Origin of the sequence: Microbacterium sp. TS-1, from assembly GCF_000509385.1 — a bacterium.
Taxonomy (GTDB): domain Bacteria; phylum Actinomycetota; class Actinomycetes; order Actinomycetales; family Microbacteriaceae; genus Microbacterium; species Microbacterium arborescens.
Genome location: NZ_BASQ01000002.1, coordinates 559537 through 616683, shown reverse-complemented (window position 1 = coordinate 616683; position 57147 = coordinate 559537). Strand labels below are relative to the sequence as shown.

Below are 57147 nucleotides of genomic sequence, written 5' to 3'. Positions count from 1 at the left end.
GGCGGCGTCGCCGCGGCCGTTCTCTCTCTCCTGGCTTCCGGTGCCTTCGGGCCCGGACGACTCGACCAGATCGGCCCGTCGGCCGGTGCGGTCGGCCTCGCGTTCGCCGTCGAGATCGGCATCGGTGTGACGATCGCGCTCCTCGGCCCGCGCTCGTCGCACCGCGTCGACACGCGCGACGAGGGCGCCGCAGCGGGGGATGACGACGCCGCACGGCTGGCCGGAACGGCGCGGGTAGAGTAGGACGGTGCTGACGGTCGCGGTCCTCATCTCCGGTGGCGGGTCGAATCTGCGGGCCCTCCTGGATGCCGCGGCCGAGCCCGGCTTCCCGGCCCGTGTGGTGGTCGTCGGAGCCGACCGGCCCGCCGACGGCCTGGCTCATGCCGACGCCTTCAACATCCCGACCTTCGCGGTTCCGTTCCGGGAGTACGCGACGCGGGAGGAGTGGGGCGACGAGCTCCTCCGCCAGCTCGAGGCCTGGGCTCCCGACCTCATCGTGCTCAGCGGTCTCATGCGTCTGCTGCCGGCCGCCGTCGTCGACGCATGGTCGCCCCGCATCATCAACACCCACCCGGCGTACCTCCCCGAGTTCCCGGGCGCCCACGGTGTTCGCGATGCTCTGGCCGCAGGCGCCGATCGGACCGGCGCGAGCGTCATCGTCGTCGACGCCGGCGTCGACACCGGACCGATCCTGGCGCAGGAGCGCGTTCCCGTCCTGCCCGGCGACGATGAGACGACGCTCCACGAACGCATCAAGCCCGTCGAGCGCCGTCTGCTGATCGATGTCGTCCGCCGCATCGCGACCGGCGAGATCGACCTCGCCGCGCCCGCTTCCCCGAACCCGACCGCTCCGACGGCCTGACGCACCGCAGGCCCCACACCGCACCCGAGGAGAACCGCCATGGCCGGACCGAGCCACGACCCCGCCCTCTACCGCGCGCGCGACCTCGTCGCCGTCCGCCGCGCGCTCATCTCGGTGAGCGACAAGACCGACCTCCTGCCGCTCGCGCAGGCCCTCGCCGACGCCGGTGTCGAGATCGTCTCGACCGGCGGTTCGGCGGCGCTCCTGCGCGACGCCGGTCTGACGGTGACCGATGTCGCCGAGGTCACCGGGTTCCCCGAGTCGCTCGACGGACGCGTCAAGACGCTGCACCCCGGCGTGCACGCCGGGCTTCTGGCCGACCTGCGTCTCGAGAGCCACGAGACCCAGCTCGGAGAACTCGGCATCTCGGCGTTCGATCTCGTGGTCGTGAACCTGTACCCGTTCGTGGAGACCGTGGCGTCGGGGGCTGCGCCCGACGACGTCGTCGAGCAGATCGACATCGGCGGACCCGCCATGGTGCGCGCCTCGGCCAAGAACTTCGCCAACGTCGCGATCGTCGTCTCACCCTCGTCGTACCCCGCGATCATCGAGTCGGTCGCTGCCGGTGGCACGAGCCTCGCGCAGCGTCGCGACCTCGCCGCCCGCGCCTTCGCGCACACGGCCGAGTACGACCGGGCCGTCGCGACGTGGTTCGCCGAGTCGACGCTCGAGGGCGACGAGCTGCCGCAGCACCTGACGATCCGCGCCGAGCGCCTGGCCACGCTGCGCTACGGCGAGAACTCGCACCAGCGCGCCGCGATCTACACGCGCGCGGGCGGCCACGGCATCGCCCAGGCCGAGCAGCTGCAGGGCAAGGAGATGTCGTACAACAACTACGTCGACGCCGATGCTGCCCTGCGCGCCGCCTTCGACATGGTCAAGCCGGCCGTCGCGATCATCAAGCACGCCAACCCCTGCGGCATCGCCGTCACCGCCCCGCAGGCGCTCGACCCCATCGCGTCCGCGCACCTGCGCGCGCACGAGTGCGACCCGGTGTCGGCCTTCGGCGGTGTGATCGCCGCCAACCGCACCGTCACGCTGAAGATGGCCGAGAACCTCCGCGACATCTTCACCGAGGTGATCGTCGCCCCCGACTTCGAGCCCGAGGCGCTCGAGGTGTTCAAGCTGAAGAAGAACCTGCGGGTGCTGCGCCTGCCCGCCGACTGGCGGCAGGAGCGCATGGACGTCCGCCTCGTCTCGGGCGGGCTGCTGCTGCAGGACGCCGACCGGTTCCCCGACGACATCGAGTCGGTCGCGAAGGACTGGCAGCTGGTCTCGGGCGAGCGCCCCGACCCCTCCGAGCTCGAGGGCATGATCTTCGCGTGGAAGGCGTGCCGGGCCGTCAAGTCGAACGCGATCGTGCTCGCCCAGGGCTCGGCGACGGTCGGGATCGGAATGGGCCAGGTCAACCGCGTGGACTCGTGCCGCCTGGCGGTCGAGCGCGCGGGCGACCGTGCGGCCGGCTCGGTCGCGGCATCCGACGCCTTCTTCCCCTTCGCCGACGGCCCCCAGGTGCTCATCGACGCCGGGATCAAGACGATCATCCAGCCCGGCGGCTCGGTGCGCGACCAGGAGGTCGTCGACGCGGCTCGCGCGGCGGGAGTGACCATGTTCTTCACGGGCGAGCGCCACTTCTTCCACTGACACGCCGGCGTCTTCCGCTGACCGTTGCGGGCCCGTCGAGTCAACAGGTGATCGGCGGCCCCGCAACGGGCGATAGGGTCGCTTCGGGTGTGGAGCGTTTCGGGGAGGAACGAGTGATCTGGGAGATCGATGAGCGCGCTCGGACGATCGAGGGGCTCGATGCCGACGGTCGCCCGAGGCCGGAGTACGCCGCGTCACTCGGGCTGCGCCGCGCTCCGTTCGGCAGACGCGCGCTGGCCACCGTCATCGAAGCCCTGGTCCTGCTGCTGATCCAGTCGCCCATGCTGATCGTCGTGGTCCCGGCGCTGACCACCGTCGCTCTGGCGACGGACCCCGTCGAGGCGCTCACGGCACGCGACGACGTCGTGCTGCTGATCATCCTCGCCGCCGTCAGCTCCGGCCTCTCGACCGCGTTCCTCCTGACCCAGCTCATCCTGCTCGGCCGTCGCGGGGTCACCCTGGGCAAGGCGCTGACGGGACTGCGGGCCGTCAACGTCCGCACCCTCGAGCGGCCGGGATTCTGGCGCGGAGCGGTCGTGCGCTACCTCGTCCTCTGCGCGAGCACGATCGTTCCGGTCCTCGGCCCCCTGCTCGTCATCGCACTGTCGCCGTTGTTCGACCCCGACCGCCGGGGTCGCAGCTGGCCCGACTTCGCCGCCGCCGTCTGGCTCGTCGACGTCAAGCGCGGGCTCAACCCCTACGACGACAAGCGCATGCGCATCGCTCGGAAGACCGTCGCGACGGATCTGCTCGACGTCAAGGCCGAGCTCCCCTCGCTGGCCACGCCGGTCGCCTCAGGCGGAGCGGAGGCCTACGTGCCCCTCGCGCGCAACAAGGGCGGTGTCCTCGGCGCGGTGCGGTCGGCCCCCGGCAGCGGCATCATCGGCGAGACGGATGCCGCCGAGGAGGAAGCGCGCCCCGGCATCCCCACCACCGTGGCCCCCGCGCCGTTCGCGGCGCCTGCGCCGGGTCTGCCCGCGGCGTCGCCGGCCCCGGCGCCCGCGGTCCCGGCCGCTTCCGCGCCCGCACCCATGCCCGCCGCCGTCGCCCCCGGAGCCATCGTCGCGCCCGGGGCCGGGTCGGCCCCGTGGACGCCGCCGCCCCTCCTCGAGGAGCCCGCACCCGCGGCTGCGCCGGCCGCACCCGCGGCTGCGCCGGCCGCACCCGCGGCTGCGCCGCCCGCACCCGCGGCACCGGCCGCTGAGTCACCGGCTCGACCGGCATCCGCATCCCCGGCGGTGGTCAAGCTGACGCTCGACTCGGGCGACACGATCGCGGTGCCCGGGGGCGGGGTGGTGCTCGGGCGTGCCCCGGCGACCGGCCCCGACGACCGCGACGTCGCACCGGTGCCCGTCGTCGACCACACCCGGTCGATCTCGAAGACGCACTGGGCGCTGCTGCGTGTCGATGCCCGAGTGGTCGCCGTCGAACGCGGCTCGACGAACGGCAGCGTGCTCGTCCGAGGCTCAAGAGAGCAGGCGCTCGTCCCGGGCCAGCCCGTCGAGCTGCACGACGGCGACACCATCCGCTTCGGCGATCGCTCCGCGGTCGTCGCCATCCGCTGACCTCCCCGCCGACCGACGTCGCACGGCTGACAGGAATCCTCGATGAGACTCAAGCTGACGCTCCAGCGCCGCGATCACACCGGCACCGACATCGTCGTCACGTCCGACTCGACGGCGACCGTCCACGACGTCGCGCGCCGGATCGTCGACAGCGACCCGCGGCGCGAGGTCGCCGCGGGCGACTCCGATGTCCTGACGCTGACGGTGGCCCCGCCCACGTCGCCCGACTTCGTCATGCTCGACCCGCACATGCTGGTCAGCGACGCGCCGATCGGCTCGGGCTTCGTCGCCTCCGTGACGAACCTCGGCGCGGACTACGTCGCCACTCGCGGAGCCGGCGGCCCCGTGGCCGCCATCCTCCACGTCGTCGGCGGACCGCTCGCAGGACGCGAGTTCTCGCTGCCTCAGGGCCATTTCACGATCGGCCGCTCGCAGGGCAACGACATCGTGCTCGACGACCGGCTGGTGTCCAAGCGCCACGCCCGTATCGAGATCGGTGCCTCCGTCGAGCTGGTCGACCTGAACTCGGCCAACGGCATCGTGATCGACGGCGGTCTCGTGCAGCGTCTGCGCGTCATCCCCGGTCAGCGCTTCCAGCTGGGCGACACCGAGCTCGTGGTCTCGATGGCCGAGACCTTCGCTCCGGTCGAGCAGGACCCGGTCCTCGAGCGCGGCGGCAGCCTGCTGTTCAACCGCAGCCCCCGGGTCGAGGCGCGCTACGTCGGCGAGGAGCTCGAAGAGCCTCGGATGCCGAAGGACCCGGTCTCGCGGCTCTTCCCGTGGCCGATGCTCATCGCCCCGCTGATCCTCGGCATCGCGATGTTCTCGATCACCAATCAGCCCCGCACGCTGCTGATCATCTTCATGACGCCGATGATGCTGCTCGGCAACTTCGTCTCGCAGCGCACGCAGCTCGGTCAGCGTCAGCGCAAGGAGGTGGAGATCTTCGAGCGCACCTTCGAGGAGCTCGAGGAGAAGCTGTACCGGCTGCGCCCGCGCGAGCGCGAGGTGCGCAACACCGAGGTGCCGCCGGTGGCGGTCGTGTTCGAGGAAGCGATGCAGCTCGGCCCGATGCTGTGGACTCGGCGCCCCGAGCACTGGAATTTCCTCTCGGTGCGCATGGGCACCTCCGAGGCCCCGTCGCGCACGAGCGTCAAGCGGGCCGAGAACCCCGACGCGCTTCAGGAGTACGTCGAACGCGTCGATCGGCTGCGTGAGCGCTACCGCCTGATCGACGGCGTCCCGGTGCTCGAGTCACTGCAGAGCGTCGGTGTCCTGGGCGTCGCCGGCGGTGCTCGTGAGGCGGCCGACGCCCTTCGAGGACTGGCCGTGCAGCTGTTCGGTCTGCACTCCCCGAACGACCTGGCCGCCGTCGCGCTGACCGAGCCCGAGTGGGCGAAGGAGCTCGAGTGGCTCAAATGGCTGCCTCACACCTCGAGCGAGCGCAGCCCCTTCCGCGACATGCCGCTGTCGGACTCGGCCTCCACCGGTGCCGCCCTGCTCTCGGGGCTCGAGGAGCTCGTGATGCGCCGGTCGAAGGCGGCAGCCGCCCCGCGCCTGCCGTTCGACGACGACTGGGACCCGATGCGCTACGGCACCGATGTCCGGCGCGCCGCCGAGGAGGCGACCTTCCCGGGGCAGACCGCGGTGCTCGTCATCGTGACCTCCGATGCGCCCGTCGACCGCGCGCGACTCATTCAGGTGCTCGAGCGCGGCGCCGACGTCGGCGTCTACGGCATCTTCGTCGCGCCCGTCGTCGACGCTCTGCCGGCGGTCTGCCGCACGTTCGTCGACGTCTCGGCCGGCCTGGGTGCGGCGCGCGTCGGCACGGTGCGCAGCGGCGTCGAGTACCCCGTCACCGAGGTCGAGGGCGTCTCGAACGAGCTCATGACGGTGCTCGCGAAGCGGCTCGCACCGGTCACCGACGCGAGCACGATCGTCGAGGACTCCTCCGACATCCCGAACTCGGTGATGTTCCTCTCGCTCGTCGGCTCGGAGCTCGCGACCGACCCCACGTTCGCGGTCGAGCGCTGGCGCGAGAACAACACGATCCTCGACCGGTCGGGTGCCGCGATGCCCCGCCTGAAGAAAGCCGGCAACCTCCGCGCGATCGTGGGCCAGGGGGCCACCGACGCCATGACGCTCGACCTGCGGACGCAGGGCCCGCACGCCCTCGTCGGCGGTACGACGGGTGCCGGCAAGTCGGAGTTCCTGCAGGCGTGGGTGCTCGGCATGGCTGCGGCCCACAGCCCCGACCGTGTCACCTTCCTCTTCGTCGACTACAAGGGCGGATCGGCTTTCGCCGACTGCGTCGAACTGCCGCACACCGTCGGCCTCGTCACCGACCTGAGCCCGCACCTCGTGCGGCGCGCGCTCACGAGCCTCCGGGCCGAGCTGCACCACCGCGAGCACCTGTTCAATCGCAAGAAGGCGAAGGACCTGCTCGAGCTCGAGAAGCGCCGAGACCCCGAGACCCCGCCCGCGCTCGTCCTCGTCATCGACGAGTTCGCCGCGCTCGCCGGCGAGGTGCCCGAGTTCGTCGACGGCGTCGTCGACATCGCCCAGCGCGGTCGCTCCCTCGGCATCCACCTCATCATGGCGACGCAGCGCCCCGCCGGCGTCATCAAGGACAACCTCCGCGCCAACACCAACCTCCGCGTCGCGCTCCGCATGGCCGACGAGTCGGATTCGAAGGATGTCGTGGACGACCCGGTGGCGGCCCGATTCGATCCCAGCATCCCCGGCCGCGGTATCGCCAAGACCGGCCCCGGACGTCTCGTTCCCTTCCAGTCCGCCTACGCCGGTGGCTGGAGCACCGACGAGGTCGTCGCCGCGGATGTGAGCGTCGCCGAGCTGCGGTTCGGATCCGTGCAGCGCTGGGAGGTCGACGAGAAGCCCGAAGACCCGGCCGCCGAGGTCGATCCCGGTCCCAACGACCAGAAGCGCATCGTCGCCACCCTCGTCGCCGCGGCCAACCGCGCGGCCATTCCGGCTCCCCGACGGCCGTGGCTCGACGACCTGGAGACGACCGTCGACATCCGCTCGCTGCCCGCGGGCCGCGCCGGGTCGATCCTCATCGGTAAGAGCGACATCCCCGAACGCCAGCTTCAGGAGGCCGTGTACTTCGAGCCCGACCGCGACGGCTCGCTCCTCGTGTACGGCACCAGCGGCTCGGGCAAATCGACGGTGCTCCGCACGATAGCCATCGCCGCCGCGACGACCGGCCGCCGAGCCGAGAACATCGAGGTCTACGGCCTCGACTTCGGATCGGGCTCGCTCAAGAGCCTCGAGACCCTGCCGCATGTCGGTTCGGTGATCCCCGGCGACGACGCCGAGCGCGTGCAGCGCATCATGCGTTCGCTCGGGAAGGTGCTCGACGACCGCGGCAAGCGCTTCAGCGCCGCCAACGCGTCGACGATCGCCGAGTACCGCGAGCTCACCGGCCGGGACGAGGCGCGCATCGTGCTGCTCCTCGACGGGCTGCCGCAGTTCCGGGCCGAGTGGGAGTCCACCACGGCACGGATGCCGTTCTACCAGGCGTTCATGCGGATCCTCGGCGAGGGCCGCCCGCTCGGCGTCCACGTCGTGGCGACCGCCGATCGCTCGGGGTCGGTGCCGACGGCGGTCAGCTCGAACATCTCGCGCCGCGTCGTGCTGCGCCTCTCGGACGAGAACGCCTACGCGCTGCTGAACGCGCCGAAGGACGTGCTCGACGAGCGATCCGCGCCCGGACGCGCCATCGTCGACGGCTTCGAGACGCAGATCGCCGTCCTCGGCGGAACGCCGAACGTCGCGGAGCAGACGAAGCTGCTCGGTCAGCTCGCCGACGAGCTGCGTTCGCGCGGCGTGCGCGAGGTCGCCGAGATCGGTTCGCTGCCGACGCGTCTCGCGCCCGCGGACCTTCCCGACCGCATCGGCGAGTTCCCGGTGCTCGGCGTCGCGGAAGACACCCTGGCCGCGCGCGAGTTCGACCCCGTGGGAACGTTCGTCGTGGCCGGCCCGCCGATGGCGGGCAAGACCACCGCGATGAAGGCCATCATCACGTCGATGACGCGCCTCGACCCCGAGGTGACGCTGTTCCACTTCGGCGGCCGGCGCTCGCAGCTGCGCGACTTCGCGCCGTGGGTGCGCAGCGCCACGACGCCCGACGATGCGAAGGAACTCGCCACCGAGCTCGCCGAACTCGTCGCCGACGAGACGCTGGGACGCCGCATCCTCATCGTCGTCGAAGACGTGCCGCAGTTCGCCGACTCGCCGGCGGAGCGCCCGCTGAAGGCCCTGTTCCAGGCGGTCAACCGCAGCGACCACCTGCTCATCGGCGATGCCGACGTCACGCAGGTCACGAGCGGCTTCGGCCTCGTGGGCGACTTCAAGGGCGGCCGCAAGGGCATCATCCTCAAACCGGAGGCCTTCGACGGCGACGCCGTGTTCAAGGTGCCGTTCCCGAAGGTCAAGCGCAGCGACTTCCCCGAGGGCCGCGGGATCTTCGTGCAGGCCGGTCGCGCCGTCACGGTGCAGATGCCGCTCGTCGAGTCCGAGACCGTCGCGGCGCCCCGGCCGGTCGCGGCGGGCGCGGGGGAGGCCGTGTCGACCGACACCGTCACCGAGACCATTCGCTGAGTCCGAGAGCCACAAGGCGAGACAACCTCGACGGTTACCCGGCGACGACCCGAATATCGCTCACCTGGCGGCGCTTGCGCATGCCGTCATCGCGGCGAACGGACCGAAGACTGGTCTTCTCTCGTCGACGTCTCAGCTCGCCCGTGCCCGGGCGAGCGCGTCGCGCGCACCCGAGGCTGTGGGGAGCGTGCGGATCGCGCCGTCGTCGACGAACGACGACCCGACGCGAATCGTCGTCTCGGCGTCGGGTAGAGCGCCGTTCGCGTCGGCTCGCGCGCCGGCTCGCTCGCCAGGGGCGTCGCGGACATTCGCCTGGGGTCGCGCGGTGAGCTGCGGCTGCCCTCTTTCCCGCCGCCCGCAGACGGAGCGGGCAACCGAGACCCGCGGCACCCGTCTGTGTTCGCCCCGGCCGTCGTTCTGACGGAAAGCGATTGCCTATCACATTCCGAGATGGGGAGTTCTCCCCATCGACCTCGGGCCTGGGCTGCCGATAGGTTTTGGGTGTCGGCTCCGGAGGGGGGTCGGGACATCTACTTTCAGGAGGGCCGTCATGGCTGATTTCGGTGCATCTTATGGCGAGATGGAGCAGGTTGCGAGCTCGCTGTCGCAGGCTCGCGATGACATTCAGGGTCAGCTGGACACCCTGAAGTCCCAGGTCGACACGCTGCTGGGCGATGACTTCAAGACGCAGCACGCGTCGGGCAAGTTCGGTGAGGGCTACTCCGAGCTCACCACGGGTCTGAAGAACGCGGTCGATGGCATCAACGACATGTCCGAGTCGCTGCTGGGCATGATGCGCGCGATCCAGGACCTCGACCAGCAGCTCGCCGGCAGCTGATCTCGTCTTCCCGGAGCCGAGGCGTCCTGGGCGCCTCGGCTCCGCTCGATTCTCGGAGGTGACCATGGTCGACGTGCGGATCGACTACGGCGCGATGCGCGCCAGCCGCAACGCTTACGCGAACATGCGGGATGTTCTCGACGGGGCGACACGGGCGATGTCGAACGTGTCGGGCGCGGCCGTGCCTCAAGACGTGCTGCGGCGGCGTCTCGAGGATCTCCACGATTCGTGGGGTGGCGGTATCGACAAACTCGCCCGCTATGCGGAAGACGCGGGCACGGGACTCGAGGGCATTCTCGAGGCATTCCAGCAGCTCGACACCGAGCTCGGCAACAGCATGGTTCCGCAGGAAGGATCGGCGTCGTGACCGACTTCTCCGCTCTCGGCTTCGACCCCGCCCCTGGCGATGTCGCGACGCTCTCCGGATATGTGGATGCGCTCACCACCAGCTGCGACGGCGTCGATGACGCGCTGTCGATGATGGACGGCTCCGACGACGGCGCCTGGATCGGAAAGTCGGCGACGGCGTTCCGCGCCGCACTCAGCGAGGACTTCCGACCGCACCTCAGTGACACCGGCGAGGCGTTGCGCACATCGCGGACCGCCCTCGCGACCTGGACCGATCAGCTCACCAACTACCAGCGGCGTGCCGCAGCGCTCGCGGAGGAGGCCTCAGCGGCATCCGCGAGCGTCGCCTCATCGGAATCGGCCCATGCGCAGGCACAGGCGAACAAGGACGCCGAGGACGCCGACCCGGATGCCGTGTCGAACGCGTCGACGGCGCTGGCGAACGCGCAGGGCGAGCTGGAGTCGATCCGCGCGCGTGCTCGTCAGCTCAAGGACGAGGTCGACGCCGATGCTGCCGCCGCGGCCGGAGCGCTGCTGTCCGCGAGCGACACGCTGAACTCCTACGCCGGCAATCCGGTCATGAACTTCCTGGGCTCGGCCGGCGACTGGCTCGCCGACGCAGGCAACTGGCTCATGGACAACGTGGTGCCGATCCTGGAGGACATCCTCCGGGCGGCGCTGCCGATCATCGCGATCCTCTCGCTCTTCATCCCCGTCCTCGGCACGGTGGCGCTCATCATGTCCATCGCGCTCGTCGCGATCGACGGCCTGCAATGGGCGACCGGTCGTGGAACGTTCGCCGAGTTCGCCACCGGCGCCCTCGGACTGCTCGCGGGTGGCGCGCTCGGGCAGGCTGCAAAGGCGCTGATCGGCCCCGGTGGACAGGTGCTCATCCCGTCGATCCAGGGCATGACGCCGGCCATGGCCGGCGGTGGGGCCGCGGCGGGAAGCGTCGCCGTGGCGCTCAACGTCAATCTGCCCAACATGGTCGCGAACACCTACTGGACCGTGAACAGTGCGATGGACGCCCACAGCAAGGGGACGGACTTCGTCGACAGTCTGACCGGGCCGTGGCAGAACCTCTCCGAGCGGTTCAACAACACCCTGCGCGGCAACGGTCCGCGCACCGACGAGGAGGTCTGATGACCGAGCAGGAGGCGACGCTCGACCCGATCGCGGCTGAGGGTGCGCCGCTGCGGGTCTGGCAGCGAGTGCCCCAGGGGTGGATCGAGTTCCGCTCGTTCGGCGATCGTTCGCCGCAGGAGTGGCTCGACTGGTACCTCGTGAGTGCCGAGGGCTGGCTCCCGGATGCTGCGCGCGACGCGATCGTCGACGGCTTCCGCGCCGGCGTCGAGCTGTTCGCCGACACAGCCTTCGCCTTCGCCGGTGTCTCGCTGACGTTGGGCGAGCGCCCGGCGGCGTTCTTCCTCTGCACGAACGTGGTGCCGGGGACGGCCGAGACCGACGCCGCCGCGACGGCGTTCCACCGGCTGCTCCCGCTCGCGCGGTTCGGCGAGGGCGGGCGCAGCGAGAGCTTCACCACCCCGGACGGCCGCGTCGGCACCATCACCCTCGGTGCGTCGATGGACGGCGGGATGCCGCACCTCACGGCGGTCGGCGAGATCCGTCTTCCCGGCGGGGCGGGCACCGCCGTCGTCATGGGGTTGTGCTCCGACCCGCAGCAGTCGGCCGAACTGGCGCTGCACGTCGCGTTCGCGCTCACGACCACTCAGGCTCTGCCCGAGGGTGTCGAGCCCGCGGAGCCCGAGCCCGCCGCCACGTAGCATTCTGTCCATGGCGTTCGCTTTCATCCAGGCAGCATCCCGCCCGCTCCTCGAGACGGGCGAGGCGGGGGAGCCTGCGGCATCCGCGGGGCCGTCCGACGCCGATCGTGCTGTCGCCGTCCTGCGTGCCGACTACGAGCGATGGTCGCGCTGGGCGCTCGGAATCGTCGGATTCGTCGCTGCCGCGGGCGGCGTGTTCTTCGCGGGCGGGCTGGTCGCGACCGTCGTGGCGATGGGCGTCGTGACACCGGACACCGTCATCGTCATCGTCATCGCAGCGGCGATCGCGCTCGGAGGCGTCGCGCTGCTCGTGGTGTTGTGGCGCACGGGTCGCGCCTTGACTCGCGCCGCGTCGTTCTGGCTGCGCGCACCGTATGTCGCGGGCCAGCGCGCGCCGCGCGCCGCAGGATGGGTACAGGCGCGTACCGTCAACCTCGAGCCGCGCATCCTGGTCCGTCTGAGCACGGCGACCTTGGCGCTGCTCGTCGCCATCGGCGGTGTCGCGGTCTTCGTGCGTGACCTCGGCGCCGGCGTCTCGGTTTTCACGGTGCCGGTCCTGCTGGTCGGCATCTGCGGCGCCCTCAGCGGCATCGGTCAGATCGGCGGCGTATTGCGTATCGTCAACGGCCTGAGTGCGGGCGACCCGCTGTGGGCGTGGCTGACGGGCTCGGTGCGCGCGCGCTGAGGCACGCTTCACCTGCCGCATACGCTGACGCTGCCGGTGGCTCATGAGCTTTCTCCACACCACGGCTCGCGGCTGGGCGGAAGACCACTCGCTCGCCGCCGACGTCCGATTCGCTCAGCTCGAGGCCGTGGCCTACCAGCGGCATCCGGAGATCTTCCAGCACTTCGGCGCCGACGGGGCCGCGATGGCGCACCGCCTGCACGCGAACGCGAAGAGGTCGCCGGTGCGCGGCGTCCTCGACGTCGTGCTGTGGGCCGTCGTGATCGGCGCGTTCTTCGCACCGATCGCGGGTCTCGCCGTGCTCATGGGCGACCGCTTCGACTTCCACCGCATCGAGGCCCAGCGGGCGATGCCGATCGCGGGCGCGATCTTCACCGTCGCGGCGGTCGCCCAGGCCATCCTCCTGGTCATCTGGCTGGTCCGGGGCGCCCGGTTCTCGTGGCCGGAGTTCTCCATCCACCTCGTGGCGGGGACGATGGCCATTCTCGCGCTCGGCACGATGCCGGGCATCGCCGAGCTCGACGACTACATCGGGTGGCAGCAGTGGCGGGTTCCGGTCCTCATCGCGCTCGGCGTCGCCGGGCTGGCAGCCCTCGTGATGCTGGTGCGTTTCCGCGTGCGCGAGCCCGATGGCGACGGCGAGGCCGTGCCCGAGACGGGTCTCAGCGTCGGCGGCATCCGCGCCCGCATCGCGGCGCTGCCGGGGGATGAGCGTCAGGCCGTCGTCGACGACCGCAACGCGGCCCTCGCGGTGCTGCACGAGCGCGGCCTGATCGATGCCGGCACCCTCGAGCGGGCCCTCGGGTGCGAGCCGGGAACGCTGTTCCTCCTCGACGCCGAGCGGCGCGCGTGAGGCGGTGGCTGCGGCGGCCGGCCGTTCCGGCTCAGACGGTCGGACGGCCGTAAGTCTCGAGGAAGCGCAGCCACACCTCGCTGAGCGTCGGGTACGCCGGCACGGCGTGCCACAGCCGTGCGAGCGGAACCTCGCCGACGACCGCGATCGTCGCGGACTGCAACAGCTCGCCGACATCCGCCCCGACGAAGGTCGCCCCGATGAGAACGCCGCGGTCCTCGTCGACGATCGCGCGTGCCTGCCCGGTGTAGGCGTCCGACCGCGTCGACGCGCCCGCGATCCACGAGAGGTCGTAGTCGAGCACGCGGATGTTGCGTCCCGCAGCACGCGCGGACGCCTCGGTCTCACCGACCGAGGCGACCTCGGGGTCGGTGAACGTCACCTGCGGCACGGCGCCGTGGTCGGCAGTCGCGACGTGCGCACCCCACGGGGCGTCGTCGACGGTGCCACCGGTCGCCCGGGCGACGATGACGTCGCCGGCTGCGCGGGCCTGGTACTTGCCCTGGTGCGTGAGGAGGGCGCGGTGGTTGACGTCGCCGACCGCGTAGAGCCAATCGGATCCGCGGACGAGCATCGTGTCGTCGACATCCAGCCACGAGCCGGGCTCCAGGTCGACGGTATCCAGCCCGAGATCCTCGGTTCGCGGGACGCGTCCGGTCGCGACGAGCACCTCGTCGGCGCGGACGCGCGTGCCGTTCGACAGCTCGAGCTCGACCTGACCGTCGTCGACGCGCTGCGCGGAGACGAGGTCGGTGTGAAGCAGCACCCGCGCACCTCGGTCGGTGAGGGACTGCGCGACGAGGTCGCCCGCGAAGGGCTCCATCGGTCCGAGCAGCCGGCTGCGCGCGATGAGCGTCACCTCGCTGCCGAGGTCGACGAACGCCGTCGCCATCTCCGCGGCGACGACGCCGCCGCCGACGATCGCGAGCGAGCCCGGGATCTCCTGCACGGCGGTCGCTTCGCGGCTCGTCCACGGAGACACATCGGCCAGGCCGGGGACGTCGGGGAGGAGCGCCGCCGAACCGGTGCACACCGCGACGGCGTGACGTGCGACGAGGGTGGTGAGCGAGCCGTCGGGTCCGGCGACCTCGACGCGCTTCTCGCCGGAGAGGCGGCCGTGCCCGCGCACGAGGTCGACGCCGGCTCCCTGGAGCCACTCGACCTGCGACGCGTCGTTCCAGTCGGAGGTCAGCGAGTCGCGGCGGCGAAGCACCCCGGCGACGTCGATGTCGCCCGTCACGGCCTGCTTCGCGCCGTCGACCGCGCGCGCTGCGCGGAGGGCGGCGCCGGCCCGCAGGAGACCCTTCGACGGCATGCACGCCCAGTACGAGCACTCGCCGCCGACCAGTTCGCTCTCGACGATGGCGACGCTCAGGCCGCCCTGCACGGCGCGGTCGGCGACGTTCTCTCCGACAGGACCGGCTCCGATGACGACGAGGTCGTAGGTGCGTTCGCTCATGTCGTGACGCTAACCCCGGTTGCCGGCTGTGCGCCAGCACTTGCGCTCAGCGCGGTCGCGCATTGCCGGTCGTCGCGGGTGCGCGTGCCGCCAACAGGCTGAGAGGCTCGATGCGACCCGTGAGCGGGCATGGCGAGGGGGTGAGCCTGTTTGGGGCACGAGGCGACGGCGGGTCGCCGGCCGGCGAGGCAGGGGAGTTCTCCCCATCGACGCGGCGTGCGGGCCCCCGATAGCGTGTGAGCGTCGGCCGGACCGAGCCGGCGGAGGGGGCCCGATGTCAGACGTCGAGATCTACTACCACGCGCTCACGAGCGCCGCGGATGCGATCCAGACGCGGGTCTCGAGCGCGGTGATGGACAACGCCGACATCCAGGGCGACGACACCGGTGTCGAGAACCCCGCGCACCGGGTCGCGCTTCGTCTCGAGATGAACCGGCGGCTGAGCGGGCTGAATCGCGCCGTGCTCGAGCGCACGACCGCGGCATCCGAGGTCGGCGCCCTGCTGACCGCGATCACGACGCGCTACTCCGACCTCGATGTCGAGCTCACCGGTCAGGAGCAGCCGTGACGCTCACCTCACCCAACCGCGGCTACCCGCTCGAGCGCCTCGAGGGCAATCCTGGGTCGATGAGCTGGTGGAGCGGCGCGTTCAGTCGCGTGGCGGCGTCGCTCGGCGACCTCCGCACCACCGTCCAGGCCGCGACCGACCTCGACGGTGTCGGTGCATCGATCCGCTCGGCACGCTCGAAAGCGCAGGAAGTCGCCAACGGGCTGGCTACGGAGATCGCCGAGGCGGAGCTTCTCGCGGGGGTGCTGCAGCGGTACGCGGACGCGTTCTCGTCGTCGGCGGAGTCGGCGAACCGGCTCATTGACGACATCGAGTCGGCCCACGCGTCGTTGTCGTCGGCGTCAGCCGCGGCCGATGAAGCCGGGCTGAACGCGCTGTGGACCTCTCGCTCCGGCGAGCCGGCCGACGTCCGGCGCGCGAATGACGCCGCACAGGATGCCGTCGCGGCCCGGGATGCCGCGGCGCGGGATCTCGCCGATCTGTGGGAGCAGTTCGAGAGCCACTACTCGGCATGGGACGCGGCCTACGACGCGGCGCTCGCCGAGCTCGCCGGCGGTGCGGGGCCGGCGATGACGTCGCAGGCGCAGAACCTGCTCGACCAGCTGCTCGCGGCGGACACCCCGCAGGCCGTGCTCGAGCTGTGGCTCGCGCATCCCGAGCTGCAGGATGAGATCGCCCGAGCGCATCCCGATATCATCGGCAACCTCGACGGCATCCCTTACGACGTCCGCGGACGGATCAACCGCGAGCGCCTGGAGGCGCTGCGCGCCACGAACCCGGACGGTGCGCTCGGCGACGATGTCGCGGCGTTGTGGGAAGAGCTGACGGATGGCCCTCCCTTCCCGCTCCTCGTCTCGTTCGATCCCGACGGCTCAGCGCAGACCACCGCGGCGTTGGCATACGGCGATCTCGCTGCTGCAACCGACATCAACGTGCTCGTCCCCGGTATGAACTCGTCCGTGGCGGGTATCGGCGAGTGGGGAGACTCGGCTCGCGCTCTCAACAACGCGGGGCCGGGCCTGGCGACGATCGCATGGTTCGGTTACGACTCTCCCAACGAGATCGAGGAGCCCGGGATGGAACGGGCGCGCGATGGCGCGGCAGCGCTCCGCTCGTTCCTGCTCGGGATCGATGCGGTGCATCCCACCGCGGAGAAGGCCGTCATCGCGCACTCCTACGGCAGTACGACCGCTGCCCTCGCGATCGGGTCGCGTCCGGACGCACTCGGCGTCGACCAGTTCATCGCGGTCGGATCGGCCGGGTTCCCGAGCGACCCGCAGATCCTGTCGAACCTCCAGAACGCCGGGGGCCTGCGCATGTACGCGACGCTGTCGGAGAACGACGCCTGGGCCCGGATCGGCCGTGACACGAGCTGGGGCGGCGCGCACGGCACGGTTCCCGAGACGCTCCCCGGCGTGACCGAGTTCGGCAGCGACGGCGGTTATGCGGACGGCGAGCACCTCGCACCCACCCCGGGACACGGCGCGCACGAAGGCGGCAACGGCCCGCTTCCCTCCGGCGACGGCGAGGGGTACCTCGTGCAAGGATCGGAGTCGTTCTACAACATCCAGCAGATCGTCCTGACCGGTGAGCCTGGAACGGAGATGGACGGCGAAGGCAGCGAGCGCGGCTTCTGGGATCTGCCCGATTGGCTGGAGTGGCTGCCCGTTGACCCTTACCGGACGTGATTGATGAGATCGACCTCGCGAATGACGATGACGGCCTTCGCTGTCGGATTGGTGTTGATGATGAGTTCGTGTGCGGCGACACCGGGTGACGAACAGCCGGCCGCAGACCTGTACACCCAGGCGCGCGAGCAGTTCACGGCGATGGCCGACGAACTGCACACCGTGATCATGGCGATCGAGCCGACCGAGTGGCGCGTCGATCAGGGGCAGTACGGAGCGCGCCCGAGCGGATGCCAGCTGGGCGTGAGCTCGGAGACCGGATACTCGTTCACGGCGGTGCGCGCGCTCGAGCTGCCGGATCGGGATGCCGCGGAGATCGCGGCAGCGGCATCAAAGGGCTTCGCCGAGCTCGGTATCGACGCGGAGACCGTCGAGCGCGGTTCGGGGGATGCGCGAGAGGTGACGGTTGTGGGTGAGAGCGACGCCGCCCGTACCGTGGTCGTGATCCGGCCCCTCGATGGTCGTGTGCTCGTCTCCGGTGAGACCGCCTGCATTGCGGGCGCGAGCTCGGACATCCTCACGACGATGTTCGGTGAGGAACTGTACCCCGACGACGTCTGGCGGCGGCTCCCCGCAACGGAAGGCCCCTTGTCGGTGCCGCAGTTCTTCTTCCCGCCCGACGGCCCGATCTACTACAACGAAGACGGAACGCCGGTGCAGCCGCAGCCGGTCGTGACGGATGCCCCGGTCCCCTCGCGATGAAGGCCTGCGCCGCTGGCGGACGTTGCGCGAGACGAGCGCGGGCCGCCTCGGCATCGCCGCCGTCGTGATTCTCCCCGTGCTGCTGGCGAGCGGATGCGCGAATCCGGTCGGGCTCGAAGGCGGCGAGACGTATGCGCAGGCGCGGGACCGCTTCGTCGCGATGGCGACGGGCGTGCACACGATGGTCATGGCGATCGAGCCGACCGAGTGGCGCGTCGTGGACGGGTCGTACGGCGCTCACCCGACGGGATGTCAGCGCGCGCTCAACGAGGGCGGGGGATACCGCCTCGTCGCCGTCCGCGGTCTCGAGCTGCCGGGACGCGACCCTCGGGAGGTGGCCGGGGTGGCAGTCGAGGCTTTCGCCTCGTTGGGAATCGACAGCCACATGGCCGACCGGGGGCAGGGCGAGGCGCGAGAAGTGACCGTCGTAGCCGAGGGCGGCATGGCCGAGCGGGCGGTCGTCAGCATCCGTCCCGCGACGGGCCAGGTGCGGGTTTCGGCCGAGACAGAGTGCGCCCCAGGATCGGCACACGATCTCGCGACTGAGGTCTTCGCCGAAGAACGCCTGCCGGACGATGTCTGGCGCCGCCTCCCTGCCGTCGACGGTCCGGCCTCCAAACCGTCGTTCTCGTTCCCGCCGCCGTGACCCGCCGCCCTCGTCGACTCGCCAGAAAGCGCGGATTCGGAGGGGGCGGCATCCGCATTCTGTGGCGAGTCGACGGGGGAGGGAGCCGGGGACAGTCGTGTCCGATTTCCGCGAGCCGGTGTCGGCGGGGCATGTCAGGCTGGGGGCATGGCCAGTGACGGGATGACGTTCGACGAGCGGTACCGCGCGATCGACGCGCGCGACCGCCGCTTCGACGGCCAGTTCGTCACGGCGGTGCGCTCGACGGGCATCTATTGCCGCCCGAGTTGCCCCGCGCGCACCCCTCGGCCCGCCAACGTGACCTTCTATCCGACGAGCGCCGCCGCCCACGAGGCCGGATACCGCGCGTGCAAGCGCTGCCTGCCCGAGGCCACCCCCGGGTCGCCGCAGTGGAACCTTCGCGGCGATCTCGCAGCCCGGGCCATGCGCCTCATCGCCGACGGTGTCGTCGACCGCGAGGGCGTTCCGGGGCTCGCATCCCGCCTCGGGTACTCGTCGCGCCACCTCACCCGGCTCCTCGCGGCGGAACTCGGCGCGGGCCCGCTCGCCCTCGCCCGCGCCCACCGGGCCCACACCGCGCGCACGCTGCTGGTCGACACCGACCTGCCGATCGCCGACGTCGCCTTCGCCGCGGGGTTCGCGAGCGTCCGGCAGTTCAACGAGACGGTCGGCGAGGTCTTCGCGATGCCTCCCGGCCAGCTGCGTGCGCGACGGCAGGCGGGGGAGCGGATGCCGGGCCGCATCGACCTCGTCCTGCCGGTGCGCGAGCCGTTCGACGCCGCGGGCCTCTTCGGATGGATGCGGGCCCACGCGATCCCCGGCGTCGAGTCGGGCGACGAGCGCTCGTTCGCCCGCGTGATCCGTCTCGCCGGCGGGCCGGCGTGGTTCGAGGTTCGCCAGGATGACGCGGGGCGTGTGCGCCTGCGTGCCGAGCTGGCCTCGCTGGCCGACCTGTCGACCCTCATCGCCCGCGTGCGTCGGCTGTTCGATCTCGATGCCGATCCGACGGCCATCGACGAGGCCCTCGCGCGGCATCCCGAGATCGCGCCTCTCGTGGCGCGGATCCCGGGCGTGCGCCTGCCGGCGGCGATCGACCCCGACGAGATGCTCATCCGCGCGATGATCGGCCAGCAGATCAGCGTCGCCTCCGCCCGCACCGTGCAGGGGCGCCTGACCGCCGAGCTCGGCGAGCCGGTCGAGACCGCCGCCGGCCCCGCCACCCTCTTCCCGACGATGGCGGCGATCGCCGAGCGAGGCGCTGAGGTCCTGCGCGGTCCCGGCGCCCGCATCCGGGCGATCGTCGGCGCCGCCACCGCGCTCGCCGACGGCTCGCTGCGCCTGTCTCCGGGCGACGACACCCACGAGCAGCGCGCTGCGCTCCTCGCCTTGCCCGGCATCGGGCCCTGGACCGCCGACTATGTGCGGATGAGGGTGCTCGGCGACCCGGACATCCTGTTGCCCGGCGACGTCGCGGCACGCGCGGGCGCTGCCGCCGCCGGCATCCCGGCCGGCCCGTCCGAGCTGGTGGCCTGGGCCGAACGCACGGCGCCCTGGCGCAGCTACCTCATGGCGCATCTCTGGTACGCCGCACCCGTCACGCAGGCTTGGCGCGAAAGCGCGACCGAGCCGACCCTCCCGACGTCTCGAAAGGCCCGCACATGACCGCCGTCTCCGACGCTCCCACGCCGCTCAAGCCTGCCGCGACCGCGGCCGCGCGGGGCGAAATTGCCTCGATCCAGACCGTCGCGACCCCCGACGGTCCCTTCACGATCCTCGAGGCCGGCGGAGCGGTGCTGGCGTCCGGGTGGACGGCTGACCCGGTCGCGATCCTCGACCGGCTCCGGCCCGCCGCCCGCCCGGCGCGGGTCGTCGAGGCCCCCACGGATGCCGCCGCCGCGGTCGCCGCGTACTACGACGGCGACCTCGCGGCGATCGACGCGGTGCCGGTGCGCCAGTCGGGCACGGCGATGCAAAGAGCCGGCTGGCAGGCGCTCCGCGGGATCGCGCCGGGCGAGCCGCTGACCTACACCGGCTTCGCGGCGGCGCTCGGCTCGCCCGGCGCGGTGCGCGCGGCGGCATCCGTCTGCGCGCGCAACGCCGCGGCCCTCTTCGTGCCGTGCCACCGCGTACTCCGCACGGGTGGGGCGCTCGGCGGGTTCGCCTGGGGCGTCGAGGTGAAGCAGCGACTGCTGGCGCGGGAGGCGCGGCACAACGGCTGAGCGCGGATTCGTCCTTGCACTCAGCGAATACTCAGGTATAGCCTGGAGGGCTCCCGTGTGTGCAGCGGGTGCTCTGTCCGCTCGACCTCAGGAGGAAGCCATGTCCCCGGCCATCGTCATCACGAAGTCCGTAGCTCTCCTCATCACGGTCGACGGACGCCCCGCACGCGGAGGAATCGCCCGGTAGCTCCGGGAAGCGCTTCGTCGCTTCCGACGTTTCCTCCCGCGGGGCCCCGGTCCCGCTTCGCCGCGCTCGCGCGCGCCCCTCGCCGTCTTCGGCATCCGCTCGACACACCTCAGGATCATGACTTCCTCGACGCCCCCTCGTCTGTCCACGCCGCGCGCGCTCGCGCGTCTGCTCCCCTTCGCCAAACCGGTGCTGCCCCGGCTGAGCCTCGGCTTCGTCAGCGCGCTCATCGCGAGCCTGCTCGCCCTCGGCATCCCGCTCGTCCTCGAGGTGATCGTCGGGCCTGACGGCCCGATCAACTCGGGCGACCCGTGGCTCATCGTCCTCGGCGCCGGCGCCGTTCTCGCCCTCGGTCTGCTCGAGGCACTCATGGTCTGGGCGCGCCGCTGGTTCGTCCTCGCCCCGGCGACCAAGGTCGAGTACGAGCTGCGCACCGACTTCTTCGCGCGCCTGCAGCGACTGCCGGTCGCCTTCCACGACCGCTGGCAGTCGGGTCAGCTGCTCAGCCGGATGATGCAGGACATCAGCCTCATCCGCCGCTGGCTCGCCTTCGGCATCGTCCTGCTCGTCGTGAACATGCTGACCATCGTCGTCGGCTCGATCATCCTGTTCCGGTGGCACTGGCTGCTCGGCACGATCTTCGTCGTGGTCTCGGCGCCGCTGTGGATCGCGGGATTCATCTTCGAGAACCGCTACGGCCTGCTCTCTCGGCAGAGCCAGGACCAGGCGGGCGACCTCGCCACGGCCGTCGAGGAGTCGGTGCACGGCATCCGCGTGCTGAAGGCGTTCGGCCGCGGCGGACACGCCCTGCAGAAGTTCACGCGTCAGGCCGAGACCCTGCGCGAGACCGAGGTGAAGAAGGCCAAGGCGGTCGGCTGGATCTGGTTCTGGCTCGTGCTGCTGCCCGACATCGCCTTCGCGCTGTGCCTCGGGGCGGGTATCTACCTCGTCCAGGCCGGTGAGCTCGGTGTCGACTCGCTCATCGCCTTCTTCGCGATGGCGACGATCCTGCGCTGGCCCGTCGAGTCGATCGGCTTCCTCTTCTCGTTCCTCGTCGATGCGCGGACGGCGACCGACCGCATCTTCGAGGTCTTCGACGAGCAGAACACGATCGTCGACCCCGAGAACCCGACGACCATCGCGCAGCCGCGGGGCGAGCTCGTCTTCGAAGGCGCTCACTTCCGGTACCAGGACGCCCCCGAGAGTGAGCGCGACCTGCTCGACGGCATCGACCTGGCGCTGCGACCGGGCGAGACGATGGCCCTCGTCGGCCTCACCGGTTCGGGCAAGACGACGCTGACGACCCTGCCCGGGCGCCTGTACGACGTCACGGGAGGCCGCGTGCTGCTCGACGGCGTCGACGTGCGCGACCTGCGGCTCGACGAGCTGCGCCGTCACGTCGGCATGGCGTTCGAGGACGCGACGCTGTTCTCGCAGACCGTCCGGGAGAACGTGCTTCTCGGTCGCGAGGACCTCGAACGCGGCAGCGCGGAAGCCGAGCGCGTCATGCGCGAGGCGCTGTCGGTCGCGCAGGCGAACTTCGTCGACACGCTGCCCGAGGGAGTCGACACGGTCATCGGCGAAGAGGGGCTGAGCCTGTCGGGCGGACAGCGCCAGCGCCTGGCGCTCGCCCGTGCCGTGGCCGCCCGCCCGGCCGTGCTGGTGCTCGACGACCCGCTGTCGGCGCTCGACGTCGACACCGAGGCGCTCGTCGAAGACGCGCTCCGCGAGGTGCTGGCCGACACGACGGCGCTCATCGTCGCGCATCGCCCCTCGACCGTGACCCTCGCCGACCGCGTGGCACTGCTCGAGGAGGGGCGCGTGACCGCCGTCGGCACGCACTCCGAGCTGCTGCGCACGAGCGAGCACTACCGGCACGTGATCTCGAGCCTCGAGGACGAGCAGGAACGACACGACCAGGGCCGACACGACCAGGAACGACAGGATGAAACGGAGGTGACCCTGTGAGCACCGTCACCGGGACGAGCGGCGAGGACCGCTCCGACTACACCCGTGAGGAGAGCCGCGAGATCCGGCGTCGCTCGCTGCGCCTGCTCGGGTCGCTGGTCTCTCCGCTGCGCATGCAGCTGGCGCTGGCGGCGGTCGTGCTCGTCGTCTCGACGGCGCTGCGCGTCGCAGGCCCCGCCCTCGTCGGCTGGGGCATCGCCAACGCCCTGCCCGCCGTACAGCAGGAAGCGGACTGGATGCCGACCATCGCGGTCGTCATCGTCTTCCTCGTCACCGCTCTCGGCGGTGCCGCGCTCATCGGCTGGTACGCCGTGGTGGCGGCGCGCCTGACCCAGGCGGTCATGATCGACCTCCGCAAGCGCATCTTCCGCCACACGCAGCGCCTCAGCCTCGAGTTCCACGAGTCGTACACGTCCGGACGCATCATCTCGCGCCAGACGAGCGACCTCGACACCATCCGCGAGCTGCTCGACGGCGGCCTGAACGAGCTCGTCTCGGGTCTGCTCTACGGCGGGTTCACGCTCATCGCGCTGCTGCTGCTCGACTGGCAGTCGGGGATCATCCTCGCGGTCATGGGCATCCCGCTGTTCCTGCTCATGCGCTGGTTCTACCTACGGTCGCAGGTCGTCTACCGCGAGTCGCGTGTCATCAGCGCGAAGGTGATCGTGAAGTTCGTCGAGTCGATGACCGGCATCCGCGCGGTCAAGGCGTTCCGCAAGGAGCCCGCGAACGACGCCGAGTTCGGGGGGCTCTCGAGCGACTACCGCGATGTGAACATGCGCTCGATCCGCCTGTTCGGAACGTTCGAGCCGGCGCTCATGGCGGTGGCATCCGTCTCGCTCGCCCTCGTGCTGGCCTGGGGCGGATTCCGGGTGGTCGACGACACGCTGAGCCTCGGGTTCCTGCTGTCGGCCGTCCTGTACGTGCGGAACTTCTTCGCGCCGATGCAGGAGGTGGCGTTCTTCCTCAACTCGTACCAGTCGGCGACGGCGGCGCTCGAGAAGGTCTCGGGTGTGCTCGAGGAAGACCCGACGGTCCCCGACCCGACCGATCCGGTCGAGCTGCGGGAAGCCCGCGGGCACCTGCGCTTCGAGGACGTGACGTTCGGGTACTCGGATGCCGTGACGATCCTGCCCGACTTCGCGCTCGACATGCCCGCCGGGCAGACGATCGCGCTGGTCGGCACGACAGGTGCGGGCAAGTCCACGCTCGCCAAGCTCGTCGCGCGGTTCTACGACCCCACGAAGGGGCGCGTCACGCTCGACGGCGTCGACCTGCGCCAGCTGCACCCGAAGGATCTGCGCCGGGCGATCGTCATGGTCACGCAGGAGGCGTACCTGTTCAGCGGGACGGTCGCCGACAACATCGCGCTCGGCAAGCCCGACGCGACGATGGACGAGATCCAGGCGGCGGCGAAGGCCGTCGGGGCGCACGAGTTCATCGAGCGGCTGCCCGACGGTTACGCCACCGACGTCAACAAGCGCGGCGGCCGGGTGTCGGCGGGGCAGCGTCAGCTGATCTCGTTCGCGCGAGCCTTCCTCGCCGACCCGGCGGTGCTGATCCTCGACGAGGCGACGGCGTCGCTCGACATCCCGAGCGAGCGGCAGATCCAGGAAGCCCTGGGCACGCTGCTGGCCGACCGTACGGCGATCATCATCGCGCACCGCCTGTCGACGGTCGCCATCGCCGACCGGGTGCTCGTGATGGAGCACGGTCGCATCATCGAGGACGACACCCCCGCCGCGCTCATCGCCGGCACGGGCAAATTCGCCCAGCTGCACAGCGCCTGGCGCGAGTCGCTCGTCTGAGGCCCGCCGAGAACGCACCGCCGTCGCGAGAACGCACCCGAAACGGTGCGTTCTCGCGGGCGCGGTGCGTTCTCGGTGGCGGCGGCTCAGCCGGCGCGGTGGGTGACCGCGGCGAGGGGATGCGAGGTGTCGAGATCGGCGAGGGCCATCACCCCGTCGATGCCGACGCCGACGGGCGCCACCAGCCGCACCGACGCGTCGCCCGCGTGCAGGTCGGCGGTGAATGCCTCGAGCAGCGGTGCCGAGCCGAAGACACCGCCGATCGCGCACACCGGGAAGGTCTCCTCGTCGGTGCGGACCTGGGCGATCGCCGCGCGCACACTCTGCGCGAGCTCGTGCGCGGCACGCACCGAGATGTCCTGCGCGACGGCGTCGCCGGCGACCGCGGCACGCGCGACGACGGCGGCGAAGCTCGCGACGATGCGGACCCGGTCGGGGTCGGCCTGCAGACTCATGTAGGCCTGCGACAGGTCGGGCCAGCGGTCCGAGACCGCCGCCGTCAGCTCGGTCGTCGGCCCCCGGCCGTCATAGGCGCGCATCACGGCATCCAGGGCCTCACGGCCGATCCAGTATCCGCTGCCGGCGTCGCCCATGATCCAGCCCCACCCGTCGACGCGAGCGGTGGTCTCCGCGCCGACGGCGAGGGTGACGACCCCGGTGCCGGCCGCGACGACAGCCCCACGCCGGTCGCCGAGCGCGCCGAGGAACGACGTCGTCGAGTCGTGGGCGAGGACGACGCGGCGCACGCCGTGGGCCGCCGTGAGAGCGAGCATCGCGTCGGCGTCGGCATTCGCGTCGGTCAGCCCCGAGATGCCCGCGACCACCACGTCTGCCGGTGCGCCCGTGCGTGCGATCGTCTCGGCCACGACGGATGCGAGCTGGGGGAGGAGCGGCTCGCCGGTCCGGATGCCGGGAAAGAGCAGGTCGCCGCCGGATGCCGCAGCCGCGCGCACCTTGATCCCGCTCTGTCCCGCGTCGATCGCGAGCACTCGCCGTGTGCTCATGCGCTGCCGCCGAGCACACGACGCAGGAAGGCGGCCTGCGCCTCCCACTGGTATCCCTGGCCGCCCTCGTGCTCGTTGAAGGGGAAGACCGACATCTCCTTGTGCGCGCCGCGGTAGGCGTTGAACGCGGCGTAGACCGTCGAGGGCGGGCACACGGGATCGAGCAGTCCGACCGAGAACAGGGTCGGCGCGTCGGCGCGGCGAGCGAAGTTCACGCCGTCGAAGTACGACAGTGTCTCGAAGGCCCGCGCCTCGGCGCCGCGGTGCACGGCGAGCCAGCGCACGACCTCCTGGTAGGGGTCGCTGCCGGTGAAGCCGATGGCGCGCTCGAAGTGGCAGAGGAAGGGGACGTCGGGCATCGCCGCGACGAGACCCTCGCTCAGGCCGGCTGCGGCGATCGCGATGCCGCCGCCCTGGCTGCCGCCGGTGACGGCGACCCGGGAGGCGTCGACCTCCGGCAGCGACCGCACGGCGTCGACCGCGCGCACCGCGTCGGTGAACACCCGCCGGTAGTAATAGGTCTCGGGCGACTCGATGCCGCGCGTCATGAAGCCGGGCACGGCCGGGCCCGAGCCGTGGGGGTCGGGGGTCTCTCCGCCGCTGCCCCACACGCTGCCCTGTCCGCGGGTGTCCATGACGAACGAGGCGTACCCCGCGGTGGCCCAGGCGAGCCGCTCGGTCGGCAGACCGCGTCCGCCGCCGTAGCCGACGAACTCCACGACCGCCGGCAGCGGCCCCTCGCGATGCGCGGGGAGGATCAGCCACGCCTTCACGGGGTCGCCGCCGTACCCCGGGAAGGTCACGTCGTGCACGTCGACCGTCGCGTACAGCTCGGATGCCGCAGACACGGTCACCTCGCCGCCGGCCTCACGCGAGCCCGCGATCGTGGCGGACCAGAAATCGTCGAAATCGCTGGGCTCGCTCACCTCCGGGCGGTAGTCCTGAAGTTCGGCGAGCGAGAGATCGAAGCGCGGCACGCGCTCACCCTAGCGCGAAGCCCGCAGGCGTGAGAGATATCTCGACATCGAGAGAACCACGCCCGTGCGATACGCTGAGGATCGACCCTCGACGCGCTTTTTGGAGAGACGACACGTGCCCGACTCGACCATCATCTACACGTACACCGACGAGGCGCCGGCACTGGCCACCGCCTCCTTCCTGCCCATCGTCGAGGCCTTCGCCGGTGCGGCCGGCGTGGCCATCGAAACCCGCGACATCTCGCTGGCGGGCCGCATCCTCGCCGCCTTCCCGCAGAACCTCACCCCCGAGCAGCAGGTCGGCGACGCCCTGGCCGAGCTCGGCGGCCTGGCGACGCTGCCCGAGGCCAACATCATCAAGCTGCCGAACATCTCGGCCTCGATCCCGCAGCTGAAGGCGGCCATCGCCGAGCTGCAGGCCGCGGGGTACGACATCCCGAACTACCCGGACGAGCCGCAGAACGTCGACGAGAAGGACGTCCGCGCGCGCTACGACCGCATCAAGGGCTCCGCCGTGAACCCCGTGCTGCGCGAGGGCAACAGCGACCGCCGTGCGCCTCTGTCGGTGAAGAACTACGCGCGCAAGCACCCGCACCGCAACAAGCCGTTCGCCGAGGGGTCGAAGACCCGCGTCGCGACGCTGGGTCACGACGACTTCAAGTCGAACGAGACCTCGACGGTCATCGAGGGCGACGACGTCCTCGCCATCCGCTTCACGGCTCAGGACGGCACCGTCACCGAGCTGAAGTCGGGCCTGAAGGTCCTGCCGGGCGAGGTCGTCGACGCGACGTTCCTCTCGGCCGCGGCCCTCGACGCATTCCTCGCCGACACCGTCGCGCAGGCCGCGTCGGATGACGTGCTGTACTCGGTGCACCTGAAGGCGACGATGATGAAGGTCAGCGACCCGATCATCTTCGGCCACGTCGTGCGCGCCTTCTTCGCCGACGTCTTCGCGCGCTACGGCGACGACCTGGCCGCCGCCGGCCTCACCCCCAACGACGGTCTCGGCGCCATCCTCGCGGGGCTCTCGCAGCTCGCGAACGGCGACGAGATCCGCGCGGCCTTCGAAGCGGCCATCGCCTCCGGCCCGCGCCTGTCGTACGTCAATTCCGACAAGGGCATCACGAACCTGCACGTGCCCTCCGACGTGATCGTCGACGCCTCGATGCCCGCCCTCATCCGCAACGGCGGCAAGCTGTGGGGCGCCGACGGCGGCGAGGACGACACGATCGCCGTCATCCCCGACTCCTCCTACGCCGGCGTCTACCAGGCGACGATCGAGGACGTCATCGAGCACGGCCCCCTCGACCCCGCCACCATCGGCTCGGTGCCCAACGTCGGTCTGATGGCTCAGGCCGCCGAGGAGTACGGCTCGCACGACAAGACCTTCGAGATCCCCGCCGCGGGAACCGTCGAGGTCGTCGACTCGTCGGGCGGTGTCCTGCTGTCGCACGAGGTCCAGGCCGGCGACATCTGGCGTGCGACGCAGACGAAGGACGTCGCGGTGCGCGACTGGGTGAAGCTCGCCGTCACCCGCGCGCGTGCGACGGGTGTGCCCGCCGTGTTCTGGCTCGACGAGAACCGGGCGCACGACGCGAACCTCATCGCGAAGGTGAAGACCTACCTCGCCGACCACGACACCGACGGCCTCACGATCGAGATCCTGGCTCCCGCCGACGCGACGCGCTACTCGCTCGAGCGCATCCGTCGTGGCGAGGACACCATCTCGGTCACCGGCAACGTGCTGCGCGATTACCTCACCGACCTCTTCCCGATCCTCGAGGTGGGCACGAGCGCCAAGATGCTCTCGATCGTCCCGCTGCTGGCCGGTGGTGGTCTGTTCGAGACCGGCGCGGGCGGTTCGGCTCCGAAGCACGTGCAGCAGCTCGTCGCCGAGAACTACCTCCGGTGGGACTCGCTGGGCGAGTTCTTCGCCCTCGCCGCCTCGTTCGAGCACCTCGCCGAGTACACCGGGAACGCTCACGCGAAGGTGCTCGCCGACACGCTGGATGCCGCGACCGGAACGTTCCTCGAGCAGGACAAGTCGCCGGGCCGCGCGCTGGGCACGATCGACAACCGCGGCAGCCACTTCTACCTCGCGCTGTACTGGGCCCAGGAGCTGGCGGCTCAGACGGTCGACGGCGAGCTCGCCGCGGCCTTCGCTCCGGTCGCCGAGGCTCTCGCCGCGAACGAGTCCACGATCGTGGAAGAGCTGATCGCGGTGCAGGGTTCGCCGGCCGAGATCGGTGGCTACTACCGTCCCGACGCCGAGCTGGTCGCCGCCGTCATGCGCCCCTCGGCGACGCTCAACCGCATCATCGACGGGCTCTGAGCTCTTCTCGATACGGCGGAACGCCCCGGTCGCTTCGGCGTCCGGGGCGTTCCTCGTCGTGCGTGGGGGAGTCCGTCAGAAGCGGATCTCGGCGACGACCTCGCCGTACTCGGTCTCGTCGACAGGTGTGAAGCCGACGCGCGTGAAGAACGCCTCGGGGCCGCCCTCGCCCGCCTCGTAGATCACGTTGAGGCAGTCGAATCCGCGCATGCGCGCCTCGTCGACCAGTTGCTCGACGGCGAAGCGTCCGACACCGCGGCCCTGGTCGTCGGCGTCGACGTTGATCCGCCACAGCACGGAGCGGAAGTGCTCGTGCGGCGCGTCGGGGTCGAAGCCGGCGCTGACGAAGCCGACGACCTCGTCGCCGTCGAGGATGACGCGCTGCCAGGACGTCGCCGGGTCGACCACGGTCGCGGCGATGGCGTAGCTCTCGGGCACGACGAAGCGCTCCTGCCCGGGCTTCAGCGACAGGTTGTTCACCGCGACGATCGTCGACGCCGACAGTTCTTCCACTCGGAGGTCAGCCATGGTCACAGGCTAACGGTGATCGATCCGCCGCGCATCGGTCGATCGGACGATGAGACGGGATGCGCCGATCAGGCGTGGACGTAGACGTCGGTCCCGGCGACGGCCCACTCGTAGATCTGGGCCGCGCGCGAGTCGGGCATGCCGACGCAGCCGGCGCTCATGCGATTGCCCCAGTTGCTGTGCCAGTAGACGCCGTGGAACGCCTGGTCGCCGTTGAAGTACATCGCCCACTTCACGTCGGGCTGCACGTAGCTGACGCCCGAGTCGGCCGCGGTGCCGCGCATGTCCTGGCGCGGGGTCTTCCACCCGATCGTGTAATAGCCGGTCTGCGTGTCGGCGCCGGGGCGGCCGGTGGAGACGAGCCACGAATCGACGACGACGCCGTTCTCCTTGAGGTACAGGCGCTGTTCGCTCAGGTCGACCTCGAGCAGGCGGGTGATCGTCTCGGTGGTGACGGGAACGACCTCGACCGGCAACCGATAGGCGGCATCGCCCGTCGCGAGCTGCTCGGCGAACCCGGCGGCGATGCCGTCGGTCGAGGTCAGCGTGCGGCCGTCGAGACCGGCGTCGGAGTCGTCGATGATCTCACCGGCGGCATTGGCGAACACCACGCCGTTCACCGGCGCGCGATCGACGAGCCCCGGAAGCGTGTCGACGACGGGCTGGATCGCGGCGGCGTCCGCCGTGATCTCGAACGAGCCGTCGTCCTTCGTACCGATCGTGAGCCAGCTCGCGGCCGTCGCGCGGTCGACGGGCACCGTGCGCTCGTCGCCGACGTAGAAGCCGACGCCGTCGAGCATTCCGTTGAGCGAAGCGGCGGCCTCCTGGGCAGCGGCGGTGGTCGTCAGTGCGGACACGGGGGTCAGCTCGGGGTCGATGACGGCCTCGGTCGTGCCGGAGTCGAAGGCGCTCTGCAGGCCCGCGCGGGCCGCCTCGGGATCGACTCCCGCGCCGGGGACGTCGGGACTGACGACATACGACGTGCCGTCGAACGAGAGGGAGGCCGGCGTGGGCTCGACGTACAGGTCGCCTGCGGCGCTGCGCAGAGCGTCGGTGGCAGCCGCCTCGTCGAGCGTGATCGGTGCGTCGATGGGGTCGCCGAACCACTGCGTGATGTTCCAGGCGGGCCGGGCGTCGAAGGCCGAAGTCGCGAGGGCGGTGCCGTCGACCTGCGCTCCGAGGTCGGCGCCCGAGATGCTCGCGCCGCCGTCTCCGAGGGTGACGGTGGTCTGGTCGAGACGGTCCTGCACGGCGGATGCCGCGGCGCCGGGCGTCATGAATCCGACCGGGACCCCCGAGATGGTCGTACCGGGGGCGATCAGGAAGAATGACGCAGCAGCGGCACCGAGGGCGACCACGCCGACGGGGACGCCGATCCACAGGCCGAGGCGCCGCTTCTTGCGCGCCGGCTCGACCGGTGCCCACTCGACGCGCTGTCCGGGATCGCTCGAGAGCACGTCCGACTCGGCCGTGCTCTCATGATCGTGCTTCGACGCGACATCCGTCACCGCTGTACCCCCGTCTGCGCGTTAACGCGCACTCGGAACTCATGGTACGCGACACCGGTCCGAGAGCGGCCTGAGTGAAACCAGAGCGTTATGCAGCGGCGCGAACCCGATCGCGCCCGACGTCAGTTGGTGCCGCAGAGGTCGGTGTACGTGTCGATGCTGCCCTGCACGTCGCTCAGCGCCGTGGTGAGCTCGGTCGCCCGATCGGTGTCGCCAGCGGCGACGGCTTCCATCGAGTCGGCGGCCGAAGAGAACGCGGCCTGCAGATCGGGCAGGATGCCGGACACCTCCGCGTTCGTCACCTCGGCGGCCGCGTCGCCCATGCCGTCCGAGATCGTCCGCAGTGCGCCGGCCGCGGCGGCGGGGTCGGAGGGGTCGATCTCTTGGATGCCCTGCGTCGCCTCGGTCATGACGTCGTTGACCTGCGTGCACGCCTCCTCGACCGACTGGGTGCTGGCGGGGCTCGCGCCGCCGGCTGCAGAGTCGTTTCCTCCGGTGCAGCCGGTCAGGGCGACGAGTGCGAGAGCGGTGACGGCGAGGGCGGGCAGGCGACGGTTCATGGGGGTTCTCCTCGGGGCGGCGATTCCTCCACCCTACGGAGGAGCAGCGCTCGAACGTTCCCCTTGACATCGGCCGGGGATGCGGAGCGCGGATGTAACAGGTTTGTAAACATCACTAGCAAACCCCGGCCCGCGGGTTGTGCGCGACCCATTCGTAAGGTCTACTAACAAACATGACGAACACCGAGACCGAGGCCCCGCGGCGCACGACGCGCACTCGGCGCCCGGGCGCGAAGATCCTGCCCGAGCACGCTCGGGCGCACAATCGCGCACTCGTGCTCGAGCGGCTCTTCCACGGGGGAGCGATGAGCCGCGCCGACCTCGCGCGTGAGACCGGCTTGACCCGCGTCACGATCTCGGACCTCGTCGCAGAGCTCATCGGCGACGGCTTCGTCGCCGAGCAGGGCACGCGCGAGGCCGCGGGCCCGGGCAAGCCCGCCATCCTCGTCGATCTCGCCCGCGACGGGCACCGCATCGTCGGCCTCGATCTCTCGGGCAACGACCGCTTCACGGGGGCCGTGATGACCCTCGACGGCGAGATCGTGGCCCGTCACGAGGTCGTCGTGCCCGGCGACCGCGCCGCGATCCTGCCGGCGGTCGTGGAACTGGCGCGCACGCTGGTGCGCGACGCGCACGCTCCCGTGCTCGGCGTCGGCGTCGGCACCCCGGGTGTCGTCGACGCCGCGGGGGTCGTGCTGGCGGCGCCGGGCCTCGGCTGGGAGGAGGTCGACCTCACCGGCATCCTGAGCGAGGCGGTCGGCGTGCCGGTACTGGTCGCGAACGACGCCAACGCCGCGGTGCTGGCGGAGCACACGTTCGGCGGTGCCGGCGACGACATCATCCTCGTGAAGGTCGGCCGCGGTGTCGGTGCGGGCCTGCTCACGGGTGGCGACCCGCTGCGCGGCGCGCGCTCGGCGGCCGGTGAGATCGGACACGTCACGGTGGGCACCGACGGCGGCCCCGACTGCGTCTGCGGCAAAGTGGGATGCCTCGAGGCCTGGATCTCGGTTCCCTCGCTCTCCGCCCGCATCGATGCCGGCGACGCGGACGACCGCGAAGGACTCCTGCGCGACGCCGGTGAGCGCCTGGGGATCGCCCTCGCGCCGATCGTCGGCGCTCTCGACCTGTCGGAGGTCGTGCTCTCCGGCCCCGCGGAACTTCTCGACGGGGCGCTCGCGAGCGCCGCGGCCGAGACGGTGCGCACCCGCACGCTCGCCACGTTCCACGACGAGCTGCAGGTGCGGATGACGGAGCAGGGACAGGACATCGTCCTGCGCGGTGCTGCCGTCATGGTCCTGTCAGGGCGCCTCGGCGTCTCCTGACCTCGCTCCACAGCTCCATAGCCCCACCTGCACCACCCGCTCCACACCCGGACGAGCCCATCCGACTCGTCGACACCAGAGAAGAAGGAATCACCATGAAGAAGAGCCTCGGAGCACTGTCGCTCCTCGGTGTCTCCGCCCTGCTGCTCGCCGGTTGCGCGAGCGGCGACGCGGGACAGAGCGCCGAGACCGGAGACCTGACCGTGTGGCTGGTCGGCACCGACACGCCGCAGGATGCGCGCGACTACCTCAAGAAGACCTTCGAAGCCGAGAACGAGGGCTGGACGCTCACGATCGAGGAGAAGACCTGGGCAGACACCGCGGACAACTATGTGGCCGCGCTGTCGTCGAACGACGCGCCCGACCTCGTCGAGGTCGGTAACACGCAGTCGCCCGGCTTCATCGACCAGGGGCTGTTCCTCGACATCTCCGATCTCGAGGCGGACCTGGGCGGCGACGAGCTGCTGCAGAGCTTCGTCGAGCTCGGGTCGGCAGACGGCAGCCTGTACGCCGCCCCCTATTACGCGGGATCGCGCATCGTCTTCTACTCGCCCTCGTCCTACAGCGGCGAGGTGCCCACGACGCTCGAGGAGTACGTCGCCGACGGCATCGCCGCGACGACCGCCACGAAGTCGGGCATCTACGCCCCCGGCAAGGACTGGTACAACGCGTTGCCGTACGTCTGGGCGAACGGCGGCGAGATCGCGACGCAGGACGGCGACACCTGGAAGGGCGGATTCTCCAGCTCGGGCGGCATCGCCGGTCTGACGATGCTCCAGGACGTCTACCAGAACGCGACGAACGCGCCGGCCGACGCCGACGAGACCGACCCGCAGGTTCCGTTCTGCGCCGGTGAGATCGGCTTCCTCTCGGCTCCGGCGTGGGTGAAGTGGTCGATCCTCGCGCCCGCCGACGACGCGAAGGCCCCGGGCTGCCCCGAGACCGCCGGCGCCGACCTGAAGGCGTTCGCCCTCCCGGGCATGACCGCCGGCGAGGTCGCTCCCGTCTTCGCGGGCGGCTCGAACATCGCGATCGCGGCGAAGTCGGACGCGCCCGACAAGGCCGAGGCCGCGCTGAAGATCATCCTCTCGGAGGGCTACCAGAAGATCCTCGCCGAGAACGGGCTCATCCCCGCCCTGACCTCGTTCGCCGAGTTCCTGCCCGACGACGAGATCACGGCCGAGGCCGCGAAGGCCGTCGCATCGTCGAAGGCCGTGCCGGCGAGCCCGAACTGGTCCGAGGTCGAGTCGTCGGGTGTCATCAAGGACGCCCTCGTGAAGATCGCGCAGGGCGGCGACGTCACGGCGATTGCGACCGAGCTCGACGGCCAGATCGAAGCGATCCTCAACAAGTAGTCGAGCGTCGTGGGGCGCGGGGCCGGGCTCCGCGTCCCACGCCGATCGCAGAGAGGGCAGGACGATGACTAACGTCCTCACGCGCACGCCGACCCCGCGGGAGCGGGCTCGCCGCCGTCGCGACAACGTCGGCGCGCTGACGCTCCTCGGCCCCTCGCTCATCATTCTCGGAGTGATGGTCGGGTATCCCGCCGTGCTGATGCTCGTGCAGTCGTTCACGGACTACGCCATCCGCAACAAGGTGCAGGGCACGCTTCCCGACTTCATCGGGTTCGAGAACTACCTCGAGGTCTTCACGCAGTCCGACTTCCCGGCCGTCCTCGTCCGCAGCCTCGGGCTGATGGTCGCGATGACCGTGCTGATCGTCGGGCTCGGCGCCCTGGTCGCAGTGCTCATGACGCGCCTGCGGCGCGGCTGGCGCATCCTCGTCTCGCTCGGTCTCCTGCTCGCCTGGGCGATGCCGCCGCTCGCGGCGACCACCGTCTGGGGGTGGATCTTCGACTCGCAATACGGCATCGTCAACTGGGCCCTCAACACCATGACGGGATCCACCGACTGGACCAACCACTCGTGGCTGGCGAACCCGTGGTCGTTCTTCTTCGTCCTGACCGTCATCGTCGTGTGGCAGGGGGTGCCCTTCGCCGCTTTCACCCTGTACGCCGCGCTCGGCCAGGTGCCCGCCGAGGTGCTCGAGGCGGCATCCCTCGACGGCGCGGTCGGGTGGCAGCGGTTCCGCCTCGTCGTGTTCCCGTACCTGCGCAACGTCGTCACCGTCGTCGTCGTGCTGCAGGTCATCTGGAACCTCCGCATCTTCACGCAGGTCTACGCGCTGCAGCAGCGCGGCGGCCTCATCTCCGAGACCAACGTGCTCGGCACCTACATCTTCCGGCAGGGACCGGGGGAGTTCGGCGTCACGAGCGCGATCGGCGTGCTCATGGTCGTGCTGCTCCTCGCCCTCTCGTGGGGATACATCCGCACCACGCTCAAGGAGGAGGAGCTGTGAGCACCCAGGTCACCCCCGCGACCCAGCTCGGCACGATCGGGGTCGACGAGGTCGTCGGCGAGGTGGGCCGGGCGAAGCGTCCCCGGCCGCGTTCGCTCGCCGTCCGACGACCGCCGCGACGCCGCATCCTCTCGCGAGCAGGGCTCAACCTCGCCGCACTCGTGGTCTTCGTGTGCTCGGTGTTCCCGGTGTACTGGATGCTGAACATGTCGTTCACGCGCGGCGAGAGCATCATCAGCCGCACACCGAGCTTCCTCCCCTTCGACTTCACGCTCGGCAACTACGCCACGGCGTGGACGCGCGAGGCGGCCCCGGGGCAGACCGACTTCGTGCACGGGCTGCTCTCGTCGACCCTCGTGACCGTGGGCGTGCTCGTCATCACGCTGGTGCTGGCCTTCCTCGCCTCGATCGCCGTCGCCCGCATCCGCTTCCGCGGGCGGCGCTCGTTCATCGTCGCGGTGCTCATCGTGCAGATGATCCCCGGCGAGGCGATGATGTTCACGATCTACGGCATGATCGACGACTGGCGTCTGATGAACACCCTCATCGGTCTCGGAATCGTCTACGTCGCCGCCGTCATCCCCTTCACGATCTGGACGCTGCGCGGATTCGTCGCGGGCGTTCCGGCCGATCTCGAAGAAGCGGCCATGATCGACGGCTGCACTCGCACCCAGGCGTTCTGGAAGGTGACGTTCCCCCTGCTCGCGCCCGGACTCGTCGCGACCGGCATCTTCGCCTTCATCCAGTCGTGGAACGAGTTCACGATGGCGCTGCTGCTCATGAAGGGCTACAACCTGACCCTCCCGCCGTGGCTGCTGTCGTTCCAGTCGGCGACGGCCGCGACGAACTGGGGCGCGGTGATGGCGGCATCCACTCTCATCTCGATCCCCGTCGTGATCTTCTTCCTCATCGTGCAGGGGCGGATGTCGGGCGGGCTCGTGTCGGGGGCCGTGAAGGGATGACGCTGCGCATCGGTGTCGACGTGGGCGGCACGAAGATCCTCGCCGTGTCCGTCGACGATGACGGCGGCGAGATCGCCCGCCGTCGTCGGCCGACAGGATGGGGCGGGGATGCCGTCGCCGACGGTATCGCGGCGGTCGTCACCGACCTCGCGGGGGCTGCGCCGGAGGTCGCCGTCGGCGTGGGCGTGCCCGGGCAGATCCGGCCCGGCAGCGGTGTCGTCGAGCATGCCCTGAACCTCGGGATCGACCGGTACGACCTCGCGGGAGCCGTGGCGGCGCGGATCGGCGTCCGGCCGGCGATCGACAACGACGTGCGGTACGCGGCGGTCGGGGCGCAGGCGCTTCGTCCCGCGGGCGGATCGCTCGCCTACCTCAACCTCGGAACCGGCGTCGCCGCGGGCATCGTCGACGAGACGGGGCCCCGGCGCGGCGGGCGCGGCGCGGCCGGTGAGATCGGACACATCCCCATCGATCCGAACGGTCCGCGCTGCCGCTGCGGACAGCGCGGATGCATCGAGGCGTTCGCGGGCGGCGGAGCGGTCGCCGAGCGCTGGGGCGGTTCCGCGCCGCTGCCCGTGCTCGCGGTCTTCGACGCCGCGGATGCGGGGGACGAGCGGGCCGCCGGCATCCGCGCCGACGTGGTGCGCGGCGTCGAGGCGGCGGTCCGGCTGCTGGTGCTCACGACCGATGTCGACGCGGTCGTCCTGGGCGGGGGCGTCTCCGCGCTCGGCGACCGGCTCCTCGTCCCGGTGCGGGCCGCGCTCGCCGCATCCGCCGGCGCATCGCCGTTCCTGCGGTCGCTGCGTCTGGACGAGCGGGTCGAGCTCGTGCCCCGCGATGTGCCGGTAGGAGCGCTCGGCGCCGCCGTTCAGGCCCAGGCGAGCGGAAGCAGATGCTCGGTGCTGAGCGGGGCGAGCGGCAGCGCCGCGGCCTCGGAGGCCGTGAGCCAGCGCGCCTCGGCGATCTCGGCGGCGGCGCTGACCGACCCGGGATCGAGCGTGACCGCGAACGCCTCGGCGATCACGCGGAAGCCCGGCTCGTTCGCGGCATCCGACTCGAACCGCCCGAGATAGGTCAGGTCGTGCTCGGCGACGACGACGCCCAGCTCCTCGTGCAGCTCGCGCACGAGGGCGGAGCCGGCCGACTCGCCCGGCTCGGGCTTGCCGCCGGGAGCCATGAACCGCTCGGTGCCGCGCTTGCGGACGAGGAGCGTGCGCGCGTTGCCGTCGGTCACGACCGCCGCGCTGACGTGGACCTCGCGGGCGGGCCCGGTCACGACGCGAACACCTTTCCCGGGTTCAGGATGCCGGCGGGGTCGAAGACCCGCGCGATGCGTCGCTGCAGCTCCCACTGGTCGTCGCCGAGCTCGTCGGCGAGCCAGCGTCGCTTCAGGACGCCGACGCCGTGCTCGCCGGTGAGGGTGCCGCCCAGGCGCAGAGCCGACCGGAAGAGGTCCTCCGCCGCCTCCCAGATGACCTCCGGGACCTCGTCGCCGTCGAAGATGAAGTTCGGGTGCAGGTTGCCGTCGCCGGCGTGGCAGACGGTCGGGATCGTCAGACCGAAGCGCTCCTCGATGCGGGCGATCTCGTCGAACATCGCGGGCAGCGCGCTCCGCGGCACCGAGACATCCTCGATGAGCGCGGTTCCCAGCGTCTCCATCGCGGGATGCATCGACCGCCGCACCGTCCACAGCTGCTGAGCCTCGGCGTCGTCGGCGGCGAGGCGCACCGTGCCGCCGGACGCGGCGAGCACCGCGACGACAGCCTCCGCCTCGGCCGTCGCGCCCGGGCCGTCGGTCTGAACCGTCAGCTGCGAGGCGCCGGGCGTGGGGGCGGAAAGCCCGAGGAGGCGGTGCGAGGCGGCGAGGGATGTCGCGTCCATCAGCTCCATGATCGCCGGCTGGATCCCGGCTGCCGTGACCGCCGATGCCGCGACCGCGGCGGAGCGGACGTCCGTGAACGTCGCGGCGATCGTGCGCGCCTCGCCGGGGACGAGGCGGCGGAGCTTCAGCGTCGCGGCGACGACGACGCCCAGAATGCCCTCCGAGCCGATGACGAGCGAGGTCAGGTCGAGGCCCGTCACGCCCTTCACGGTGCGGTGTCCGAGACTCATGAGGCGGCCGTCGGCCAGCACGAGGTCGAGGCCGAGGACCGCGTCTCGCACCACTCCGTACTTCGCGCAGAGCAGGCCGCCCGCGCCGGTGGCGATGTTGCCGCCGACGGTGGAGATGTCGCGGCTCGCGGGATCGGGTGCCCACCAGAGCCCGTGCTGCGCGAGTGCCGCGTTCAGCTGCCCGTTGAGGATGCCGGGCTCGACGACGGCGATGAGGTCGTCGGGGCGGACCTCGAGAATGCGGTCCATCGAACGCAGCGACAGCCCGATCTCACCGGCGCCCGTGTTCGCTCCGCCCGCCAGACCGGTGCCGGCGCCACGCGGTACGACGGGGGTGCCGGTGGCGGAGGCGATGCGCATCGTCGCCTGGACGTCCTCGACGGTGCGGGCGTGGACGACGGCGAGGGCCGATCCGGATGCCGCCTGGCCCGACTTGTCCGCCCGAGCGGCGGCCCGACCGGCATCCGAGACGTCGACGCGGTCGCCGAGTTCGGCCACGAGCCGCGCGACGACGTCGGGAGCGGTCATGACAGGCGCCGGCGCCCGGCGATCACGCCGCAGGTCACCGCGATGACTCCGAACACCAGGCCGATCCAGGCCTGGTCCATGCTCCACCACGCGATGGTCGCCGAGGCGTAGACGAACAGCTCGACGAGAGCGCGCACGAACGGGTGCACCATGAGCACGGCGCGGGGCGAGACGAACAGAGCCCACAGGAGGATCGCGACGACGGGAGCGCCGATGCCGAAGACCAGGTTGAGGGGGAAGTCCCATGCCGCGAAGCCCCAGATCGCGAAGGTCGCGAAGGCGAAGAGCTGGCAGGCGAAGGCGAGGAGCTCGATCGCCGAGAGAGCGCGTCGCGTGCCGGCCGCCTGCTGCGGCGCCTCGGGGGTGGCGGGACGGACGTTCGGCAGTTCGGACATGCCTCCGATTCTAGGCGCCGGCCTCACGTCGCCGACCCGGGAGCGACCTCGGGCGAACGGATCACGCGCGACCGGTCCAGACGCGACGGACGCGCAGGTCGGCATCGAGGAGGACCGCATCGGCTGGGCTGCCGATCTCGAGCGTGCCGAGGTCGGGGCGTCCGATCGCGCGCGCCGGCGTGGACGTCAGCGCCGTCACGGCCACCGGGAGCGCCACGCCCGCGGCGACGGCCGTCCGCAGCGCGGCATCCTGGGTCAGGGTGGAGCCGGCGATCGTGCCGTCGGCGAGCCGCGCCACGGCGTGCTCGACGCGCACCGCGAGCGCCCCGAGCACGTAGTCTCCGTCGGCCGATCCAGCGGCCGCCATCGCGTCGGTCACGAGCGCGATTCGCCCGGGGGCGGCGGCGAAGGCGATCCGTACCACTTCGGGGGCCAGGTGCACGCCGTCGGCGATGACTTCCAGCGTCACCCGAGGGTCGGCGGTGGCCGCGCCGATCGGACCGGGCTCGCGGTGGTGCAGGCCCGGCATGGCGTTGAAGGCGTGCGTGAGGATCGTCGCGCCGGCGTCGAAGGCCCGCCGCGCGGTCTCGGCATCGGCGTCGGTGTGCCCGACGGCGGCGGCCGCACCCGCCGCGACGATGCGCTCGATCGCGGTGAGAGCGCCCGGCAGCTCGGGGGCGAGCGTGACCTGTCGGACGGTGCCGCGACCGGCCTCGAGCAGCCGGGCCACGGCGTCGGCGGCGGGGCGGACGAGCAGCTCGGGGTCGTGTGCGCCGTGGTGCCCGGGATCGAGGAACGGCCCCTCGAGATGCGAGCCCAGCACCGCGGCATCCGTCTCCGCCAGATCGGCGACGGCGGCGACCCGGCGGGCGAGGTCGTCGACGGATGCCGTGACGAGCGAGATGACCGCCCGCGTCGTGCCGTGCGCGCGATGCAGCTCTCGGGCCACGCGGATCGCCTCGGCGCCGTCGTCATACGCCGCGCCCCCGCCACCGTGGCCGTGGATGTCGATGAAGCCGGGTGTGAGCGTGGCGCCGGGGCCGGCGACGTCGGCGCCGTCGAGAACCTCGTCGACCGGTTCCTCGGCTACGGCATCCCGCCACGCTGGCCCGGTGCCGCGCGCGGCGACCCGGCCGTCCCGCACGACGAGCCAGGAATCGGCGATCTCGCGACCGTCGTCGACGAGCCGGACCGAATGGATGACGCGGTTCAGAACGTCCATGACACCTCCGGCGACGCGGGGAAGCGGATGCCGAGCGTCGTCCACAGTGGTCCGAGTCCGCCGACCCGCTTGCGGAAGGACTCCCAGGTGCGGCCGGCCGCGGTGCCCGCCGGAACCGACCAGGCGGCTTCGGCGGCCGCCGCGACGCGGGGGAAGGCGAGCGCATCGATGTCGTCGAGGTCGCGGACGGTCTCGGTCCACAGCGGCGCCTCGACGCCGAGGATGTCGTCCTCCGAGATGCCGGGAACGATCTCGCACGGCTCCCAGGAGTAGGCGCGTTCGAGGCTGGTCGGACCGTTCGCCCAGGTCAGCCCGAGAGGAGAATCGGCAGCCGGCTTCATGTCGAGGTACACGGCGTCGGCGGGGGAGAGGATGACGCGGCCGCCGCCCGCGACGAAGGCCCGCGCACGTTCGTCCGCGCCGTCGGTCGGCGAGACGAGGCCCCAGTACTGGCCGATCGTTCCGGGCGCGAGATCCGCGGCGACGCCGGCCTCGTGCCAGGCGATCGGCGTCTTGCCGAGGTCGGCGATGACTCGCGAGGTGCGGGCGACGAAGGCCGCGAAGTCTGCCGCGGGGGTGCCGTGCGCCTCGTCACCTCCGAAGTGGAGGTAGGGGCCGGGGGTCAGCTCCGCCAGCTCCGTCAGGATGTCGTCGACGAAGGCATCGGTCTCCGGGGCGCCGATGCGCAGCGACGAGAAGCCGACGCCCATTCCCGTGTACGTCTCGCCGGCGACGGGAGTAGGGCCGCCCGCGGCGTCCCACCCGTCCAGCGCCGGTGGCGCGGCGACCTCGGGGTAGGCCAGGCCGACGGCGTGGGTGTGGCCGGGCATGTCGAACTCGGGCACGACGGTCATGTGGTTCGCCGCGGCGTGAGCGATGATCGCGCGGTAGTCGTCGGACGTGAAGAAGCCGCCGGCCCCGCCGCCCACCGCGCTCGCCGCCGCACGGGCGGTGAGCTCCGGCCGGCGGGTCAGCGCGAGCCGCCATCCCTGGTCATCGCTGAGGTGCAGGTGCAGGACGTTGAACTTCAGGCTCGCCGCCCGCTCGAGGTAGGCGGTGACCGTCGCGACGTCGTGGAAGTGGCGCGCGACATCGAGCATGACGCCGCGGTACGCGAAGCGGGGGGCGTCGTCGATGTCGACGCCCGGGATCACCCAGCCCTCGGGCGAGCCGGTGATGAGCTGGCTCAGGGTCTGCACGCCGTAGAACAGTCCGGCCGCGTCGGCACCGCGGACGGTGACGCGGTTGTCCGCGACGGTCAGCCGGTACGACTCGGGCGGGCCGTCGCCGTCGACGGTGACGTCGATGACGGCGCGGCCGTGTTCTGCGGTGCCGGGCTCTGCGGTGCCGGGCTCCGCGGTGCCGGGCTCCGCGATGCCGGGCTCTGCGATGCCGGGCTCCGCGGAACCGGGGGATGCGGTGAGGTGGAGGCCGGTCCGGGTCAGGATGAGTCGGTGCAGGACCCCCGCGGCATCCGGGTCTCCCGTCACGGAAACGGTATGAGTCAGGGCGAACGTCACCCCCTTCGCGGGCGTGACCGAGGAGGGCAACGGGACCAGCGGCAGCGACGTCATCGCCCCCCTATCTGTAAGGGTGCCTAACAAACTTCCGAGCCAGCGTACCAGCGCGGCATCCGTTATGCTCGACGCGTCGCGACTGGCGTTGAGGTGGGCCACCACCGGGGAGCGACCGACACGGCATTCGACCGCACGCCTGGGCCGATGCGGAACTTCTCTGCTCGTGAAATCCGTCCCGAAAGCCGTCGTCTGGAGATCGTCATGACCGATTCGTACTTCAACGCCCCGCTCGCCGAGGTCGACCCCGAGATCGCGCAGGTCCTCGAGCGTGAGCTCGACCGCCAGCGCGGCTACCTCGAGATGATCGCGTCCGAGAACTTCGTGCCCGTCTCGGTGCTGCAGTCGCAGGGGTCGGTGCTCACCAACAAGTACGCCGAGGGCTACCCGGGTCGCCGCTACTACGGCGGCTGCGAAGAGGTCGACGTCGCCGAGGAGCTCGCGATCGAGCGGGCCAAGTCGCTCTTCGGTGCCGAGTTCGCCAACGTCCAGCCGCACTCGGGCGCGACGGCGAACGCCGCCGTCCTGCACGCGATCGCCCGCCCCGGCGACACGCTCCTCGGCCTCTCGCTCGACCACGGCGGCCACCTCACGCACGGCATGAAGATCAACTTCTCGGGTCGGCTGTACGACATCGTCGCCTACGGCGTGAACCCCGAGACCTCGCTGATCGACATGGACGAGGTCCGTCGCCTCGCCCTGGAGCACAAGCCGAAGGTCATCATCGCCGGCTGGTCGGCCTACCCCCGTCAGCTCGACTTCGCCGCGTTCCGCGCGATCGCCGACGAGGTCGGCGCGTACCTCTGGGTCGACATGGCGCACTTCGCCGGTCTCGTGGCCGCCGGCGTGCACCCCTCGCCGGTGCCGCACGCCCACGTCGTCTCGTCGACGGTGCACAAGACCATCGGCGGCCCGCGCTCGGGCATCATCCTCACCAACGACGCCGACCTGGCGAAGAAGGTCAACACCGCCGTCTTCCCCGGACAGCAGGGCGGTCCGCTCATGCACGTCATCGCGGCGAAGGCGACGGCCTTCAAGCTCGCCGCGACGCCCGAGTTCAAGGAGCGCCAGGAGCGCACCGTGCGCGGCGCCGCGATCATCGCCGAGCGCCTGACGCAGCAGGATGTCGCCGACGCGGGCATCGCCGTGCGGTCGGGCGGCACCGACGTGCACCTCGTGCTCGTCGACCTGCGCGACGCCGCGATCGACGGCAAGCAGGCCGAAGACCTGCTGCACGAGATCCACATCACCGTGAACCGCAACGCGGTGCCCAACGACCCGCGCCCGCCGATGGTGACCTCGGGCCTGCGCATCGGCACGCCCGCCCTCGCGACGCGCGGCTTCGGCGACGCCGAGTTCACCGAGGTGGCCGACATCATCGCGCTCGCGCTGCAGCCCGGAGCCGACCTCGAGGCCCTGCGCGCCCGCGTCGCGACCCTCGCCGACGCCTTCCCCCTCTACCCCGGCCTCCAGCAGTAACCCGGCGTCGCCGGTCGCCGAGAGCGCACCCTCTCCGCGAGAACGCATCCCCCACGGTACGTTCTCGCCGGGGCCGTGCGTTCTCGGCGACCGACTTCACGCTAGCGACCCCTCGAACGGAGAACGACATGACCGCGCAGAAGCTCGACGGGCGGGCCACCGCCGCTGCCATCAAGGCCGAATTGGCCGATCGCGTCGCCGCGCTGAAGGCCCGTGGGATCACCCCGGGCATCGCGACGGTGCTGGTCGGGGCCGACCCGGCATCCCAGCTGTACGTCGGGATGAAGCACCGCGAGTCCGAGGCGATCGGCATGAACTCGATCCAGATCGAGCTTCCCGCCGAGTCGACGCAGGCCGAGGTCGAAGAGGTCATCGACCGCCTCAACGCCGACCCGACGTGCCACGGGTACATCGTGCAGCTGCCGCTGCCGAAGCACCTCGACACCGATCGCATCCTCGAGCGCATCGATCCCGCGAAGGATGCCGACGGCCTGCACCCCGTCAACCTCGGCCGTCTCGTGCTGAACGTCAACGACCCCATCACGACCCCGCTGCCATGCACACCGCGCGCCGTCATCGAGCTGCTGCAGCGCAACGGCTACGACCTCGCCGGCAAGAACGTCGTCGTCGTCGGGCGCGGCGTGACGATCGGCCGGTCCATCGGCCTGCTGCTGACCCGCCGCGAGATCAACGCGACGGTGACCCTGACCCACACCGGAACCGCCGACCTGGGCGCGCACCTGCGCGAGGCCGACGTGATCGTGGGCGCCGCGGGTGTGAAGCACCTCGTCACCGCCGCCGACGTCAAGCCCGGCGCCGCCGTCCTCGACGTGGGGGTCACCCGCGAGAACGACCCCGAGACCGGTAAGTCGAAGGTCTACGGAGACATCGCACCGGATGTCGCCGAGGTCGCCGGCTTCCTCTCGCCCAACCCGGGCGGCGTCGGCCCGATGACCGTCGCCCTGCTGATGACCAACGTCGTCGAGGCCGCCGAGCGCGCGACCGCCTGAGCCTGCTCTTCCGCCGTCGACTCGCCAAGGACTGCGGATGCCGGTGCATCCGGATCCGCGTTCTCTGGCGAGTCGACGGGGGCTCAGAGGAAGCGGGACAGGAAAGCCCGGGTGCGGGGCTCGCGAGGAGCGCCGAACACCTCCGACGGTGCGCCCTCCTCGACGATGACTCCCTGATCGAGGAAGACGACCCGGTCGGCGACATCCCGCGCGAACGCCATCTCATGCGTCGCCATGAGGATCGTCGAGCCCGCCAACGCGAGGTCGCGGACGAGCTCGAGCACCTCACCGACGAGCTCGGGGTCGAGCGCCGAGGTGATCTCGTCGAGCAGCAGCACCTCGGGATCCGTCGCGATCGCACGGATGATCGCCGCCCGCTGCTGCTGTCCGCCCGAGAGCCGGTCGGGGTGCTCACCGGCCTTGTCGGCCAGCCCGATGCGCGCGAGCAGCTCACGCGCACGCGCCTCGGCCTCGCGCCGGGGCACGCGGTGCACGACGCGCGAGGCGAGGGTCACGTTGTCGAGCACCGACAGATGGGGAAAGAGGTTGTAGCTCTGGAACACCGCGCCCAGCCGCGCGCGCACCGCGTTCGCGTCGACCCGGGGGTCGGAGATGTCCTTCCCGGCGAGCAGGATCTGCCCGTCGTCGATCGGCTCGAGCAGGCCGAGGCATCGCAGCAGCGTCGACTTGCCCGAGCCGCTCGCGCCGATGAGGGCGACGACCTCGTTCCGGGCGAGCGACACGTCGACGCCGCGCAGCACCTCTCGGTCGCCGAACGACTTGCGGATGCCGCTGGCGTGCAGCACGTCGGTGACACTGCCGGTCTCGGTGTCGGGCGCGGTGCCGGAGCCGTTCTGCGTCACAGGATCGATCCCGTCTGCTCGCGGCGGCGGAGCCTCGCGGTGTACCAGTCCGTCAGCCGGATCGTCGGGATCGCGAGCAGCACGAACAGCACGCCCGCCACGACGTAGGGGGTGAAGTTGTAGGTCGTCGCGACCACGCCCCGGGCCTCGGCGATCGCGTCGAACGCCGCGAGGATCGAGATCAGCCCGACATCCTTCTGCATCGAGATGAAGTCGTTCATCAGCGGCGGGGTCATCTTGCGCAGCGCCTGCGGCAGCACGACCCGCACGAGGGTCTGCGGATAGCTGAGCCCGAGCGCGCGGGCGGCGAGACGCTGCGACGGATGCACCGACTCGATGCCGGCCCGCACGACCTCCGCGACATAGGCGGAGTAGGTCAGCGTGATGGCGAGGACTCCCAGAAGCACCGGGTCGATGCGGGTGTTCAGGATGGTCGGCAGCCCGAATCCGATCAGATACAGCACGATGACGAAGGGCAGGCCGCGGAAGAGGTCGGTGTAGGCCGCAGCGATGAGGCGGAGCGGGAAGAACACCGGTCCGCGCAGGGTGCGCAGCAGCGCCAGGACCAGCGCCACGGCGGCGACCGTGAAGACCGAGATCGCGAGCACCTGCAGATTGACGAGGAAGCCCTGCCACACCTCGGGGAGCGCTTGGAGCGCGACGGCGGGATCGAAGAAGCTCCGCTGGACGGTCGCCCAGCCCTCCGTGTTGATCACGGTCACCCAGACGACGGCGGCGAAGGCCAGTGTCGAAGCGACGGCGATCAGCACCGACCGGCGCTCGCGGCCGCGCCGATACGCTCGGCGCTCGAGTTCGAGCGCGCTCGGGACGGAGGTGGTCACGGATAGACGCTAGCGCGCCCTCACTGGAGGAGCGTCACGCCCTCCGTGAGCCCCGACAGCCACGTCTGCTCGAGCTCGGCGAGCGTCCCGTCCTCGCGCAGCTCGTCGACGGCGGCCGTCACGGCCGGGGTGAGCGGGGAGTCCTTCGCGAGCAGCAGACCCCACTCGTCCTCGATCCCGGCCTTCGGCAGCTCGCCGACGAAGAACGAGTTCTCGATGTAGAAGTTGACCGCGAGGTAGGCGGTGGGGGTGTCGAGCACGATCGCGTCGATCTGTCCTGCGCCGAGCGCGGCGACGGCATCCTCGTTCGAGTTGTAGAGGCGGGCCTCGGCGTCGGGCGCGACCTCTGCGAGGGTCTGCGCGCTCGTCGAGTTGGCCATCGCGCCGATCGTCAGGTCGGTCAGGCCCGCGATGTCGGAGACGCCGTCGGCCGCGCCACCGGAGATCGCGACGATCGACTGGCTCGCGGAGTAGTAGGGCGAGGAGAAGTCGACGCCCTGCTTGCGCTCGTCGGTGATCGTGTACTGCTGGACGTTGATGTCGAAGCTCTTCGGACCCGGCGCGATCGCAGCCTCGAAGCTCGTCCTCACCCACACGACGTCCTCCGGGGCGAACCCGAGCTTGTCGGCGACGGCGTAGGCGACGGCGGCCTCGAAGCCCTCGCCCGACTCGGGGTCGTCGTCGACGAAGTAGGGCTCGTAGGCCGTCTCGCCCGTGGCGAAGGTGAGCTTGCCCGGGGTGACGTAGTCCTCGGCGGCGGGGCCGGACGCGGCGTCGCCCGAGGCGGCGGGCGCGGGCGAGGAGGAGCACCCGGCGAGGACGATCGCGAGCGCGGCGACGCCGATCGAGGCGGCACGGACTAGAGAGCGGGACATCGGGGAACCTCCGGGTGCGGATGCCGCGCATCGGCGTGCTGTCACCGGCGGCTGCATCCATTCTCACCCGGTCCGGATGCCGCGGCGCGCGCGGGTCGTCGTGTTACGCCGCCACCGGACCCGCGGGGGCGGGGTCGGGCAGGATCGGCGGCGTGCGAGACGACGGCGGTGGGGGAGGATGCAGGGCAGCGGGGCCGACCGCGGCGCAGCGGCTGCGCTCGCACCTGCTGAGCGAGCCCGCGTCGTCACTCGGCGAGACCGCAGCCCACATGCTCGCGGTGCAGGCGCAGGAGTTCTGGTCGGGGCGATGGGCGCTCGCCGTCCGTACCGCCGGTGAGCCTGCGCTTCGGGCGGTGGATGCCGCGTTCGAGAACGGCACGCTCGTGCGCTCGTGGACCCAGCGCGGCACCCTGCACATCGTGCGCTCGGTCGACCTCGCCGGGATGCTCGCGGTGACCGCCCACCGGCAGCAGCGCGCGGCGGCCGGCATCCTGCGCGGGCTCGCGATCGACGAGGCGGTGCTGGCGACGGCCGAGCGCGCGGCCCGACACGCGCTGCGCGGTGGGAACCGGCTCACGCGTGACGAGTTCGCCGACCTCCTGCGCGGCGCCGGCATCGAGACCGAGCGCTCCCGCGGCAACCACATCCTCTCGGCGCTCGCCGTCCGCGGCGTGCTCGCGTTCGGCCCCGTGGTGCCGCGCGAGGGCGGCCCGAGTCGTGACCAGTTCCTCGTCGCGGTCGACGACCTGTCGTCGGTGCGGGTGCCCGACGATCCGCTGGCCGAGATGTTCACCGGCTACATCCGCTCGCATGGGCCGGCGCGCGTCGAGGACTTCCGCTGGTGGGCGGGGCTGCCGATCGGGCTGTCGCGACGCGCGGCCGAGGCGGCGGGTGATCGGGTCGTCGAGATCGAGGCCGGACTGTTCGCGGCACCGGCCGCCGCTGAGCCCGCTGTGCCGGCATCCGTTTCCGGCCCGAGCCCCGACCTGGGCAGCGGGGACGTCGTCGCCCTCCCCGCCTTCGACGAGTACTTCCTGTCGTATGCCGACCGTACGACCGTCTGCGCTCCCGACCTCGCGGCTCGGATCGGGCCGACCCTGAACGGTCAGGTCGCACCGATCCTGGTCTCTGGCGGACGGGTCATCGGCACCTGGCGCCACTCCATCGCCGCCGGGCGGCACCATCTGCCACCCAGCCCCATGATCGTCGCAGACCCGGCGGTCGCAGCATCCGCCATCGAGGCCTCACTCGCCCGGGTCTCGCGCTTCCTCGCCGGCTGAGCTCGCGCAAGGCTCCACCGAGGTCCCACTTCGGCCGGGTATCTCGGCGTCATTCCCGGCCGAAGTGGGACCTCGAGGGCTGCCGGCGAGTCAGCCCCCGGCGTGGCGGTCGAGGAAGGCGTAGACCTCGCCGTCGTCGACGCCGGGAAAGTTGCCGCGCGGCAACGGCGAGAACATCTGCATGTGCACGCGGGCGCTCGGCCACGCTTTGCCCTCCCAACGCGACGTCAGGTCGGGGTCGGGCCGGCGGCAGCATGACTCGTCGGGGCACGTGGATGTCGCCCGCTTCTGCGTCTCGCGTCCGCGGAACCACCGGGCGTCGTCGAACGGCACCCCGACGGTGATCGAGAACTCGCCCTCGGCCGTGGTCCCGGTCTGGCTCGAGCACCAGAAGGTGCCGCCCGGGGTGTCGGTGTACTGGTAGTGCTCGACCGTGCGGTTCTGCTCCTCGAACGCCGACCGCGCCGAGAACCTGCGGCACACGACCTGACCCTCGACGCTGCCGGTGACGTCCATCGGAAGCGGCAGGCCGTCGTTCTCGTAGACCCGTGTGATGGCGCCCGCGCCGTCCACGCGCAGGAAGTGCAGCGGGATGCCGAGATGCCGGGTCATGAGGTTGGTCATGCGCATCCCGGCTGCCTCGTGCGTCACCCCGAACGCGTCGCGGAAGTCCTCGACCGCGAGGTTGCGGTCCTTCTTCGCCTGGGACAGGAATGCGACCGAGGCCGTCTCGGGCATGAGGCAGCACGCGGCGTAGTAGTTGATCTCGAGGCGCTGCTGCAGGAAGTCGGCGTAGTCGCTCGGGGGAGTGTGGCCGAGCAACCGGTGCGCCATCGCCTGCAGCGCCATCGAGCGCAGGCCGTGTCCGCCCGGGATCGACGCCGGGGGAAGGTAGATGCGCCCGTTCTCGAGGTCGGTGACCGAGCGGGCCGAGTGCGGAAGGTCGGCGACGTAGAGCAGCTCGAACCCCAGCTGCTCGGCCATGATGCTCACGGTGCGGTGCGTCAGCGCGCCCGAGGTGTGCCCGGCTGCCTTGAGCTGCTTCTCGGCGAGGCGCTCGATGTCGGGGAGGTAGTTCGCGGCCTCGCGCATCCGCAGGCGCAGCTCGGTGTTCGCCCGTCGCGCCTCCTCCGGGGTCGCGATCGCCTCGCGCTCGCGGCGCTGCAGCTCGCGATGCAGTCCGAGGATCGACTCGAGCGTCTCGTCGCTCATCGTCTTGCCCGCGCGCACCGGTGCGATGCCGAGTCGCCGGAAGACGGAACTGGCTTGCGCGCGCTCGAGCTCCAGCTCGAGCGCGGCTCGCCGGTTCGGCGGTTCGGGTGAGAGGAGGTCGGTGACGTCGGTACCGGTCGCCGAGGCGATCGCCTGCAGCAGCGACAGCTTCGGCTCGCGGCGACCGTTCTCGATCAGGCTCAGCTGGCTGCCGGCCACGCCGACCTGAGCACCGAGCTCGTCGAGCGTCATCCCGCGGGCGACGCGGTGGTGGCGGATGCGATGCCCGAGGGTGGCGAGTTCGATTCCGGATGCGGCCATTCCTTGATCATAGGGAAAGAATCGTGTTTCTTGAAGGTGATGCGGCCCGCAAGACAAGGTCTTCCTGCGTTGGAATCGTCAGGTATCACCGATCTCGCCGCCGACGTAGGAGACCGACATGGCCATCGCCGACCTCTTCACCCGCCCTGCCAGCACCGGCTCAGCTGCCGCACCCGCCGCGCAACGCCGCGCCCGGCCCGACCTCGGGGCCCGCCCCTCGGCGGCATCCGGTCCGCTCGCCGATCTCGTCGCCTGGGTCGACGAGATCGCTGCGCTCACGCAGCCCGACCGCGTGCACTGGGTCGACGGCTCGGCGGCCGAGAACGACGCGCTGCTGCGCGAGATGGTCGACGAGGGCAAGCTCATCAAGCTCAACCCCGAGTGGCGGCCCGGCTCGTACCTCGCCCGCTCGCACCCGAGCGACGTCGCCCGCACCGAGGCGCGCACCTTCATCGCGTCCGAGCGCGAGGAGGATGCCGGCCCGACCAACAACTGGGTCGCGCCCGACGACATCCGGGCGACCATCACGCCCCTGTTCGCCGGGTCGATGCGCGGGCGCACCATGTACGTCGTGCCGTTCTCGATGGGAGCGGTCGGCGGCCCGCTCTCGCACATCGGCGTGCAGGTCACCGACAGCGCCTACGCGGTGGCATCCATCGGCATCATGACCCGCGTCGGTGCGGCCGTGCTCGATGAGATCGCCGGCGGCAAGCCGTGGGTCAAGACCGTCCACTCGGTCGGTGCGCCGCTGGCCCCCGGCGAGGCGGATGTCGCGTGGCCGTGCAACGACGAGAAGTACATCGTGCACTTCCCCGACACCCTGGAGGTGTGGTCGTTCGGCTCGGGCTACGGCGGCAACGCCATCCTGGCCAAGAAGTGCTTCGCGCTGCGCATCGCGTCGGTGATCGGCCGTGACGAGGGCTGGCTCGCCGAGCACATGCTGCTCATCCGGGTCATCGACCCGGCCGGCAAGGCGTACCACGTGGCCGCGGCGTTCCCCTCGGCCTGCGGCAAGACGAACCTCGCGATGCTGCGCCCCACGATCCCCGGATGGCGGGTCGAGACCCTTGGCGACGACATCGCGTGGCTGCGTCCGGGATCCGACGGCCGGCTGTGGGCGATCAACCCCGAGGCGGGCTTCTTCGGCGTCGCCCCGGGCACCGGGGAATCGACGAACGTCACCGCGGTCGAGACGCTGTGGGGCAACACGATCTTCACGAACGTGGCGCTGCGTCCCGACGGCGACGTCTGGTGGGAAGGGCTCACCGACGTGGCGCCTGCCGAGCTCATCGACTGGGAGGGCAAGCCCTGGACGCCCGACTCGGGCCGGCCGGCCGCGCACCCCAACTCTCGCTTCACCGTCAGCGCCGCTCAGTGCCCGCAGATCGCGTCGGATTGGGATGCCGCCGAGGGCGTGCCGCTCGACGCCATCCTCTTCGGCGGCCGCCGGGCGACGAACGTCCCCCTCGTCGTCGAGGCGACCGACTGGACCCATGGGGTCTTCATCGGCTCGACCATCTCGTCGGAGCGCACGGCAGCGGCCGAGGGGACGCTCGGCGAGCTGCGCCGCGACCCCTTCGCCATGCTCCCGTTCTGCGGCTACAACATGGGCGATTACTTCGCGCATTGGCTCAAGGTCGGGCAGAAGCTGCGCTTCGACCGGGCTCCGCGCGTCTTCCAGGTGAACTGGTTCCGCAAGGGCTCCGACGGGCGCTTCCTCTGGCCCGGGTTCGGCGACAACTCGCGGGTCATCGACTGGATCGTCCGGCGCCTGAACGGCGAGGTCGGCGCGGTCGACAGCCCGATCGGACGGCTGCCGCACACGGCGGACCTCAACCTCGACGGCATCGAGGTGCCGCAGCGCGATCTCGACGAGCTGTTCGCGGTCGACACGGAGTCGTGGCTGCGCGAGGCCGACCTCACCGAGGAGTTCTACGACACCTTCGGTGAGCGGATGCCGGCGGCGCTGCGCGCCGAGCTCGAGGCCCTGCGCTACCGCCTCGGCCACCGCGCCTGACACCGCTCCGCCACGAGAACGGTGCGTTCTCGCGGGCCAGCGGGCGGCCGCGTCAGACCAGGAGCTGGTGCTTCGCGAGGTCGCGGTACAGCGGGACCGTGGCGACGAGCTCGGAGTGCGTGCCCTGGCCGACGACCCGGCCGTGGTCGAGCACCACGATGACGTCGCTGTCGACGACCGTCGAGAGCCGGTGCGCGATGACCACGAGGGTGCGACCCGTCGCGACGGCGTCGATCGCCTCGCGCATCCGCTGCTCGTTGAGTCCGTCGAGCGATGACGTGGACTCGTCGAGCAACAGGATCGGGGGAGCGGCCAGCAGCGCGCGGGCGATCGCGAGGCGCTGACGCTCGCCGCCCGAGAGCATGACGCCTGCCTCGCCGACGGGCGCCTGAAGACCGAGCTCGCTGCGCTCGAGCACCTCGCCGAGGTTGACGGCGCGCAGCACGCGCTCGCAGTCGGCGTCGGTGGCCTCGGGGGATGCGAGCCGCAGGTTGTCGGCGATCGTGCCCGCGAGCGTGGGGGCGTCCTGCTCGACATAGCCGAGTTGCGCGCGCAGCTCGGCGCGGGGGAGCGACCGGATGTCGTCACCCCCGACGAGCACCGCTCCGCCGGTGACGTCGTAGAACCGCTCGATCAGGGCGAGGGTCGTCGACTTGCCCGCCCCCGAAGGGCCGACGAGGGCCACGCGCGCACCGCGGGGAACGCGGAAGCTCACGCCGCGGAGCACCTCGCCCTCGGAGACGGCGGTCGCTCCGACTGTCGCTGCAGACGAGGCGGCGTCCGCACCGCTCTCCGGTGAACCCGTCTCATCGGCCGTGACCGCAGCGACCGCCGAGGTGTCGACGCGTGCGTCCGCGAGGGTTCGCAAGGCTTCGTCCGACGCCGAGCGCCGAGCCGCGACGACGGCCTCCGGGTAACGGAAGTGGACGTCGCGGAACTCGATCGCGACGTCGCTGTCGCCCGAGACGGCGACGCCGGCAGCGGCATCCGCATCCGTCGAGTCCTCCGTGGGCAGGTCGAGAACCTCCTGGATGCGGCCGAGCGCGCCGAGCGCCTGGTTGACCGAGGTGATCGCCCCGAGGAACGACGCCAGCGGCTGCACGAGGAAGAACAGGAACATCACGAACGTCACGAGGCTCGCGATCGAGATGGCTCCCGAGGCCACCCGGTATCCGCCGACGCCGAGCACGACGAGCAGCGACAGCTGCAGCGCGACGCCGGCGACCGGAACGACCAGGGCGGACGCCTTCGCGACGCGCACACCCGCGTCGTACGCCTGGCGCGCGGCTCCCGTGACGGCGGCCTCCTCGCGTTCGGTGGCTCCGGCGGCACGAATGGTGCGGATCGATCCGATCGCCCGCTCGACGCCCGACGCCAGCTCTCCGACCCGCTCCTGCTGCTCGCGCGTGGCGCGACGGATGCGGGTGCTGAGCCCCACCACGACGGCGACCGAGGCTCCGATCACGATGACGATGAGCAGCAGCAGAAGGGGGTCGATGAAGAGCATCGCGACGATGGCGCCGACGAAGATGAGCGCATTGCCGACCGAGTCGGCGAGCCCCTGGGTGAGCACGGCGTAGAGCAGGGTCGTGTCGGTTCCCACCCGCGAGACCAGGTCGCCGGTCCGTCGAGCGTCGAACTCGGAGATGGGCAGCCGGAGCAGGCGCGCGATGAGCCGGCGGCGGCTCGAGAACACGACCGCCGTGCCGGTGCGCTGGAGCAGATAGTGCTGGAAGGCTCCGATGGCCGACGAGACGACGACGAGGATCACCAGCGCCCAGACGAGGATGCCGAGGGTGTCGCCCGCCTGCACGCGCTCGATGACCTGTCCCACGACGAGGGGCTGTCCGAGGGTGGCCACGGCCTCGACGATGCTGAGCACCGCGACGGCCACGAGCACGCCCTTGTGCTCGAACAGGTAGGGGAGCAGCTGCGAGAGGCGGGCGCGGGGGCCGTCGTCGGTACGGCGGCGTCCGCCGCGCATGCGGCTGCGGGTGTCGGACATGCGGTCCCCTCGGTTCGTCGAAGCTCTCTCCTTCGACCGTACTTTCTTTCGTCGAGGGTGGTTGTCCGTTCGCGGTATCGATGGAAGAGTTCCCGGATGCGTTCGCTCACGAAACGTCAGTCGGCACCGCTTGCCGCGGTCGCGTTCGTCGTGCTCACCCTCACCGGTTGCACCGGTCCGGTCGCAGACGGCGAAGCGACAGAGCCGCCGGCATCCGCCGGTTCCACGCCATCTCCCACGCCGACATCCGACGCGCGCACCGACGAGCAGCAGTTGCCCCTGCCGGTCGATGAGATCGCGGACTGGGCCAAGACAGCGGTGCCCCGGTCGTCGGACACCGCCGGCATGGGGACGCTGTCGGGGTGGCTGAGTGAGCACACGTCCCCGCGCCAGACCTCGCAGTTCTCGTCGCTCCCCGCCGGGACGTATCAGGCGCAGGTCGCGTGCCGCGGCGGCGGCACGATCACGGTGACCGCGGGCCCGATCGACAGCGCGTCATCGGGCGATCCCGTGACGTGCGACAACAGCACGATCGCCTTCGACGTGACCATCGAGCAGCCGGGTGTGAGCGTCACCATGGACCTCGTCGGCGACCCCACCGTCTACGCGCTCTCGCTGGAGCGGACTGCTTAGCCGCTCAGCGCTCGACGAGCACGCCGTCGGCGTCGGCCCAGACGTGTCGCCCGGGCGTGAAGACGACGCCGCCGATGGTGACCGGAACATCGAGCTCGCCGAGGCCGTCCTTCGCGCTCTTGCGGGGGTTCGAGCCGAGCGCCTTGACGCCGAGATCGAGCGACGCGATCGCCACCCGGTCGCGGATCGCCCCGTTCACGATGATGCCCGCCCAGCCGTTGTCGACCGCCGACGCGGCGATCACGTCGCCAACGAGAGCCGACTCCAGCGACCCGCCGCCGTCGATGACGAGCACCGCCCCGCCGCCCGGCGTCGCGAGCACGCGCTTCACGAGCGCGTTGTCGCGATGGCAGCGGATCGTGCGGGCGGGGCCGTCGAAAGTCGTTCGGCCGCCGAGATCGAGCAGCGGGAGGGCAAGGGAGTCGAGCTCCTCGCCGCGTTCGTCGTAGAGATCGGCGGTCGCGGTCGTCATGCCGACAGACTAGCGACGCAGTTCAGGCACCGGTCGCGGCGGGCCGATCGGGATGCTGCGACCACTGGCTCCACGAGCCGGGGTAGAGCACCGGCCGGTATCCCGCGAGGCTGAGGGCGATGGCCTCGTGCGCGGCGCTGACGCCCGAGCCGCAGTAGACGCCGACCGTCGCGCCGGGTTCCGCACCGAGCGCGGCAAACCGTTCGCGCAGCTCGTCCGGGCTCCGGAACCTCCCCGAGTCGTCGTTGTTCTGCGTCGTCGGCGCGGACACCGCGCCGGGGATGTGCCCGGCCCGCGGATCCATCGGTTCGACCTCGCCGCGGAACCGTTCGCCGGCGCGGGCGTCGAGCAGCAGTCCGGTGCGGGCGAAGGCGAGGACGTCGTCGATCCCGAGCATCGGCAACGTCCCGGGCGAGACGACCGCGGTGCCCGGACGCACGGCCGGCGCGTCACCCTCCTCGAGGTCGAACCCCGCGTCGGTCCAGGCGGCCAGGGCGCCGTCGAGCACACGGACGTCGGCGATGCCGGCATCCCGCAGCACCCACCAGGCGCGGCCGCTCGCCAGGTTGGCGACATCGTCGTAGACGACGACGGTGTCGCCCCCGTCGATGCCCCAGTCGCGCACGGCCGCTTGCAACGTCTCGGGAGAGGGGAGCGGATGCCGGCCCTGCGCCGGCTCGCCGTGTTCGGCGAGCTGGGTGTCGAGGTCGGCGTAGCGCGCGCCGGGGATGTGGCCCGCGCGGAACGCGGGGCGTCCGTCGGGGCGGTCGAGCCACCACCGGACGTCGAGCACGCGCACGGGGCCGCCGTCGGGGTAGCGGCCGGCCACGAGCGCGGAGTGGAGTTCAGCGGCAGTGGTGAGGATCGACGACATCCTCTGATTCTGCCGTGCGGGCCCGGACCGTGAGGAGGCCCGGACCCGCAACGAATCGGATCAGCCCGCGATGCGTGCGACGAGATCGATCTCGACGAGGATGTCGGCCAGCTGCGAACCGACGGTCGTGCGCACCGGGAACGGCTCCGAGAAGAACTCGCGGTACGCGACGTTGAACTCGTCGAAGTCGGCGAGGTCGGCGAGGTGCACCGTCACCTTGAGGGCGTCGTCGAGGGTCGCGCCGTGCTCGGCGAGGACCGCCTGCAGGTTGCGGAGCACCTGGCGGGTCTGGTCGCCGACCGACTCCGGCTTCTCGCCGGTCACCGGGTCCTGCGGACCGAAGCCCGCGGTGAACAGCAGGTCGCCGCTGACGATGCCCTGGCTGTACGGGCCGGCGGGCTGCGGTGCGTCGGCGGTGCGGATGGCCTTCTTGGTGGTGGTCATGGGATCCCTTTCGTTTCTTGGGCGGGGTTCGGATGGGGCGTGGTCACGCCGCGGCAGCGGCCGCGTGGCGCAGCCCACCCCCGGGCGTGGCACCCGTGAGCTCGCCGTGCCGGAGCACGGTGCGCCCCGAGACGACGACGTCGTCGATGCCTTCGGCGAGCCGGAGCGGCTCATCGTACGTCGAGGCGTCGCGGACGCGCTCGGGGTCGACCACGGCGATGTCGGCGATCGCGCCGGGGCGGATCCGGCCCCGATCGCCGAGGCGGAACCGGTCGACCGGGTTCGTCGACAGGTGGCGGACGGCGGTCGGCCAGTCGAGGAAGCCGTGCTCGCGCACGTACGTCGCGAGGTACGACGGGAAGGTGCCGCGAGCGCGGGGATGCGGGTGCGCGCCGATGAAGATGCCGTCTGACCCGCCCATGTGGTGGGGGTGAGCGATCAGCCGTCCGAGATCGGCTACCGGCCGCTGGTCGCGGACGGCCATGATCACGTTCGCTTCGAGCCGCGACGCGGCAAGCAGGTCGAGCGCGGCGTCGACGGCATCCGTGCCGCGCTCGGCGGCGATCTCGGCCAGGGTGCGACCGTGTGCCCAGGCGAACTCGGGCGCGGGCGTGTGGGCGACCGTGATCATCTCGGGCCACTCGGGGCCGAGGCTCGGGTTGCGCGCCACGAGGGGGAACCACTCGCGACGCAGCCGGTCGCGCTCGGCCGGGTCTGCGAGCGCGGTGACCGCATCGGCCGGATCGGCGGCGTTCAGTGACGGGGGCAGCATCGTCATCGCCAGCAGCGAGCAGCCGCGCGTGTAGGGGTAGGCGTCGAAGGACGCCTCGACGCCCCGCTCTCGCAACAGTGCCATCAATCGCCACGCCTCGTCGGCGGGCGTGTGGAAGTGCGAGACGTGGACGGGAACCCCGGCGGTGAGACCGATGCGGGCGGCCTCGTCGACGCCGACCTCGGAGTTGAGCTCGTACCCGCCCCGCATGTGGGTCACATA

The 57147-nt window shown here is 71.2% G+C and carries 49 protein-coding genes, 1 pseudogene and 1 riboswitch (2 of these 51 cut by a window edge); of the genes and pseudogenes, 30 read left to right on the top strand and 20 right to left on the bottom strand.

The window, feature by feature from the left end; translation table 11 throughout:
- The 11 genes from MTS1_RS15565 to MTS1_RS15515 form a co-directional block, all read left to right on the top strand.
- A protein-coding gene (locus tag MTS1_RS15565) for a DUF6350 family protein (RefSeq protein WP_023955682.1) crosses the window boundary here: on the top strand, positions 1-243 show its end. It extends 1044 nt beyond the left edge of the window; the window shows 243 of its 1287 coding nt (coding positions 1045-1287); its start codon lies beyond the left edge, outside the window; the stop codon is at positions 241-243.
- Between the two features lie 4 nt (positions 244-247).
- On the top strand, positions 248-862 hold the full coding sequence (gene purN, locus MTS1_RS15560; RefSeq protein WP_023955679.1) for a phosphoribosylglycinamide formyltransferase: 615 nt from the start codon (positions 248-250) through the stop codon (positions 860-862).
- Positions 863-901: 39 nt separating this feature from the next.
- A complete protein-coding gene (gene purH, locus MTS1_RS15555; RefSeq protein WP_023955677.1) occupies positions 902-2506 on the top strand; it encodes a bifunctional phosphoribosylaminoimidazolecarboxamide formyltransferase/IMP cyclohydrolase in 1605 nt (534 codons plus the stop codon).
- A 113-nt stretch (positions 2507-2619) separates the two neighbouring features.
- A complete protein-coding gene (locus MTS1_RS15550; RefSeq protein ID WP_036305967.1) occupies positions 2620-4071 on the top strand; it encodes an RDD family protein in 1452 nt (483 codons plus the stop codon).
- A gap of 42 nt (positions 4072-4113) precedes the next feature.
- Positions 4114-8691 carry an FtsK/SpoIIIE domain-containing protein gene (locus tag MTS1_RS15545; protein WP_023955674.1) on the top strand — a complete coding sequence of 1526 codons (4578 nt, stop codon included), beginning with the start codon at positions 4114-4116 and terminating at the stop codon, positions 8689-8691.
- A 550-nt stretch (positions 8692-9241) separates the two neighbouring features.
- Complete coding sequence (locus MTS1_RS15540; protein ID WP_023953920.1) at positions 9242-9529, top strand: WXG100 family type VII secretion target; 288 nt, start codon at positions 9242-9244, stop codon at positions 9527-9529.
- 64 nt (positions 9530-9593) lie between these two features.
- Positions 9594-9896, top strand: a complete 303-nt coding sequence (locus MTS1_RS15535; protein WP_023955668.1) for a hypothetical protein — start codon at positions 9594-9596, stop codon at positions 9894-9896.
- Positions 9893-11020, top strand: coding sequence for a hypothetical protein (locus MTS1_RS15530; protein ID WP_023955666.1), 1128 nt, complete (start codon positions 9893-9895; stop codon positions 11018-11020). The genes MTS1_RS15535 and MTS1_RS15530 overlap by 4 nt, the downstream gene beginning before the upstream one ends.
- Positions 11020-11661 carry a hypothetical protein gene (locus MTS1_RS15525; protein WP_023955664.1) on the top strand — a complete coding sequence of 214 codons (642 nt, stop codon included), beginning with the start codon at positions 11020-11022 and terminating at the stop codon, positions 11659-11661. Before MTS1_RS15530 ends, MTS1_RS15525 begins: the two co-directional genes overlap by 1 nt.
- 10 nt (positions 11662-11671) lie before the next feature.
- On the top strand, positions 11672-12346 hold the full coding sequence (locus tag MTS1_RS15520; RefSeq protein ID WP_023955662.1) for a hypothetical protein: 675 nt from the start codon (positions 11672-11674) through the stop codon (positions 12344-12346).
- Positions 12347-12389: 43 nt separating this feature from the next.
- Complete coding sequence (locus MTS1_RS15515) at positions 12390-13199, top strand: hypothetical protein (RefSeq protein ID WP_023955660.1); 810 nt, start codon at positions 12390-12392, stop codon at positions 13197-13199.
- 31 nt (positions 13200-13230) lie between these two features.
- On the opposite strand, the gene MTS1_RS15510 is transcribed toward MTS1_RS15515, so the two are convergent.
- Positions 13231-14658 (bottom strand): NAD(P)/FAD-dependent oxidoreductase, encoded by a 1428-nt coding sequence (locus tag MTS1_RS15510; protein WP_023955658.1) that lies wholly within the window; start codon positions 14656-14658, stop codon positions 13231-13233.
- 274 nt (positions 14659-14932) lie between these two features.
- Here MTS1_RS15510 and MTS1_RS15505 point away from each other — a divergent pair, with 274 nt between their 5' ends.
- The 8 genes from MTS1_RS15505 to MTS1_RS15470 all read left to right on the top strand — a co-directional run bounded on the left by MTS1_RS15505 (position 14933) and on the right by MTS1_RS15470 (position 24444).
- Positions 14933-15226, top strand: coding sequence for a hypothetical protein (locus MTS1_RS15505; protein ID WP_023955656.1), 294 nt, complete (start codon positions 14933-14935; stop codon positions 15224-15226).
- Positions 15223-16914 carry an alpha/beta hydrolase gene (locus MTS1_RS15500; protein ID WP_023955654.1) on the top strand — a complete coding sequence of 564 codons (1692 nt, stop codon included), beginning with the start codon at positions 15223-15225 and terminating at the stop codon, positions 16912-16914. The genes MTS1_RS15505 and MTS1_RS15500 overlap by 4 nt, the downstream gene beginning before the upstream one ends.
- Positions 16915-16971: 57 nt before the next feature.
- Positions 16972-17616: a hypothetical protein gene (locus MTS1_RS15495; RefSeq protein WP_144083427.1), complete on the top strand. Its 645-nt coding sequence runs from the start codon at positions 16972-16974 to the stop codon at positions 17614-17616.
- Positions 17594-18262 (top strand): hypothetical protein, encoded by a 669-nt coding sequence (locus MTS1_RS15490; RefSeq protein WP_144083426.1) that lies wholly within the window; start codon positions 17594-17596, stop codon positions 18260-18262. Before MTS1_RS15495 ends, MTS1_RS15490 begins: the two co-directional genes overlap by 23 nt.
- Positions 18263-18409: 147 nt before the next feature.
- Positions 18410-19924 (top strand): AlkA N-terminal domain-containing protein, encoded by a 1515-nt coding sequence (locus MTS1_RS15485; RefSeq protein WP_023955651.1) that lies wholly within the window; start codon positions 18410-18412, stop codon positions 19922-19924.
- Positions 19921-20481 carry a methylated-DNA--[protein]-cysteine S-methyltransferase gene (locus MTS1_RS15480; RefSeq protein WP_023955650.1) on the top strand — a complete coding sequence of 187 codons (561 nt, stop codon included), beginning with the start codon at positions 19921-19923 and terminating at the stop codon, positions 20479-20481. Before MTS1_RS15485 ends, MTS1_RS15480 begins: the two co-directional genes overlap by 4 nt.
- A 304-nt stretch (positions 20482-20785) precedes the next feature.
- A complete protein-coding gene (locus MTS1_RS15475; protein ID WP_023955649.1) occupies positions 20786-22636 on the top strand; it encodes an ABC transporter ATP-binding protein in 1851 nt (616 codons plus the stop codon).
- Entirely contained in the window at positions 22633-24444 is a 1812-nt protein-coding gene (locus MTS1_RS15470; RefSeq protein WP_023955648.1) for an ABC transporter ATP-binding protein, read from the top strand. The genes MTS1_RS15475 and MTS1_RS15470 overlap by 4 nt, the downstream gene beginning before the upstream one ends.
- Positions 24445-24530: 86 nt before the next feature.
- Here the strand turns inward: MTS1_RS15470 and MTS1_RS15465 are convergent, their stop codons facing one another.
- Entirely contained in the window at positions 24531-25448 is a 918-nt protein-coding gene (locus MTS1_RS15465) for an N-acetylglucosamine kinase (RefSeq protein WP_036305962.1), read from the bottom strand.
- Positions 25445-26425, bottom strand: a complete 981-nt coding sequence (locus MTS1_RS15460) for an acetylxylan esterase (RefSeq protein WP_023955646.1) — start codon at positions 26423-26425, stop codon at positions 25445-25447. Before MTS1_RS15460 ends, MTS1_RS15465 begins: the two co-directional genes overlap by 4 nt.
- A gap of 115 nt (positions 26426-26540) precedes the next feature.
- Here MTS1_RS15460 and MTS1_RS15455 point away from each other — a divergent pair, with 115 nt between their 5' ends.
- Positions 26541-28757 carry an NADP-dependent isocitrate dehydrogenase gene (locus MTS1_RS15455; protein WP_023955645.1) on the top strand — a complete coding sequence of 739 codons (2217 nt, stop codon included), beginning with the start codon at positions 26541-26543 and terminating at the stop codon, positions 28755-28757.
- 75 nt (positions 28758-28832) lie between these two features.
- Here MTS1_RS15455 and MTS1_RS15450 read toward each other — a convergent pair whose 3' ends face one another.
- From MTS1_RS15450 to MTS1_RS15440, 3 genes are all read right to left on the bottom strand, one after another.
- Positions 28833-29285: a GNAT family N-acetyltransferase gene (locus MTS1_RS15450; RefSeq protein WP_023955643.1), complete on the bottom strand. Its 453-nt coding sequence runs from the start codon at positions 29283-29285 to the stop codon at positions 28833-28835.
- Positions 29286-29353: 68 nt separating this feature from the next.
- Positions 29354-30793, bottom strand: coding sequence for a L,D-transpeptidase family protein (locus MTS1_RS15445; RefSeq protein ID WP_023955638.1), 1440 nt, complete (start codon positions 30791-30793; stop codon positions 29354-29356).
- Between the two features lie 122 nt (positions 30794-30915).
- On the bottom strand, positions 30916-31353 hold the full coding sequence (locus MTS1_RS15440; RefSeq protein ID WP_023955636.1) for a hypothetical protein: 438 nt from the start codon (positions 31351-31353) through the stop codon (positions 30916-30918).
- 173 nt (positions 31354-31526) lie between these two features.
- Between MTS1_RS15440 and MTS1_RS15435 the strand changes: the two genes are divergently transcribed.
- From MTS1_RS15435 to MTS1_RS15415, 5 genes and pseudogenes are all read left to right on the top strand, one after another.
- Entirely contained in the window at positions 31527-32675 is a 1149-nt protein-coding gene (locus MTS1_RS15435) for an ROK family transcriptional regulator (protein ID WP_023955634.1), read from the top strand.
- A gap of 95 nt (positions 32676-32770) precedes the next feature.
- Entirely contained in the window at positions 32771-34030 is a 1260-nt protein-coding gene (locus tag MTS1_RS15430) for an extracellular solute-binding protein (RefSeq protein ID WP_023955632.1), read from the top strand.
- 64 nt (positions 34031-34094) lie between these two features.
- Complete coding sequence (locus tag MTS1_RS15425) at positions 34095-35033, top strand: carbohydrate ABC transporter permease (protein ID WP_023955630.1); 939 nt, start codon at positions 34095-34097, stop codon at positions 35031-35033.
- Positions 35030-35995 carry a carbohydrate ABC transporter permease gene (locus MTS1_RS15420; RefSeq protein WP_023955628.1) on the top strand — a complete coding sequence of 322 codons (966 nt, stop codon included), beginning with the start codon at positions 35030-35032 and terminating at the stop codon, positions 35993-35995. Before MTS1_RS15425 ends, MTS1_RS15420 begins: the two co-directional genes overlap by 4 nt.
- A pseudogene (locus tag MTS1_RS15415) lies at positions 35992-36750 on the top strand (ROK family protein); the annotation flags it as partial. The gene MTS1_RS15420 and the pseudogene MTS1_RS15415, both read left to right, overlap by 4 nt.
- A gap of 113 nt (positions 36751-36863) precedes the next feature.
- Here MTS1_RS15415 and MTS1_RS16855 read toward each other — a convergent pair.
- The 5 genes from MTS1_RS16855 to MTS1_RS15390 form a co-directional block, all read right to left on the bottom strand.
- Positions 36864-37271: an NUDIX domain-containing protein gene (locus MTS1_RS16855; RefSeq protein WP_036305959.1), complete on the bottom strand. Its 408-nt coding sequence runs from the start codon at positions 37269-37271 to the stop codon at positions 36864-36866.
- Positions 37268-38635: an FAD-binding oxidoreductase gene (locus MTS1_RS15405; protein WP_023955622.1), complete on the bottom strand. Its 1368-nt coding sequence runs from the start codon at positions 38633-38635 to the stop codon at positions 37268-37270. The genes MTS1_RS16855 and MTS1_RS15405 overlap by 4 nt, the downstream gene beginning before the upstream one ends.
- Positions 38632-39030 carry a YrdB family protein gene (locus MTS1_RS15400; protein WP_023955620.1) on the bottom strand — a complete coding sequence of 133 codons (399 nt, stop codon included), beginning with the start codon at positions 39028-39030 and terminating at the stop codon, positions 38632-38634. The genes MTS1_RS15405 and MTS1_RS15400 overlap by 4 nt, the downstream gene beginning before the upstream one ends.
- Positions 39031-39091: 61 nt before the next feature.
- The gene (gene nagA / locus MTS1_RS15395; protein WP_023955618.1) at positions 39092-40252 is read right to left on the bottom strand and encodes an N-acetylglucosamine-6-phosphate deacetylase; all 1161 of its coding nucleotides are present in this window, start codon (positions 40250-40252) and stop codon (positions 39092-39094) included.
- Entirely contained in the window at positions 40240-41826 is a 1587-nt protein-coding gene (locus tag MTS1_RS15390) for a family 20 glycosylhydrolase (RefSeq protein ID WP_023955616.1), read from the bottom strand. Before MTS1_RS15390 ends, nagA begins: the two co-directional genes overlap by 13 nt.
- 68 nt (positions 41827-41894) lie before the next feature.
- A riboswitch (ZMP/ZTP riboswitch) is annotated at positions 41895-41978 on the top strand.
- Positions 41979-42030: 52 nt separating this feature from the next.
- Here MTS1_RS15390 and glyA point away from each other — a divergent pair.
- Both glyA and MTS1_RS15380 read left to right on the top strand, forming a co-directional pair.
- Entirely contained in the window at positions 42031-43305 is a 1275-nt protein-coding gene (gene glyA / locus MTS1_RS15385) for a serine hydroxymethyltransferase (protein ID WP_023955614.1), read from the top strand.
- 128 nt (positions 43306-43433) lie between these two features.
- Positions 43434-44315, top strand: coding sequence for a bifunctional methylenetetrahydrofolate dehydrogenase/methenyltetrahydrofolate cyclohydrolase (locus MTS1_RS15380; RefSeq protein WP_023955612.1), 882 nt, complete (start codon positions 43434-43436; stop codon positions 44313-44315).
- A gap of 83 nt (positions 44316-44398) precedes the next feature.
- On the opposite strand, the gene MTS1_RS15375 is transcribed toward MTS1_RS15380, so the two are convergent.
- From MTS1_RS15375 to MTS1_RS15365, 3 genes are read right to left on the bottom strand one after another with little or no spacing between them, the layout of a single operon-like run.
- Complete coding sequence (locus MTS1_RS15375) at positions 44399-45178, bottom strand: amino acid ABC transporter ATP-binding protein (RefSeq protein WP_023955610.1); 780 nt, start codon at positions 45176-45178, stop codon at positions 44399-44401.
- Positions 45175-46020 carry an amino acid ABC transporter permease gene (locus MTS1_RS15370; protein WP_023955608.1) on the bottom strand — a complete coding sequence of 282 codons (846 nt, stop codon included), beginning with the start codon at positions 46018-46020 and terminating at the stop codon, positions 45175-45177. Before MTS1_RS15370 ends, MTS1_RS15375 begins: the two co-directional genes overlap by 4 nt.
- Positions 46021-46040: 20 nt before the next feature.
- Positions 46041-46895 (bottom strand): ABC transporter substrate-binding protein, encoded by an 855-nt coding sequence (locus tag MTS1_RS15365; RefSeq protein WP_023955607.1) that lies wholly within the window; start codon positions 46893-46895, stop codon positions 46041-46043.
- A 152-nt stretch (positions 46896-47047) separates the two neighbouring features.
- Between MTS1_RS15365 and MTS1_RS15360 the strand changes: the two genes are divergently transcribed.
- Positions 47048-48175 carry a winged helix DNA-binding domain-containing protein gene (locus MTS1_RS15360; protein WP_052007923.1) on the top strand — a complete coding sequence of 376 codons (1128 nt, stop codon included), beginning with the start codon at positions 47048-47050 and terminating at the stop codon, positions 48173-48175.
- A 90-nt stretch (positions 48176-48265) separates the two neighbouring features.
- Here MTS1_RS15360 and MTS1_RS15355 read toward each other — a convergent pair whose 3' ends face one another.
- Entirely contained in the window at positions 48266-49708 is a 1443-nt protein-coding gene (locus MTS1_RS15355; RefSeq protein WP_023955603.1) for an XRE family transcriptional regulator, read from the bottom strand.
- A gap of 118 nt (positions 49709-49826) precedes the next feature.
- Here MTS1_RS15355 and MTS1_RS15350 point away from each other — a divergent pair, with 118 nt between their 5' ends.
- Entirely contained in the window at positions 49827-51725 is a 1899-nt protein-coding gene (locus tag MTS1_RS15350; RefSeq protein WP_023955601.1) for a phosphoenolpyruvate carboxykinase (GTP), read from the top strand.
- Positions 51726-51777: 52 nt separating this feature from the next.
- Here MTS1_RS15350 and MTS1_RS15345 read toward each other — a convergent pair whose 3' ends face one another.
- The gene (locus MTS1_RS15345) at positions 51778-53730 is read right to left on the bottom strand and encodes an ABC transporter ATP-binding protein (RefSeq protein ID WP_023955599.1); all 1953 of its coding nucleotides are present in this window, start codon (positions 53728-53730) and stop codon (positions 51778-51780) included.
- A 96-nt stretch (positions 53731-53826) separates the two neighbouring features.
- Here MTS1_RS15345 and MTS1_RS15340 point away from each other — a divergent pair, with 96 nt between their 5' ends.
- Positions 53827-54363, top strand: a complete 537-nt coding sequence (locus MTS1_RS15340) for a hypothetical protein (protein WP_023955597.1) — start codon at positions 53827-53829, stop codon at positions 54361-54363.
- Between the two features lie 4 nt (positions 54364-54367).
- Here the strand turns inward: MTS1_RS15340 and rraA are convergent, their stop codons facing one another.
- The 4 genes in view from rraA to MTS1_RS15320 are tightly spaced (at most 60 nt apart) and all read right to left on the bottom strand, a layout consistent with a single transcriptional unit that may run on beyond the window.
- Complete coding sequence (gene rraA / locus MTS1_RS15335; RefSeq protein WP_023955595.1) at positions 54368-54835, bottom strand: ribonuclease E activity regulator RraA; 468 nt, start codon at positions 54833-54835, stop codon at positions 54368-54370.
- 22 nt (positions 54836-54857) lie between these two features.
- Positions 54858-55709, bottom strand: coding sequence for a sulfurtransferase (locus MTS1_RS15330; RefSeq protein WP_023955594.1), 852 nt, complete (start codon positions 55707-55709; stop codon positions 54858-54860).
- A 60-nt stretch (positions 55710-55769) separates the two neighbouring features.
- Positions 55770-56153, bottom strand: a complete 384-nt coding sequence (locus tag MTS1_RS15325) for a RidA family protein (RefSeq protein WP_023955592.1) — start codon at positions 56151-56153, stop codon at positions 55770-55772.
- A 43-nt stretch (positions 56154-56196) separates the two neighbouring features.
- Positions 56197-57147: the 3' portion of an amidohydrolase family protein gene (locus tag MTS1_RS15320; protein WP_023955590.1), read on the bottom strand. Its footprint extends 642 nt past the window's final position; only the last 951 of its 1593 coding nucleotides appear in the window; its start codon lies beyond the right edge, outside the window; it ends in the stop codon at positions 56197-56199.

Excerpts from the sequence above, each read along its gene's own strand:
- purH (WP_023955677.1), top strand. The coding sequence starts at position 902 with ATGGCCGGACCGAGCCACGACCCCGCCCTCTACCGCGCGCGCGACCTC.
- MTS1_RS15545 (WP_023955674.1), top strand. The coding sequence starts at position 4,114 with ATGAGACTCAAGCTGACGCTCCAGCGCCGCGATCACACCGGCACCGAC.
- MTS1_RS15540 (WP_023953920.1), top strand. The coding sequence starts at position 9,242 with ATGGCTGATTTCGGTGCATCTTATGGCGAGATGGAGCAGGTTGCGAGC.
- MTS1_RS15535 (WP_023955668.1), top strand. The coding sequence starts at position 9,594 with ATGGTCGACGTGCGGATCGACTACGGCGCGATGCGCGCCAGCCGCAAC.
- MTS1_RS15525 (WP_023955664.1), top strand. The coding sequence starts at position 11,020 with ATGACCGAGCAGGAGGCGACGCTCGACCCGATCGCGGCTGAGGGTGCG.
- MTS1_RS15520 (WP_023955662.1), top strand. The coding sequence starts at position 11,672 with ATGGCGTTCGCTTTCATCCAGGCAGCATCCCGCCCGCTCCTCGAGACG.
- MTS1_RS15515 (WP_023955660.1), top strand. The coding sequence starts at position 12,390 with ATGAGCTTTCTCCACACCACGGCTCGCGGCTGGGCGGAAGACCACTCG.
- MTS1_RS15510 (WP_023955658.1), bottom strand. The coding sequence starts at position 14,658 with ATGAGCGAACGCACCTACGACCTCGTCGTCATCGGAGCCGGTCCTGTC.
- MTS1_RS15505 (WP_023955656.1), top strand. The coding sequence starts at position 14,933 with ATGTCAGACGTCGAGATCTACTACCACGCGCTCACGAGCGCCGCGGAT.
- MTS1_RS15495 (WP_144083427.1), top strand. The coding sequence starts at position 16,972 with ATGATGAGTTCGTGTGCGGCGACACCGGGTGACGAACAGCCGGCCGCA.
- MTS1_RS15490 (WP_144083426.1), top strand. The coding sequence starts at position 17,594 with ATGCCCCGGTCCCCTCGCGATGAAGGCCTGCGCCGCTGGCGGACGTTG.
- MTS1_RS15485 (WP_023955651.1), top strand. The coding sequence starts at position 18,410 with ATGGCCAGTGACGGGATGACGTTCGACGAGCGGTACCGCGCGATCGAC.
- MTS1_RS15480 (WP_023955650.1), top strand. The coding sequence starts at position 19,921 with ATGACCGCCGTCTCCGACGCTCCCACGCCGCTCAAGCCTGCCGCGACC.
- MTS1_RS15475 (WP_023955649.1), top strand. The coding sequence starts at position 20,786 with ATGACTTCCTCGACGCCCCCTCGTCTGTCCACGCCGCGCGCGCTCGCG.
- MTS1_RS15465 (WP_036305962.1), bottom strand. The coding sequence starts at position 25,448 with ATGAGCACACGGCGAGTGCTCGCGATCGACGCGGGACAGAGCGGGATC.
- MTS1_RS15450 (WP_023955643.1), bottom strand. The coding sequence starts at position 29,285 with ATGGCTGACCTCCGAGTGGAAGAACTGTCGGCGTCGACGATCGTCGCG.
- MTS1_RS15440 (WP_023955636.1), bottom strand. The coding sequence starts at position 31,353 with ATGAACCGTCGCCTGCCCGCCCTCGCCGTCACCGCTCTCGCACTCGTC.
- MTS1_RS15435 (WP_023955634.1), top strand. The coding sequence starts at position 31,527 with ATGACGAACACCGAGACCGAGGCCCCGCGGCGCACGACGCGCACTCGG.
- MTS1_RS15430 (WP_023955632.1), top strand. The coding sequence starts at position 32,771 with ATGAAGAAGAGCCTCGGAGCACTGTCGCTCCTCGGTGTCTCCGCCCTG.
- MTS1_RS15425 (WP_023955630.1), top strand. The coding sequence starts at position 34,095 with ATGACTAACGTCCTCACGCGCACGCCGACCCCGCGGGAGCGGGCTCGC.
- MTS1_RS15405 (WP_023955622.1), bottom strand. The coding sequence starts at position 38,635 with ATGACCGCTCCCGACGTCGTCGCGCGGCTCGTGGCCGAACTCGGCGAC.
- MTS1_RS15400 (WP_023955620.1), bottom strand. The coding sequence starts at position 39,030 with ATGTCCGAACTGCCGAACGTCCGTCCCGCCACCCCCGAGGCGCCGCAG.
- nagA (WP_023955618.1), bottom strand. The coding sequence starts at position 40,252 with ATGGACGTTCTGAACCGCGTCATCCATTCGGTCCGGCTCGTCGACGAC.
- MTS1_RS15390 (WP_023955616.1), bottom strand. The coding sequence starts at position 41,826 with ATGACGTCGCTGCCGCTGGTCCCGTTGCCCTCCTCGGTCACGCCCGCG.
- glyA (WP_023955614.1), top strand. The coding sequence starts at position 42,031 with ATGACCGATTCGTACTTCAACGCCCCGCTCGCCGAGGTCGACCCCGAG.
- MTS1_RS15380 (WP_023955612.1), top strand. The coding sequence starts at position 43,434 with ATGACCGCGCAGAAGCTCGACGGGCGGGCCACCGCCGCTGCCATCAAG.
- MTS1_RS15365 (WP_023955607.1), bottom strand. The coding sequence starts at position 46,895 with ATGTCCCGCTCTCTAGTCCGTGCCGCCTCGATCGGCGTCGCCGCGCTC.
- MTS1_RS15355 (WP_023955603.1), bottom strand. The coding sequence starts at position 49,708 with ATGGCCGCATCCGGAATCGAACTCGCCACCCTCGGGCATCGCATCCGC.
- MTS1_RS15350 (WP_023955601.1), top strand. The coding sequence starts at position 49,827 with ATGGCCATCGCCGACCTCTTCACCCGCCCTGCCAGCACCGGCTCAGCT.
- MTS1_RS15345 (WP_023955599.1), bottom strand. The coding sequence starts at position 53,730 with ATGTCCGACACCCGCAGCCGCATGCGCGGCGGACGCCGCCGTACCGAC.
- MTS1_RS15340 (WP_023955597.1), top strand. The coding sequence starts at position 53,827 with ATGCGTTCGCTCACGAAACGTCAGTCGGCACCGCTTGCCGCGGTCGCG.
- rraA (WP_023955595.1), bottom strand. The coding sequence starts at position 54,835 with ATGACGACCGCGACCGCCGATCTCTACGACGAACGCGGCGAGGAGCTC.
- MTS1_RS15330 (WP_023955594.1), bottom strand. The coding sequence starts at position 55,709 with ATGTCGTCGATCCTCACCACTGCCGCTGAACTCCACTCCGCGCTCGTG.
- MTS1_RS15325 (WP_023955592.1), bottom strand. The coding sequence starts at position 56,153 with ATGACCACCACCAAGAAGGCCATCCGCACCGCCGACGCACCGCAGCCC.